General features: G+C 62.2%; 53 protein-coding genes (1 of these 53 running past the window's edge). 29 read left to right on the top strand and 24 right to left on the bottom strand.

From position 1 onward, the window contains the following. Nucleotides 1-169, bottom strand: the start of a protein-coding gene (phaR, locus tag VIZ63_RS21525; RefSeq protein ID WP_331611855.1) for a polyhydroxyalkanoate synthesis repressor PhaR. The gene continues 353 nt to the left of window position 1, outside the view; 169 of the gene's 522 nt are visible here — the first part of the coding sequence; the start codon lies at nucleotides 167-169; its stop codon lies beyond the left edge, outside the window. Between the two features lie 224 nt (nucleotides 170-393). Between phaR and VIZ63_RS21520 the strand changes: the two genes are divergently transcribed. The 6 genes from VIZ63_RS21520 to VIZ63_RS21495 all read left to right on the top strand — a co-directional run bounded on the left by VIZ63_RS21520 (nucleotide 394) and on the right by VIZ63_RS21495 (nucleotide 9173). Next, on the top strand, nucleotides 394-1206 hold the full coding sequence (locus tag VIZ63_RS21520) for a poly(R)-hydroxyalkanoic acid synthase subunit PhaE (RefSeq protein ID WP_414703824.1): 813 nt from the start codon (nucleotides 394-396) through the stop codon (nucleotides 1204-1206). Beyond that, entirely contained in the window at nucleotides 1203-2288 is a 1086-nt protein-coding gene (gene phaC / locus VIZ63_RS21515) for a class III poly(R)-hydroxyalkanoic acid synthase subunit PhaC (protein WP_331611853.1), read from the top strand. The genes VIZ63_RS21520 and phaC overlap by 4 nt, the downstream gene beginning before the upstream one ends. A gap of 224 nt (nucleotides 2289-2512) precedes the next feature. Next, on the top strand, nucleotides 2513-3457 hold the full coding sequence (gene cysK / locus VIZ63_RS21510) for a cysteine synthase A (RefSeq protein ID WP_331611852.1): 945 nt from the start codon (nucleotides 2513-2515) through the stop codon (nucleotides 3455-3457). A 466-nt stretch (nucleotides 3458-3923) separates the two neighbouring features. After that, nucleotides 3924-5039: an efflux RND transporter periplasmic adaptor subunit gene (locus tag VIZ63_RS21505; protein ID WP_331611851.1), complete on the top strand. Its 1116-nt coding sequence runs from the start codon at nucleotides 3924-3926 to the stop codon at nucleotides 5037-5039. Continuing rightward, the gene (locus VIZ63_RS21500; protein WP_331611850.1) at nucleotides 5036-8179 is read left to right on the top strand and encodes an efflux RND transporter permease subunit; all 3144 of its coding nucleotides are present in this window, start codon (nucleotides 5036-5038) and stop codon (nucleotides 8177-8179) included. The genes VIZ63_RS21505 and VIZ63_RS21500 overlap by 4 nt, the downstream gene beginning before the upstream one ends. A 79-nt stretch (nucleotides 8180-8258) precedes the next feature. Further along, nucleotides 8259-9173, top strand: coding sequence for an IS1595 family transposase (locus VIZ63_RS21495; protein WP_331611849.1), 915 nt, complete (start codon nucleotides 8259-8261; stop codon nucleotides 9171-9173). 614 nt (nucleotides 9174-9787) lie between these two features. Here the strand turns inward: VIZ63_RS21495 and VIZ63_RS21490 are convergent. Further along, on the bottom strand, nucleotides 9788-10570 hold the full coding sequence (locus VIZ63_RS21490; RefSeq protein WP_331611848.1) for a DUF1828 domain-containing protein: 783 nt from the start codon (nucleotides 10568-10570) through the stop codon (nucleotides 9788-9790). An 862-nt stretch (nucleotides 10571-11432) separates the two neighbouring features. Between VIZ63_RS21490 and VIZ63_RS21485 the strand changes: the two genes are divergently transcribed. From VIZ63_RS21485 to VIZ63_RS21460, 6 genes are all read left to right on the top strand, one after another. Further along, nucleotides 11433-12926, top strand: a complete 1494-nt coding sequence (locus tag VIZ63_RS21485) for a carboxypeptidase M32 (protein WP_331611847.1) — start codon at nucleotides 11433-11435, stop codon at nucleotides 12924-12926. 116 nt (nucleotides 12927-13042) lie between these two features. Continuing rightward, nucleotides 13043-13867, top strand: a complete 825-nt coding sequence (ttcA, locus tag VIZ63_RS21480; RefSeq protein ID WP_331611846.1) for a tRNA 2-thiocytidine(32) synthetase TtcA — start codon at nucleotides 13043-13045, stop codon at nucleotides 13865-13867. Continuing rightward, on the top strand, nucleotides 13867-14382 hold the full coding sequence (locus VIZ63_RS21475) for an alpha/beta hydrolase (protein ID WP_331611845.1): 516 nt from the start codon (nucleotides 13867-13869) through the stop codon (nucleotides 14380-14382). The genes ttcA and VIZ63_RS21475 overlap by 1 nt, the downstream gene beginning before the upstream one ends. 58 nt (nucleotides 14383-14440) lie before the next feature. Next, the gene (locus VIZ63_RS21470; protein WP_331611844.1) at nucleotides 14441-14653 is read left to right on the top strand and encodes a hypothetical protein; all 213 of its coding nucleotides are present in this window, start codon (nucleotides 14441-14443) and stop codon (nucleotides 14651-14653) included. 22 nt (nucleotides 14654-14675) lie between these two features. Then, a complete protein-coding gene (plsB, locus tag VIZ63_RS21465) occupies nucleotides 14676-17132 on the top strand; it encodes a glycerol-3-phosphate 1-O-acyltransferase PlsB (protein WP_331611843.1) in 2457 nt (818 codons plus the stop codon). Between the two features lie 176 nt (nucleotides 17133-17308). After that, complete coding sequence (locus VIZ63_RS21460) at nucleotides 17309-18484, top strand: phospholipase A (RefSeq protein WP_331611842.1); 1176 nt, start codon at nucleotides 17309-17311, stop codon at nucleotides 18482-18484. Nucleotides 18485-18491: 7 nt separating this feature from the next. On the opposite strand, the gene arfB is transcribed toward VIZ63_RS21460, so the two are convergent. Genes arfB through VIZ63_RS21440 form a run of 4 tightly spaced genes read right to left on the bottom strand, consistent with a single transcriptional unit; the run spans nucleotide 18492 to nucleotide 21006 of the window. Beyond that, the gene (gene arfB, locus VIZ63_RS21455; protein ID WP_331611841.1) at nucleotides 18492-18908 is read right to left on the bottom strand and encodes an alternative ribosome rescue aminoacyl-tRNA hydrolase ArfB; all 417 of its coding nucleotides are present in this window, start codon (nucleotides 18906-18908) and stop codon (nucleotides 18492-18494) included. Continuing rightward, nucleotides 18908-20221, bottom strand: coding sequence for a mechanosensitive ion channel family protein (locus tag VIZ63_RS21450; protein ID WP_331611840.1), 1314 nt, complete (start codon nucleotides 20219-20221; stop codon nucleotides 18908-18910). Before VIZ63_RS21450 ends, arfB begins: the two co-directional genes overlap by 1 nt. A gap of 24 nt (nucleotides 20222-20245) precedes the next feature. After that, entirely contained in the window at nucleotides 20246-20470 is a 225-nt protein-coding gene (locus VIZ63_RS21445) for a DUF465 domain-containing protein (RefSeq protein ID WP_324317030.1), read from the bottom strand. Nucleotides 20471-20526: 56 nt separating this feature from the next. Further along, nucleotides 20527-21006 carry a DUF3301 domain-containing protein gene (locus tag VIZ63_RS21440; protein ID WP_331611839.1) on the bottom strand — a complete coding sequence of 160 codons (480 nt, stop codon included), beginning with the start codon at nucleotides 21004-21006 and terminating at the stop codon, nucleotides 20527-20529. A 79-nt stretch (nucleotides 21007-21085) separates the two neighbouring features. On the opposite strand from VIZ63_RS21440, the gene yrfG reads away from it, so the two are divergent. Further along, nucleotides 21086-21778 (top strand): GMP/IMP nucleotidase, encoded by a 693-nt coding sequence (yrfG, locus tag VIZ63_RS21435; RefSeq protein ID WP_331611838.1) that lies wholly within the window; start codon nucleotides 21086-21088, stop codon nucleotides 21776-21778. 6 nt (nucleotides 21779-21784) lie between these two features. Here the strand turns inward: yrfG and VIZ63_RS21430 are convergent, their stop codons facing one another. Next, the gene (locus tag VIZ63_RS21430; RefSeq protein ID WP_331611837.1) at nucleotides 21785-23272 is read right to left on the bottom strand and encodes a DEAD/DEAH box helicase; all 1488 of its coding nucleotides are present in this window, start codon (nucleotides 23270-23272) and stop codon (nucleotides 21785-21787) included. Between the two features lie 395 nt (nucleotides 23273-23667). Between VIZ63_RS21430 and trxA the strand changes: the two genes are divergently transcribed. From trxA to VIZ63_RS21415, 3 genes are all read left to right on the top strand, one after another. Further along, a complete protein-coding gene (gene trxA, locus VIZ63_RS21425) occupies nucleotides 23668-23997 on the top strand; it encodes a thioredoxin TrxA (RefSeq protein ID WP_331611836.1) in 330 nt (109 codons plus the stop codon). 215 nt (nucleotides 23998-24212) lie between these two features. Further along, complete coding sequence (gene rho / locus VIZ63_RS21420) at nucleotides 24213-25469, top strand: transcription termination factor Rho (protein WP_331611901.1); 1257 nt, start codon at nucleotides 24213-24215, stop codon at nucleotides 25467-25469. 222 nt (nucleotides 25470-25691) lie between these two features. Beyond that, the gene (locus tag VIZ63_RS21415; protein WP_331611835.1) at nucleotides 25692-27551 is read left to right on the top strand and encodes a bifunctional diguanylate cyclase/phosphodiesterase; all 1860 of its coding nucleotides are present in this window, start codon (nucleotides 25692-25694) and stop codon (nucleotides 27549-27551) included. Between the two features lie 225 nt (nucleotides 27552-27776). Here VIZ63_RS21415 and VIZ63_RS21410 read toward each other — a convergent pair whose 3' ends face one another. Together VIZ63_RS21410 and VIZ63_RS21405 are read right to left on the bottom strand one after the other, a co-directional pair. Continuing rightward, a complete protein-coding gene (locus VIZ63_RS21410; RefSeq protein ID WP_331611834.1) occupies nucleotides 27777-29099 on the bottom strand; it encodes a M20/M25/M40 family metallo-hydrolase in 1323 nt (440 codons plus the stop codon). A 177-nt stretch (nucleotides 29100-29276) separates the two neighbouring features. Next, nucleotides 29277-30692, bottom strand: a complete 1416-nt coding sequence (locus VIZ63_RS21405) for a PLP-dependent aminotransferase family protein (protein ID WP_331611833.1) — start codon at nucleotides 30690-30692, stop codon at nucleotides 29277-29279. Nucleotides 30693-30809: 117 nt separating this feature from the next. Here VIZ63_RS21405 and VIZ63_RS21400 point away from each other — a divergent pair, with 117 nt between their 5' ends. Beyond that, nucleotides 30810-31016 carry a hypothetical protein gene (locus VIZ63_RS21400; RefSeq protein ID WP_331611832.1) on the top strand — a complete coding sequence of 69 codons (207 nt, stop codon included), beginning with the start codon at nucleotides 30810-30812 and terminating at the stop codon, nucleotides 31014-31016. Beyond that, complete coding sequence (locus VIZ63_RS21395) at nucleotides 31013-31213, top strand: twin transmembrane helix small protein (RefSeq protein ID WP_331611831.1); 201 nt, start codon at nucleotides 31013-31015, stop codon at nucleotides 31211-31213. Before VIZ63_RS21400 ends, VIZ63_RS21395 begins: the two co-directional genes overlap by 4 nt. Nucleotides 31214-31229: 16 nt before the next feature. On the opposite strand, the gene VIZ63_RS21390 is transcribed toward VIZ63_RS21395, so the two are convergent. Further along, entirely contained in the window at nucleotides 31230-31820 is a 591-nt protein-coding gene (locus VIZ63_RS21390) for a YhgN family NAAT transporter (RefSeq protein WP_331611830.1), read from the bottom strand. Nucleotides 31821-31881: 61 nt separating this feature from the next. Between VIZ63_RS21390 and gorA the strand changes: the two genes are divergently transcribed. Continuing rightward, nucleotides 31882-33222, top strand: coding sequence for a glutathione-disulfide reductase (gene gorA, locus VIZ63_RS21385; RefSeq protein WP_331611829.1), 1341 nt, complete (start codon nucleotides 31882-31884; stop codon nucleotides 33220-33222). Nucleotides 33223-33349: 127 nt separating this feature from the next. Here gorA and VIZ63_RS21380 read toward each other — a convergent pair whose 3' ends face one another. Further along, nucleotides 33350-34294, bottom strand: coding sequence for a TIGR01777 family oxidoreductase (locus tag VIZ63_RS21380; RefSeq protein WP_331611828.1), 945 nt, complete (start codon nucleotides 34292-34294; stop codon nucleotides 33350-33352). Nucleotides 34295-34546: 252 nt separating this feature from the next. Here VIZ63_RS21380 and VIZ63_RS21375 point away from each other — a divergent pair, with 252 nt between their 5' ends. Beyond that, complete coding sequence (locus VIZ63_RS21375) at nucleotides 34547-35617, top strand: DUF2891 domain-containing protein (protein ID WP_331611827.1); 1071 nt, start codon at nucleotides 34547-34549, stop codon at nucleotides 35615-35617. 85 nt (nucleotides 35618-35702) lie between these two features. Here the strand turns inward: VIZ63_RS21375 and VIZ63_RS21370 are convergent, their stop codons facing one another. Next, nucleotides 35703-36413 (bottom strand): hypothetical protein, encoded by a 711-nt coding sequence (locus VIZ63_RS21370; RefSeq protein ID WP_331611826.1) that lies wholly within the window; start codon nucleotides 36411-36413, stop codon nucleotides 35703-35705. A 148-nt stretch (nucleotides 36414-36561) separates the two neighbouring features. Here VIZ63_RS21370 and gstA point away from each other — a divergent pair, with 148 nt between their 5' ends. The 7 genes from gstA to VIZ63_RS21335 all read left to right on the top strand — a co-directional run bounded on the left by gstA (nucleotide 36562) and on the right by VIZ63_RS21335 (nucleotide 42980). Next, entirely contained in the window at nucleotides 36562-37176 is a 615-nt protein-coding gene (gene gstA / locus VIZ63_RS21365) for a glutathione transferase GstA (protein ID WP_331611825.1), read from the top strand. Between the two features lie 40 nt (nucleotides 37177-37216). Further along, complete coding sequence (locus tag VIZ63_RS21360; protein ID WP_331611824.1) at nucleotides 37217-37690, top strand: DUF2721 domain-containing protein; 474 nt, start codon at nucleotides 37217-37219, stop codon at nucleotides 37688-37690. Between the two features lie 186 nt (nucleotides 37691-37876). Beyond that, nucleotides 37877-38383 carry a hypothetical protein gene (locus VIZ63_RS21355; RefSeq protein WP_331611823.1) on the top strand — a complete coding sequence of 169 codons (507 nt, stop codon included), beginning with the start codon at nucleotides 37877-37879 and terminating at the stop codon, nucleotides 38381-38383. 162 nt (nucleotides 38384-38545) lie between these two features. After that, entirely contained in the window at nucleotides 38546-39817 is a 1272-nt protein-coding gene (locus tag VIZ63_RS21350; protein WP_331611821.1) for a dicarboxylate/amino acid:cation symporter, read from the top strand. 146 nt (nucleotides 39818-39963) lie between these two features. Then, on the top strand, nucleotides 39964-40461 hold the full coding sequence (locus VIZ63_RS21345) for a GNAT family N-acetyltransferase (protein WP_331611820.1): 498 nt from the start codon (nucleotides 39964-39966) through the stop codon (nucleotides 40459-40461). A 90-nt stretch (nucleotides 40462-40551) separates the two neighbouring features. Further along, nucleotides 40552-42648, top strand: coding sequence for a protein kinase domain-containing protein (locus VIZ63_RS21340; RefSeq protein ID WP_331611819.1), 2097 nt, complete (start codon nucleotides 40552-40554; stop codon nucleotides 42646-42648). A 2-nt stretch (nucleotides 42649-42650) separates the two neighbouring features. Beyond that, a complete protein-coding gene (locus VIZ63_RS21335; protein ID WP_331611818.1) occupies nucleotides 42651-42980 on the top strand; it encodes a DUF7009 family protein in 330 nt (109 codons plus the stop codon). 114 nt (nucleotides 42981-43094) lie between these two features. On the opposite strand, the gene purD is transcribed toward VIZ63_RS21335, so the two are convergent. The 12 genes from purD to cutA all read right to left on the bottom strand — a co-directional run bounded on the left by purD (nucleotide 43095) and on the right by cutA (nucleotide 55699). Further along, complete coding sequence (purD, locus tag VIZ63_RS21330; protein WP_331611817.1) at nucleotides 43095-44384, bottom strand: phosphoribosylamine--glycine ligase; 1290 nt, start codon at nucleotides 44382-44384, stop codon at nucleotides 43095-43097. Between the two features lie 153 nt (nucleotides 44385-44537). Next, a complete protein-coding gene (purH, locus tag VIZ63_RS21325) occupies nucleotides 44538-46103 on the bottom strand; it encodes a bifunctional phosphoribosylaminoimidazolecarboxamide formyltransferase/IMP cyclohydrolase (RefSeq protein WP_349261250.1) in 1566 nt (521 codons plus the stop codon). Between the two features lie 109 nt (nucleotides 46104-46212). Beyond that, nucleotides 46213-46503, bottom strand: coding sequence for a DNA-binding transcriptional regulator Fis (gene fis / locus VIZ63_RS21320; RefSeq protein ID WP_331611815.1), 291 nt, complete (start codon nucleotides 46501-46503; stop codon nucleotides 46213-46215). Nucleotides 46504-46539: 36 nt separating this feature from the next. Then, nucleotides 46540-47535, bottom strand: coding sequence for a tRNA dihydrouridine synthase DusB (gene dusB, locus VIZ63_RS21315; protein WP_331611814.1), 996 nt, complete (start codon nucleotides 47533-47535; stop codon nucleotides 46540-46542). A 108-nt stretch (nucleotides 47536-47643) separates the two neighbouring features. Then, nucleotides 47644-48738, bottom strand: a complete 1095-nt coding sequence (locus VIZ63_RS21310; RefSeq protein ID WP_331611812.1) for a zinc-ribbon and DUF3426 domain-containing protein — start codon at nucleotides 48736-48738, stop codon at nucleotides 47644-47646. After that, nucleotides 48732-49643 (bottom strand): 50S ribosomal protein L11 methyltransferase, encoded by a 912-nt coding sequence (gene prmA, locus VIZ63_RS21305; protein ID WP_331611811.1) that lies wholly within the window; start codon nucleotides 49641-49643, stop codon nucleotides 48732-48734. The genes VIZ63_RS21310 and prmA overlap by 7 nt, the downstream gene beginning before the upstream one ends. A 123-nt stretch (nucleotides 49644-49766) precedes the next feature. Continuing rightward, nucleotides 49767-51110 (bottom strand): acetyl-CoA carboxylase biotin carboxylase subunit, encoded by a 1344-nt coding sequence (gene accC / locus VIZ63_RS21300; RefSeq protein WP_331611810.1) that lies wholly within the window; start codon nucleotides 51108-51110, stop codon nucleotides 49767-49769. A gap of 115 nt (nucleotides 51111-51225) precedes the next feature. Next, the gene (gene accB, locus VIZ63_RS21295; protein WP_331611809.1) at nucleotides 51226-51681 is read right to left on the bottom strand and encodes an acetyl-CoA carboxylase biotin carboxyl carrier protein; all 456 of its coding nucleotides are present in this window, start codon (nucleotides 51679-51681) and stop codon (nucleotides 51226-51228) included. 23 nt (nucleotides 51682-51704) lie between these two features. After that, the gene (aroQ, locus tag VIZ63_RS21290) at nucleotides 51705-52157 is read right to left on the bottom strand and encodes a type II 3-dehydroquinate dehydratase (RefSeq protein WP_331611808.1); all 453 of its coding nucleotides are present in this window, start codon (nucleotides 52155-52157) and stop codon (nucleotides 51705-51707) included. Between the two features lie 224 nt (nucleotides 52158-52381). Then, nucleotides 52382-53020, bottom strand: coding sequence for a TlpA disulfide reductase family protein (locus tag VIZ63_RS21285; RefSeq protein ID WP_331611807.1), 639 nt, complete (start codon nucleotides 53018-53020; stop codon nucleotides 52382-52384). 16 nt (nucleotides 53021-53036) lie between these two features. Then, on the bottom strand, nucleotides 53037-55367 hold the full coding sequence (gene dsbD / locus VIZ63_RS21280; protein WP_331611806.1) for a protein-disulfide reductase DsbD: 2331 nt from the start codon (nucleotides 55365-55367) through the stop codon (nucleotides 53037-53039). Beyond that, entirely contained in the window at nucleotides 55367-55699 is a 333-nt protein-coding gene (gene cutA, locus VIZ63_RS21275; RefSeq protein ID WP_349261249.1) for a divalent-cation tolerance protein CutA, read from the bottom strand. The genes dsbD and cutA overlap by 1 nt, the downstream gene beginning before the upstream one ends. A gap of 222 nt (nucleotides 55700-55921) precedes the next feature. Between cutA and groES the strand changes: the two genes are divergently transcribed. Together groES and VIZ63_RS21265 are read left to right on the top strand one after the other, a co-directional pair. After that, a complete protein-coding gene (gene groES, locus VIZ63_RS21270; protein WP_331611900.1) occupies nucleotides 55922-56212 on the top strand; it encodes a co-chaperone GroES in 291 nt (96 codons plus the stop codon). A gap of 166 nt (nucleotides 56213-56378) precedes the next feature. Continuing rightward, nucleotides 56379-56648, top strand: a 270-nt coding sequence (locus tag VIZ63_RS21265; protein WP_331611804.1) for a TCP-1/cpn60 chaperonin family protein, incomplete at its 3' end; no start/stop codon positions are given.

The raw sequence follows: 56648 nt of genomic DNA, 5'->3' as shown, positions 1-56648 counted from the left end.
GCAGCAGGATGAGGCGGGTGATGTCTTCGCTGGTCTTGTCTTCGATGACCTTGACCTGCTCGCCACTCACGACCATCGTGCGGATGTCTTCGAGAGTGATGTGCCGGCTCTGCGATGCGTCATACAGTCGACGATTCGCGTATTTCTTGATCAGGCGTGGTTCGCTCATGCTCGGGAGTGCTCGAGTTCTTGCTTGGAATGGCTTGCCGGCGCCAGCGGGATTTCTGGGACAATGGCAGGTAGTGGGTACACGCGAAAGGCGGGCTACTGTAGCGACGCCCATTTGGCGCTGCAACACGCCTGATCGGGTTGTGGGGTCGAGGCCACAGATTTCAGTTTGTACACAGGTTTGCAAAGCAAGGCGGAAGCGAGAGAGCGATGGCGGACGAGGGCATGAAATCGCAGGACGCGCAGTGGACGGCCGCGTGGATCGAGCGGCAGCGCGAGCTGCTGCGTCAGCAGACCGACCAGTCCGCCAGTAGCAGCGACGAGGCGCACGGTATTGCCACCCGTTGGCTAGACATCGGTCGCACCTATCTTGGCGGGCTGCAGGATTTCGCGAAGCAGGCTGCTAACGGCGAGATGCCATTCGGGTCCTTCAAGGTGGGCGAGGAACTGCTCGACGTATGGCGCAATGCGTGGACGGCCGCGGATGCAGGCCAGCAGAGTGCCTCCCGCGCTTTCGCCGACATGCTGCGCCGGTTGCCGCCGATCGGCATCGCGCGCGAACACACCGAGGCCTGGCGGGAGCTGGCGGCGACGCAGGCCGAATGCCAGCGGCTCGAGCAGGAACTGCGCGGAGTCCTGCTGGGCGTGCAGGGCGATGCGCTCAGTCTGCTGGAGCAGCGCGTGCGCGAACGACAGGCGGAGAAGCCGATAGAGGGTTATCGCGATCTCTACGATCTGTGGGTGGAATGCGCCGAGCAGGTATTCGCCAAGGTTGCCCACAGCGACGCCTACGGAAAACTGCAGGCAGAGCTGGGCAATGCCAGCATGCGCTTGCGGTCGCATCACCAGCGGGTGCTCGAATATGGATTGCGGCAACTCGATTTGCCGACGCGATCGGAACTCAACACGGTGCATCAGCAGCTGCGCGCGCTCAAGCAGCAGGTCGCGGCACTGAAGGCTACGCCGGCGAGCGCAGCAAAGAAGCAGACCCGCAGTCCGCAACCGCGTAAACGCGCCAGCAAAGGTCGATCCAGATGAACGATCCCAAGTTCGATCAGGATCAGGTGAAACGCGACACCGAAGACTTCGTCAAGCGCGTGACGCACGGACTCGCGGCGCTGGCCCAGGTGGGCGATGTCGCGATCGGCAGCGCTGCAAAAGACGCGGTCTATGCCGAGGACAAGTTGGTGCTGTATCGCTACCGGCCGTTCGATGACGTGCCGGCGAAATCCCGCGTGCGCGTGCCGCTGATCATCTGCTACGCGCTCGTGAACCGGCCGTACATGATGGATCTGCAAGCCGATCGCTCGTTGATCCGCGGCTTGCTACAGCGCGGCGTCGATGTGTACCTCATCGATTGGGGTTATCCGGACGGGGCCGACCGCTTTCTCGCCGTCGACGACTACGTGTCGGGCTACCTGGCGCACTGCGTGGATTTCGTGCGCGAAACCAGCGGCTTCGATCGCGTCAATCTGCTGGGTGTCTGCCAGGGAGGCACGATGAGCCTGTGTTATGCGGCCCTGCACGGTGCTGCGCTCAGCAACCTCGTCACGATGGTGACGCCGGTGGATTTCCGCACGCCGGAGAACCTGCTCACCAAGTGGACGGAGCATGTCGATCTCGACACGCTGGTCGCGGCCACGGGCAATGTGCCGGGAGAGCTGCTCAATGCGCTGTTCCTGAGTCTTCAGCCGTTTCGATTGACCAGTCAGAAGTACGTCGATCTGCTCGATCACATCGACGATCCCAAGGCGCTGGAGAATTTCCTGCGCATGGAGAAATGGATCTTCGACAGTCCCGATCAGCCCGGCGAGATGTTCCGCCAGTTCATGCAGTGGTTCGTGAAGGAAAACCGTCTGGCGAACGGGACGCTCGAGCTCGGCGGACGCGCCGTGAATCTCAAAGCGGTGAAAACACCGCTGCTCAACATCTACGCGCAGTTCGACCATCTCGTCCCGCCGTCGGCCAGCGAGCCGATGGGCAAGCTCGTCGGTTCACGTGACTACAGCAGCTATCAGTTTCCCAGCGGGCACATTGGCATCTATGTCAGCGGCACGGCCCAGCGCGAAGTGCCGGAGAGGATCGCGTCCTGGTTGCGTAAGCGCGATCAGCGGCGATGAAAGAGCGTTTCACATCCGGGATCCAGTCCTTACCGGGTCCGGCGTGGCTCCGCTGGGTCGCTGATTTCAAACCTCCGTGGTGTGCCGTGAAAACCGCGTGAAACCGCCCTCACGGCTCTGGCGGGTTATGAAGCCATAGCCCTTGCCACTGTTCCTCGCACTCCGTGGCGAGTAAATTCCGGGTTTCCCTGAGGCTTGGCCTTCGTCACCGGTTTGTAACCATCATGATCTACGACAGCATCCTCGGCACCATTGGCCGTACGCCCATCGTCCGCATCAACCGGCTCGCGCCGGCGAACGTGACCATGTACGTGAAGTGCGAGTTCTTCAATCCGCTGTCGTCAGTGAAGGACCGGCTCGCGATCGCGATCATCGAAGACGCGGAGCGCCGGGGCGTCCTCAAACCGGGGCAGACGGTGATCGAGGCGACGTCGGGCAATACCGGCATTGCGCTTGCCATGGTGTGCGCGGCGAAGGGCTATCCATTCGTCGCCGTGATGGTCGAGTCGTTCTCGATCGAGCGTCGCAAGATCATGCGGATGCTCGGCGCCAAGGTGATCCTGACGCCCGCCGCGGAGCGCGGTAGCGGCATGGTGCGCAAGGCTGCGGAACTGGCGGAGACACAGGGCTGGTTCCTGGCGCGCCAGTTCGAGAATGAGGCCAATCCCGAATATCACCGCAATACCACCGGCCCGGAAATCCTGAGTGATTTCGCGGGCAAGCGGCTGGATTTCTGGGTTACAGGCTGGGGCACGGGTGGCACGCTGACTGGCGCTGGCGAAATGATCAAGAAGGCGCGTCCGGACACGAAGATCATCGTCACCGAACCTGCGGCCGCTGCATTGCTGTCGGGCGCGGAGTTCAAGCCTCACAAGATCCAGGGCTGGACACCGGATTTCGTGCCGAAAGTGCTGAACCGCGAAGTCGCTGACGAGATCCTGCCGGTCACCGACGAGGAAGCCATTCAGGCGTCGCGCAACCTGGCCGCGAAAGAAGGGATTTTCTGCGGCATATCCTCTGGCGGCACGTTTGCAGCGGCCCTCAAGATCGCGCAGCGCGCACCCAACGATTCGGTGATTCTCGCCATGCTGCCCGATACGGGCGAGCGCTACCTGAGCACGGCTCTGTTCGAAGGTATCCAGGAAGGATCGGACGCCGAGCCGGGATGAGGCACACGCGGGAGCGACTGCTGTCGTTCCCGCACGCGTGTCTGACATCCAGCGATGTCCCCCCCAGGGACACGTCGCGACGCGAGCGCGCATCGATGATCGTTGCGCGAAGCCGCGGTCCTCGGGATATTCTCACCGTAACCCTGCGATGAATTCCGTTCGGTGTGATTGAGCATTTTCCTGATCCGCAGCCCCCGGGCGCGCGGATATCATTGAAATAACGCGCGGATACCTTTGAATTTACGATTTTTTACAACTCTGCTGGGACGGCCAGTCATAGTCTGCGAACTCGTAGGGTGCAACTGAGTCAGAGTTGCGGTTCACTGGGGTTTCTCCGCTGAGCTTCCTTAAGGTTGGTCATACGTCCTGTGCCCCCATCCCCGGTAGGCATAGGCCGGGACCTTGCGTCTCGCTTTGGGCGGATGCCGGTTCAAGTACGGTCTTGTAATTAAATATGGGTCCAGGTGTGCGCAACATAGTTGTCGGAGCGGCTCTGCTCGTAGTAGCGGCGGGCGTTGGTTGGTACGTGAAATCCAGCGGGGCTGAACAGCCCGGTGCGCAGCAAATCGCCCCAGGCCGCGGCGGGCCTGGGTCCGGTGCGGTCAACGTACTGGTGACGACCGTCGGTTACGCACCGTTTGCGCAGGACATGGAAGCGATCGGCACCGCGCACGCCAACGAATCGGTCGATGTCACGGCCAAGGTGTCCAATCGTGTGACATTGATCGCCTTCCGCGAGGGCCAGCAGGTCAAGTCCGGCGATGTGCTGGTCGAGTTCGACAGTCATCAGGTACGCGCCACTCTGGCCGAGGCGGAAGCCGCCCTGCGCGACAGTCGCAGCCAGTTCAACCGCAGCCGCGAACTGTTCGCGACGCGAGCGCTGTCCGAAGCCCAGCTCGATCAGCTGCAGGCCACACTCAGCATGAACGAAGCCCGCGTCGCCGGCGCGCGTTCGCAGCTGGAGGACACCATCATCCGCGCGCCGTTCGCCGGCCGCGTCGGCCTGCGCAACGTCAGCGTCGGCAGTTTCGTCAGCCCCGGTACGGTGATCACCACGCTGGACGATGCCAGCGTGATCAAGCTCGACTTCTCGGTCCCTGAGGTTTTCCTGTCGCAGATCAAGGAAGGACTCGAGATCACCAGCCGCACGACTGCCTATGCCGACGAGTTCAAGGGCAAGGTGTCGAGCATCGACAACCGCCTCGATCCGGTGAGCCGTGCCGTGCTGGTGCGTGCGCGTATCGACAATCGTGACGCCCGGCTGAAGCCGGGCATGCTCATGACCGTCAGGCTGATGCGCGCCGAGTCGTCGGCGATGCTGGTTCCCGAGGAAGCGCTGGTTCCGGAAGGCAACAGCCAGTACGTGTTTGCAGTGCGCGACGGCAAAGCCGTGCGCACGCAGGTGCTGATCGGCCGGCGTCGTCCGGGCGAAGTGGAGATCGTGAAGGGCTTGGCCGAAGGCGATGTAGTGGTCGTCGAGGGTACCCAGATGGTGCGCGACGGCAGTCCCGTGAATCCCGTCGTCAGTGCGACACCGCGCGGCGCCATGCTTGAAGCCGAAGTGGGTGGGGAGCGCGCATGATCCTGTCGGATACCTCGGTTCGGCGTCCGGTCTTCGCAATGGTCGTGAGCCTGTTGCTGACGATCATCGGCCTGATGGCGGCCAGCCGCCTGCCGGTCCGCGAATCTCCCGACATCAGCGTGCCGGTCGTCAGCGTGGATACACGCTACCGCGGCGCCACGGCTGAAGTGGTCGAATCGAAGATCACGCAGATCATCGAATCGCAGGTCGCAGGTCTCGAAGGCGTCGAGAAAATCACATCCTCCAGCGCCGGCGAGCGCTCGCGCATCACCATCGAGTTCGGCCTCGGTCGCGACATCGAATCAGCGGCCAACGACGTTCGCGATCGCGTTTCGCGCGTGCAGCGCTCGCTGCCCGATGAGGCCGACCCGCCCGAGATCACCAAGGTCGATGCCAACTCCGACCCCGTCATGATGATCGACCTGTCGAGCGAACAACGCTCGGTGCTCGAACTGAACGACTACGCCGATCGCTACCTGCTGGATCGCTTTTCGATCGTCGATGGCGTGGCGATGGCGCGTATCAATGGCGAGCGACGCTACGCCATGCGCATCTGGCTGGACCGGCAGGCGCTGGCGGGGCGCGCGCTGACGGTTCAGGACGTCGAGAGCGCGCTGCGCCGCGAAAATCTGCAATTGCCGGCCGGACGCATCGAATCCGTCAACCGTGAGTTCGCGCTGCGAACCGATACCGGCTTTAACACCGAAGAGGATTTCCGTCAGCTCGTGATCGGCCGCGGGGCAGACGGTTCGTTCGTGCGGCTCGGCGAAGTGGCTGACGTCAAGCGCGACGCCGAAGATCTGCGCTCGATTTCCCGATCCGATGGTGTCATCGGCATTTCCTTCTCCATCATCCCGACGTCCACGGCGAACGTGCTCGATGTCACTCGCGGCGTCCAGGAAGAGATGGCGCGTATCCGGGCGACCTTGCCCGAAGACATCCGCATGGAGGTCAACACCGACAATTCGCTGTTCGTGGAAGCCTCGATCAACGAGGTGGTGCATACGCTGGTGGTTGCACTGATCCTCGTGCTGGTCGTGATCTACGCGTTCATGGGCACGTGGCGCGCTACGCTGATTCCGGCGATCACCATTCCCGTGTCGATCATCTCCGCAGCGATCGTCATGGCGCTGGCGGGCTTCTCGATCAACGTGCTGACGTTGCTCGGCGCAGTGCTGGCCATCGGTCTGGTGGTCGACGATGCGATCGTGGTTCTGGAAAACATCATGCGGCGCATCGAGGAGGGCGAATCGCCCTTGCTCGCGGCGGTGGACGGCAGTCGCGAGATCGCGTTCGCCGTGATCGCCACCACGCTCGTGCTGGTTGCCGTGTTCCTGCCGATCTCCTTCCTGCCTGGCAATCTCGGCCGACTCTTCGGTGAGTTCGGTATCACCATTGCCGCCGCAGTGGCGTTCTCGGCGCTCATCTCACTGACGCTCGTGCCGATGATGGCCTCGAAGTTCTTCGCCAAGGGCATCGTGCGCAGCCGCACGACCCTCGTGGTCGAGCGCTTCTTCCACTGGATGTCGGCGAAGTACGAACAGTCGCTGCGTTCGACGATCACCCGGCCGGCCGTGGGTTGGGGAATGGCCGCAGGATCGATCGTTCTGGGCGCGGTGCTCTACCAGGCTCTGCCCGTCGAATACGCGCCGCAGGAAGACCGTGCCATGTTGCACATCGTGATCACTGCGCCCGAAGGGGCGAGCCTCGGCTATCTCGATCGCATTCTGAAACAGGTCGAGGCGGTGGCGGCGGATGAAGTAACCCGCGGCAATGCGCGGCGAATCCTGGCGCGTACGGGCGGCTGGGGTGGCGGCGGTGATGTGAACACCGGTCGTATCATTATTCCACTGACTCCCTGGGACGAGCGGGAGGACTCGGCGTCGACGATCGTGCAGCGGCTGCGCTCCAATCTCGTCAACTTTACCGGGGCCCGCGTAGTCGTGCTGCAGCCAGGTGGTCTGGGCAATCGTGGGGCCGGCTCGCCATTGCGTCTGGTGCTCGGTGGTTCGAACTACGAGGAACTGGCGAAGTGGCGGGATATCGTGCTGGCGCGCGCCGCAGAAAATCCCGGCCTGGTCAATCTGGATTCCGATTACTACGAGCGCAAACCGCAGCTCGACGTGGCCATCGATCGCGATCGTGCTGCAGACCTGGGTGTGTCGCTCGAAACGGTGGGACGGTCGCTCGAAACCATGATGGGCTCGCGCATCGTTACGACCTATCTGGAACGCGGCGAAGAGTATCGCGTCATCCTGCAGGCCCGCGAAAGCGACCGTGCGACTCCGGGAGATCTGGGGAATATCTACGTTCGTTCGACCACGACCGGCGCGATGATCCCGCTGTCGAACCTGGTGAAGCTGACGGAGACTGCTGCTCCAGTCGACTACAAGCGCTTCGACCGCCTGCGTGCCGTGACGATTTCGGCGGGTCTCGTTCCCGGTTATTCGCTGGGCGAAGCCATGGAATACCTGCAGAAGATCGTTCGCGAGGATCTGCCGCCCGAGGCGCAGATCAACTGGGACGGCGAATCGCGAGAATTCCAACGCACCGGCTCGGCGATGTACATGACCTTCCTGCTGTCGCTGGTCATCGTATTCCTGGTGCTGGCAGCACAGTTCGAGAGCTTCCGTCACCCGTTGGTCATCATGATGACCGTGCCGCTGGCCATCACCGGCGCATTGATCGGGCTGTGGGTCCAGGGTGGCACCATCAACGTGTTCAGCCAGATCGGCTGCATCATGCTGATTGGCCTCGCGGCCAAGAACGGCATCCTGATCGTCGAGTTCGCCAATCAATTGCGGGATCGCGGGGTCGAGTTCATCGAGTCCGTGATCAAGTCATCGGCGATCCGTCTGCGGCCGGTGCTGATGACCAGTCTTTGCATGCTGTTCGGTTCGGTGCCGCTCATGGTGGCGACTGGCGCCGGCGCGGAAAGTCGCCGTGCGATCGGCGCCGTGGTGGTGTACGGCGTGGCGTTCTCGTTGATCCTGACTCTGTATGTGGTGCCGGCGTTCTACGCCGCCATCGCCCGCCGGACGAAGTCTCCCGAGCACGTGAGCCGCCAGATCGAAGATTTGCGCGGCGCCACCCTCCCGGTTCCTGTGCCAGAAGAGCGTCCTGCTCCTTCCGGTCACTGACGGCGGCCCATTAAAAAGACAGTTATATACTTGACAAACCCAAGCCGTAAGCTCAAATTCGACTCTAAGGAGAACGAAAATGCTTACGGCCCCGCACTTCCAAGACGAGAACAAAGCCCGCGAATACCTTGAAGCGATCCGCTGGCCGGATAGTCCTGTCTGCCCTCACTGTGGCGTCATTGGCAATCATTACCGTCTTGAAGGCGAAGCCCATCGTCCGGGCCTGCTGAAGTGCAAAGACTGCCGTAAGCAGTTCAGCGTAACCGTGGGCACCGTGTTCGAGCGCTCCAAGATCCCGCTGTCCAAGTGGCTCATGGCCGCTTACCTGCTGTGTTCCAGCAAGAAGGGCATGAGCAGCCACCAACTCCACCGCACGCTTGGCGTGACCTACAAGACTGCATGGTTTCTCACTCAGCGCATTCGCGAAGCGATGCGTGAAGAGAACGGCGGACTGATGGGCTCCGGTGGCGGCGTTGTCGAAGCCGACGAAACATTCGGCAACGAACGCAAACCGCGCCGTCAGGGCAAGAAAGGCCGTGGCTACCAGCACAAGACCAAAGTCCTGACGTTGGTTGAGCGTGGCGGCAAGGCCCGCTCCTTCCATGTGCCGAACGTCAACGCAGCGACGCTGGCTCCGATCCTGCGTGAGCAGATTTCAGCAGACGCCAAGCTGATGACCGACGAAAGCTCTGCCTATACGCTGGTAGGTCGCGAGTTTGCATCGCACGGCTTTACTTCTCACGGCATCGGTGAGTACGTCCGTGGTGACATTCACAGCAACACGGTCGAAGGCTACTTCAGCATCTTCAAGCGCGGCCTGATGGGCACGTACCACCACATCAGCGAAGCGCACTTGAAGCGCTACCTCTGTGAGTTCGATTTCCGCTACAACCACCGCACGGCGCTTGGCGTTGACGATGCTGCACGCACCGTCGCAGCGCTGAAAGGCATCAGCGGGAAGCGATTAACCTATAAGAGATCTGACCAAGCCTGAACTGGTCAAATCGAAGCGAGTCGCCGAAGAAGTGAAAGCGGCGATTCGCGAAATCCTATACATGCACTGGATTAATGGCGGCGACTGAAGAATCCTGCGCTGACCCCAGAACATGAGCCTCAACTATCCCAGCTGAGAAGTAATCGCAAACATCGCGCGGGGTAAGCTCGTGCTCCTGCGCGTACTGCGAGATTCGTGACAAAGCATTTTCGATGGTAGGCACATCCGAAACGGAGTCCATATGCGAACCTCAAAACAAACGAGGCAAACGGGTAAGTTCAACGCACTAGGTTCTGACGGGAGAACCTATGTCGTCATCGAGTTAACCGAGTTCCTCAACACCACTACCCAAGAGAGTGCGACGACAGAGTGGCTTGAAGGACTCAAGGCTTATCGCCTAGGCGATGGCGGCGCCGTAAACAGACACTCCGATACCGAGTTCACTGTCGTTTCGACTGGTGTCCAGCTTAAGCGGCAGCAATAAGTCCGCTACTTGGCGGGCTTCTCTTTCTTCGGTTGCTTGCGCTTTGCCTTTGCTGGCTCGTGAGGCTTCGGCGGAGTGCTTAGCATTCTGCGTAACACGTCATCGAATTGCGGCATTTCTTGTTTCTTGTTCAAGAAGCCTTCCTCAGAGTCTCACGCACGATGCGATCAAGCGCCGCGCCCTCATCGCCTCGATAGCTTGGCACTGCTGTAAGGCGATTTGAGGCTCGCTGACGAATTTTCTTCGACAGCCCTGGTTGGTTCTCCGTTTCCAGCAGAGCAATCACTGAAAGCTCAGTCATGACTTCATGGCGTGCAACCAGATCAAGAATGATTGCTTCCGACAGGTTCGCATCGGACGTGCCGAAAAAAAGCGCCACTGGCGGGCTACCAACAGCCTGAAGCACAACGTCGGCGGGATACTGCGCCAGCTCAAGTGATACTGGTGCATCCTCTAATATCGTTGCGCGATCTCCAACTCTTGCGCGCAACTCGCGAATAACCTCTTCCTTAAATGTGCTAGCAACTCGCTCCTTTACAAGGAGCGTTAAGTCTTGCAAGCGAAGCATGAATGCGACGAAGCTCAAAGCCTTCTTTGGCAGTTCATCGTCATGCAGTGGAGAAGAACGCAGGACCTGCTCGTCTTCGTCAAACTCAAGTCCATACTCATTCAGCAAGTCCCGGAAGGCTTGCGCGCGTGACGAGAGGCTGATATCTGCGCCCGCAGATTCAAGGTTGAAGATTGTTAGCCCATCATCCTGAATCCAGCGTCGGCCATCGCGATCCGGGTTTGAAACATAAAAGCCAATCGGGTCTCCCATCGGACCAGCGAAGCCAGTCCCAACGGCGAGACCAAACGGAACTTGATTGACTGTAACGTCTTCGCAGAACGCTTTGCATAGCTCGGCTTTCATGCGAGTAGATCCTCATCGAGCCTGTCCAACCTGAATACCCGAATCGCTACCAAGAAGGCACGATCGTCATCCGGTGGAAAATCAACCCTGCGGTGCTTCGCCATCCCTTTAGGAATGCGCGAATGTACCTCGGTGTTCAGGCGTCCTGCTATGACTTCGTCCTCATGCCCGCAAGCAGTATGAACATGCCACCCCGGGTGGGTGCCGTGATACTCATATCGGACCAAGACCGCCATATCCTGATCTCGTTCGTGCCCAAGAAAAGCAAGGTACTTCTGGAGGTCAGCGCGGTACAGAACCCAGACGCGAAAACGTTCCGCTCCAACGTTGAAACGGCAGATGCGCCACCGATACTGGGGGCTTAGCGAGTAACGGGCATCCCTCATTTTGGACAATGGGAAGTCCCTGCGTGGCACCTTACCGCCGGTCTGCCACGACCCCCAGTCAACATCGGTCTTTATTCCTCGCAGTACTTCCTTTATCCGCATGCCTGAAGGGTAACACCCTACGGGACGGGTTTGTTAAGTATATAACTGCCATTAAAAAAGGCCAGTGGAAAACCACTGGCCTCAAAGGGAACGTCCAAAGCGCCCGAAAGCGCTCGCAGGAGGACGTTCATTCAGACTATGTCGCGGGCGGCTGGTTCCATGGTCGCGCACATTAATTCTCTGAAATGGGTCCGTAGGTAATTCGCCCGCAAATTGACGGATCGTTAGGAATCTCTAACCGATTACTGGGGTATCCGGATCGGGCCCCCATGCCGGGTTGCTAGACTCCGGCTCAGTTCCCCGTCGGAATCGTCTGCCAGCGTCCGAGCTCTTATTCGTGGACGCGGCCGCGTCCCGTTGAGTGAGTGAAACCCATGGCCCTGAGCCCGTATCAGCAGTTGGAACAAGAATTCCGCCGCCTGCATGCCTTCCGCAGTGCCGCGAGCATCCTGCGATGGGATTCCGCGGTGATGATGCCTCGCGGCAGTTCAGACCTGCGTGGCGAGCAACTGGCGGCCCTGGAGACCGAAAGCCACGCCCTCCTGGTATCGCCCCGGGTGTCGCGCCTGATCGAACGTGCGGATGCCAATGCGCAGATGCTGGAGGACTGGCAGATCGCCAATCTCCACGAAATGCGGCGTGAGCGGGATCACTCCATTGCCACCCCGCGCAGCCTGGTCTCGCGTCTCGCCAAGGTGACATCGAAGGCGGAGGTGAAGTGGCTCGAGGCCAAGCAGAAGAGCGATTTTTCGATCTTTGCGCCGCACCTTGAGGAAGTGATCGGGCTGCTGCGTGACAAGGCGTCGCTGCTCGGCAAGGCGCTGAATCTCGACCCCTACGATGCGCTGGCCGATGAGTTCAGCCCGGGACTGCGCAGCGAGCAGATCGATACGGTCTTCACGGCGCTCGGCCGGCGACTGCCGGGCCTCATTCATGAGGTGATCGAGCATCAGGAGCGCCGGCCAGCGCTCGAAATTACCGGTCGCTTCAGCACCTCCAAGCAGCGTGGGCTGGCCACCGAGCTGATGAAGGCTTTTGGCTTTCCCTTCGATCGGGGGCGCCTGGACGAAAGCGAGCATCCCTTCACCGGCGGTGCGCCTGGCGATATCCGTATCACGACCCGCTTCAGCGCCAGCGAGCCGTTGACCGGTCTGATGGGGGTGCTCCACGAAACCGGACATGCGATGTACGACGTGGGACTGCCCGAGGCTTGGCGCGGCTTGCCCGTCGGGCGCGATCGCGGCATGGCGATGCAGGAGAGCCAGTCGCTGCTGCTGGAAATGCTGATCTGCCGCAATCGTCCGTTCCTGCAGTACCTGAAACCGCTGCTGGAGAAGGCATTCGGTGTCTCAGGGCCTGAATGGGAGGTCGAGAACCTGTATCGACTCCTGACCCGGGTACGCCGCAGCCTGGTCCGCGTCGACGCCGACGAAGTGACGTATCCGGTCCATATCCTGCTGCGCTATGAACTGGAAACCGAAATTCTCAGGGGTGAGTTGCGGGTGAAGGATCTGCCCGAAGTCTGGAATACCCGCATCGAGGATCGTCTCGGAGTGCGGCCATCGAACGATAGCGAAGGATGCCTGCAGGACGTGCACTGGGCCGTCGGCTCGTTCGGCTACTTCCCGTCGTATGCCATGGGTGGGGTGATCGCTGCCCAGCTGTACGAGAGCCTGCGTGCCGATCGCCCGGAACTCGATCAGGAAATCGCGGCCGGCCACTTCGCCGGGCTTTTCGACTGGTTGAAGCAGAACGTCCATGGACTCGGCGCCAGCATCAGCATGCCGGAGCTGATCCAGCGGGCCACGGGCAAGCCGCTGACGGCCGCCGCCTGGCTACGGTACGCGGAAGGGAAATATCTGGAATAGGCCGGCTGGCTCGCTGGCCAACTGGCAGACTGGCCAGAGCAGGACTTAGCCGTACAATTCAGCGCAATTTCTGGCCAGTTGGCCAGCCGACCAGTCAGCCAGCAGGCCACAAATCGATGTCCGCCCTACCCGAACCCTCCAACAATTTCCGACGCCTGCAGGCCCGCCTGCGCGGCGAGGTCGGCAAGGCGATCGAAGACTTCGGGATGATCGAGGCGGGCGATCGGGTCATGGTGTGTCTGTCGGGCGGCAAGGACTCTTACACGCTGCTCGATATCCTGTTGTCGCTGAAGCGCAGTGCGCCCGTCCACTTCGACCTCATCGCCGTGAATCTCGATCAGAAGCAGCCCGGCTTTCCTGCCCATGTGCTGCCGGACTACCTCACCGCGCTCGGCGTGCCATTCCATATCATCGAGCAGGACACCTACTCCGTCGTCAAACGCGTCATCCCCGAAGGCAAGACGATGTGCGGGCTGTGTTCGCGTCTGCGCCGTGGCGCGCTGTATCGTTACGCCGCGGAGAATGGCATCACCAAGATCGCACTGGGTCATCACCGCGATGACATCGTCGAGACGTTGTTCCTGAACATGTTCTTCGGCGGCAAGCTGAAGACGATGCCGCCCAGGCTGCGGTCCGAGGACGGCAAGCACATCGTGATCCGACCGTTGGCCTACGTGGCTGAATCGGACATCGAGCGTTATGCGCGCGTCCGGGAGTTCCCGCTGATTCCCTGCACGCTGTGCGGCTCGCAGCAGAACATGCAGCGTGTCGAGATCAAGAAAATGCTGCGGGAGTGGGAGGGGCGTTATCCCGGACGCACCGAATCCATCTTCTCCAGCCTGCGCAATGTCGTGCCGTCGCATCTGGCAGATCCGGGCATCCACGATTTCAGTCTGCCAGCCAAGTCCGAGCCGGGCGATGCCGGAATCCTGGATCAATGATGAGTGATGAATCCAGGCCGCTCGTGGTGTTCTCGCATGGTCTCGATGGCGAACCCTGGGGCACGAAGATCGTGGCGCTCGCGAAGGTCGCGAAAACGCACGGTCTGCCCGTCGAGTCGGTCGACTATCGCGGTATGGAAGCGCCGGTGCGTGTAGAGAAGCTGCTCAGTGTCGCGAAGGAGCTGGCGCAACCGTTGATCCTCGTCGGCTCCAGTCTCGGCGGACACGTGGCCGCGTCAGTGTCGCAACTCGTGCCGACCCGCGGCATGTTCCTGATGGCGCCCGCATTCTTCATGCCGGGGTTCGAGCAGTACACGCCGGTGCCGGCAGCCTGTGCCATAGACATCGTGCACGGCTGGAATGACGATGTCGTGCCGGCGCAGAACAGCATCCGCTTTGCGCAGCAGTACCGCGCGACGCTGCACCTGATCGATTCGGATCATCGACTGACCGCGAACCTCGATGAGGTCTGCAGTCTGTTCGATCTGTTCCTGCGTCGCCTGGGTTGCGTGTAGTCAGGGCGGAATGGCGATGCGGTACTATCGCGGCTTCCAAATCATGCAAGGTAGCGTCATGACCGACCTGCAGCGACTGGGCCTGGCAACCCTCTGCGCATGTTTCCTCGCGGGCTGTGGCAGTTCGGAACGGCCCGAGCCGCCGCCGGTTGAGGACACGGCGTTCGGCGAGATGGTCGGTACCATCGACAAGGCCCATGGAGTCCAGGACACGGTCGACGCGCAGAAGCAGCAGACAGATCAGCAGATCGATGCCGCTGAAGGGCAGTAGTCCGCGCAGGCTATCGACACCGATGGTTGATCAGTCTGGCTGGGACCGTTTTTCCCTCGCACTGTTGCGCACGCCCATTTCCGTCTGGGCCCGGCCGCACGTGCTTCCTGAGGATCTGCGCAAGCGCTACGCGAATCATCCGCGACCCATCTGCTACGTGCTCGATCGACGCAGCGTGGCCGACATGGTCGTGCTGGAAAAGGTTGCGCAGGCCCAGGGCCTGCCGGACCCGTTGCAGGCGCTGAAGCCGCCGCTGCCGGCGCAATCCGTCTTCTCTCTCGAACGTTCCGCGGGGTTCTGGGGCAACCGGGTCGACCGGCGCATTGCCGAGACGTTGCGTGAGTTGGTGGCTGCGGTGTCTGCCGATGCCCGTCTCGATGTGGACCTGATCCCCGTCAGCATTCTGTGGGGCCGCGCTCCCGACAAGGAAGCTTCGTGGTTCCGCCTGATGTTGTCGGAAACCTGGGAACGCGTCGGCCGCTTTCGCCGCATGCTGTCGGTGATCGTGAACGGCCGTAATCTGTTCGTGCAGTTCGGCGAGCCGGTGTCGGTGCGGGGCCTGTTGGAAGTTGGCGTCGAGCCGCAGCGCGCAGTGCGGCGCGCGGCACGCGTGCTGCGTACGTCATTGAGCCGGCAGCGTGCGGCGGCGATCGGGCCCGATCTTTCGCATCAACGCACGATCCTCACCCAGGTGCTGCGTGCCAGCGCCGTGCGCCGCGCGATGAGCGATGAAATGCGCTCGAAGAAAATTACGCGGCGTGAGGCGTTGCAGACGGCAACCGGCTATGCAGAAGAAATCGCCGCCAACTACTCGCACGTCTTCGTCGCCATCATGGCGCGGGCACTGACCTGGTTCTGGACCCGGCTCTACGACGGGGTGGAGTTGCACAACTTCAATCAGCTGCAGCAGATCGTCGATGGCAATGAAGTCGTCTACGTGCCGTGCCACCGCAGTCACATCGACTACCTGCTGCTGTCCTACGTCATCTACTACAAAGGCTACGCAGTGCCGCACATCGCGGCGGGCATCAACCTCAACATGCCAGTCGTCGGTCGCTTCCTGAGGCGCGGCGGCGCATTCTTCATGCGGCGTAGCTTCAAGGGCAGCGCGCTCTACACGATGGTGTTCATGAAGTACCTCGGCCTCATGATGGCGCGTGGTCATTCGATCGAATACTTCGTCGAGGGCGGACGCAGCCGCACGGGGCGACTGCTGCCGGCCAAGACCGGCATGTTGTCGATGACGTTGCGCAGCTATCTGCGTGAGCCGAAGCGACCGATCGTTTTTCTGCCGGTGTACTTCGGTTACGAGCGGTTGGTCGAAGGCAAAACCTACGTCGGCGAGCTCTCGGGTCAGCCGAAGGAGAAGGAATCGGTCCTCGGGATGCTGCGGACATTGCCGGCCCTGCGTAAGCGCTTCGGCAAGGTGCATGTCAGCTTCGGCGAACCGGTGCATCTCAATGAGATTCTGCAGGCGCATGCGCCGGATCACCTGCCCGGGCAGGTGGAGAAATCGGAAAGGCCGCCCTGGCTCTCCGCGGCGGTCGACGATCTGGCAACGCGCATCATGATGAACATCAACAGCGCGGCGTGTGCGTCGCCGATCAACCTGCTTGCGCTGACGTTGCTGGCCACGCCGAAGCAGTCGATGCTGGAAGCCGATCTGGCGCGACAGGTCGAGATGTACGCCTCGCTGCTGCGTCAGGCGCCGTACTCGCCGCTGGTGTGGGTGACCGACATGGACGGCGCGTCGATGATCAGGCATGGCGAGCGCATGGAAGTCCTGCAGCGGCTCCAGCATCCGCTCGGCGATGTCATGAAGATGACGGAAGAGACGTCAGTGCTCATGACCTACTTCCGCAACAACGTGCTGCACCTGATGGCGCTGCCGTCGTTGATCGCCTGTTGTTTCCTGAATAATCGCACCATGCGCGGCGAGGATGTCCAGCGTCTGATGCGCCGCATCTATCCCTATGTCCGCGATGAGCTGTCGTTGCGCTGGAGCGAGTCGGAAGTCGAGGCGGCCGTCCTCGAGGTGCTGGACGATCTCGCCAATCACGGCTTGATCGAATCGCTCGAAGACAACACGCAATGGCGCCGTCCCCCGACGGGCTCATCCGAAGCGGTGCAGCTGTCCGTGCTCGCGCACATCACCGTGCCGATCATCGAGCGTTACTATCTGGCCATCGCCATCCTGCTCAAATCGGGCAGCGGGCGTATCACGCAGGAGGCGCTCGAATCGCAATGCAGGCTCATGGCGCAACGCATGTCGCTGCTGCACGAACTGAACTCGCCAGAGTTCTTCGACAAGGCGTTGTTCAAGAATTTCATCGACCTGTTGCGGACGCGCAAGGTCATCGAGGTCAACGGCGAAGGCCGGCTGGTCTTCAGCGAGGTTCTCGAGGCGGTCGCCGGGGATGCTCAACTGGTGCTGCACGAGCAGATCCGCAACAGCATCCTGCAGGTGACTCACGCGTGAGCCATCCCCGCCGACCAACGCAAGTCCCACGGGGAAATCCCGCGGGACGCGGGCGAGGATCCATCCCGGCGCGCTGCGCCCTCTAGTTGGGTTCCCGCCTGCGCGGGAACGACGAAGGTCCTCGCGCGTCATCCCGTGCAGGCTCGGATCCGTTCTTTCCCTGAGTGACACAGCCCATGCGTATCATTTCTGCCGTACTTCTGCTGCTGGTCGCCTCCGTCGCACGCGCAGACATCGTATTGTCGGCGCGGTCGCCGCGCGTTCCGGCGGGTGGCGCGATCGAACTCGTGATGACCGTCACCAATGACGACGCGCAGCCGCTGACGCTGGAGCTGCCCGAAACAATTCACGTGCGGTTGGAAACAGCATCCGCAGTCAGCACACTCGAGTTCGCGCCCGATCTCGCAGGTCCGATCTCGGTTGCTCCGCGCGAGTTCGCCCGGATACGACTGCGGGGGAACGTGCCAGGCGGTGTGCAGGGGCCGGTGACGTTGTCGTCGACCGGACTCAATGCGAACGCCCTGGTGGTGCAGGTCGAGGGTGAAGTGCCCGCGAGCCCACGGCCGGCCGACGCAGCACCGCCCACGCCGGCGAGTCCACCGGTCGCGAGTCGTTTGGTCGACAAGCCTCCGCCCCTGGCGGTCTCCGTCTATGAGCCGATTTTCTTCATCGTCGGTGGCGATGGCGGTTTGAACTCCAAGTTCCAGATCAGCCTGCGCTACCGGCTGTTCGACGGGGATGGCCCGCTCGCGCAACGGCTGCCTTGGCTCGACGATCTGTACCTGTCGTTTTCGACGACGTCTTTGTGGGACCTGGGAGAGTCATCGAAGCCGTTCACCGACTCGAGCTATCGGCCGCGTCTGTTCTATGCGAACTACGACCTTGGCCGGGCCATGGATGGACGGCTGCGGTTCGGCATCGAAACCGGCTTCGGTCACGAGTCGAATGGCAAGGACGGGGACGAGTCGCGCAGCTTCAACATGCTCTACGCGCGTCCCACGGTGAGCTTCGGTGATCCGGACGGCTTGCGCGCGTACATCGGACCGCTGATCCACAATTACATTGCCGACGATGAGAATCCCGACATCAAGGACTATCGTGGCTATGTCGACTGGATGATCGGCGTCGGCAGTCGTGGCGGCCTCGACTTCTGGGCAACCCTGCGCCGCGGCACGCGCAGCGGCTACGGCAGCGCCGAATTGAATCTGTCGTATCCGCTATCGAAACTCAGTCGCGGCGATCTCACCGGTTGGCTGATGCTGCAGTACTTCGGTGGCTATGGCGAAAGCCTGCTGCATTACCGCGAAAAACTGGATTCGCAATTACGGCTCGGGGTCGCTATCGCCCTGTAGCGGGCATTCAATCGTCGCGACCGACCCGTCCGCGAGTCTGTTTCACCTGTCCGCGCTGCTGTTTCCCCTGCAGCCGACGCTCCTTGGAGGCCCGGGTCGGCTTCGTCGCGCGGCGAATTTTTGGCTCGATGGACGCCTGCGCGACGAGTTCCTCGAGGCGTTCCATTGCATCGCGCCGATTGTTTTCCTGAGTCCGGAATCGCTGCGCGGAGATGACGATGACGTCCTCGTCCGTCAGGCGGCGACCGGCGAGCGTGCGCAGGCGGACACGAACGCGATAGGGCAATTGCGGCCATTCTTTCAGGTCGCAGCGCAGCTGCACGGCGCTGGCGACCTTGTTGACGTTCTGGCCGCCCGGCCCGCTGGCGCGGATGAATTTGATATCCAGCGCCGCGTCGGGCGGCTGCAGTGTCGCCGCGGACATCACGTGGGATCCAGATCGTCGGGTCTCTGCATTTCCACGCGGATCTCACGCTGCGCGACGGGGATGGTGAGGCCGTGCTCTTTGAACAGGCGCCAGATGGTGCGGTTCACATCGGAACGGACGTTGTTCACGCCTTCCTGCGGATCGGAAATCCAGAATCGCAGCTCCAGATCGAAGCCGTAATCATTGAAGCCCATGAGCCGCGCCACCGGGCCGGGGTCGCGCAGGATGCGGGCGTGACCCTCGGCGGCCTTGAGCAAGACTGCCAGCGCCGTTTCCGGATCGTCCTTGTAGCTCACGCGTACCGGCAGTTTGAGGCGCACGCGCGGATCGGTGTAGCTCCAGTTGATCACCGGGTTGGTGATCAGGTGCTGGTTAGGCACCAGGGTTTCGACGCCGTCGCGATCGCGCACGACCACGTAGCGACCGCGCAATTCCTGCACCCAGCCGAAGCCTTCGGTGCTCGTGCCTGTCGTGCCGGTAAAGCTGATGACGTCGCCGGGTTTGATCGAGCGATCCATCAGCAGTACGAAGCCGCTGATGAAGTTGGCGACGATGGCTTGCAAGCCAAAGCCCAGGCCCACGCCGATGGCGCCGGTGAGGACGTTGAGGGTCGTGAGATCGAGGCCGGCCGCATTGAGGCCCAGCAGAATGGACAGGCCGATGAGGAAGGTCTGCGAGAACTTCGCGATGCCGATGCGCATGCTGAGCGCGAGCCCCTGCATTGCCATCAGCCGCTGTTCGAACCAGCGCGCGGCCCACACCGCGATCAGGATGAAGATGCCGACGGTGAACAGCAGCTTCATCACCGACCACAGCGTGATGCGTGACCTGTCGGTCTTGAGGCCGACGCTGTCGAGCGCCTGCACCAGCGGCTCGAACCAGCCCAGCACATGCAGCGCCAGAATGAGCCAGACGACCAGGGTGATCGTGTTGCCCCAGCCCTTGGTGCGATTACCCAGCGACAGGCGCACCAGGTAGACGACTACGCGAATCAACAGCAACAAGCCCGCCAGCGTGATCGCGAGATCGACGATGTTGCTGCGGATTTTCAACGCGTGCAGTGCGCCGCCGAACGCCGCGATCAGGACGAGTGCCGCGAGGTGCGGGCTGGCAATGAGGAACATTTCGGTGAAGCGCGCCTGAAAGCCGGGCTGCGCCAGCGCGGCACGGGCGCGATCGGTGCCGACCACCTGTCGACCGAACCACCAGGCGAGCATTACAGCGATCGCGACGGCGCTGAGCTGCACGAGCGAATTGGTGGTGAGCAGGCCTTCGAGGCTGTGGCCGATATTGCGCAGCAGTTCCTGCATTGCCCTTGGACGAAGTTGTTCTTGCTAGGCGTTGAGATCGGGGATCAGCTGGCTTTCGAGCCGCGCGATCTGGTCCTTGAGCAGCAGCTTGCGCTTTTTCAGGCGGCGCAACTGCACTTCATTCACGTACAGATCCATCTGCAGGCGATTGATGACGTCGTCGAGGTCGCGATGCTCGATCCGCAAGTCGCGCAGACGTTCCAGACGTCGGAAGGTCTCGGTTTCAACGTTGTTTTCCGATTCGCTCATCGCGGCGGTACTTTATATAACCCGACCGGTTACAGCCACAGGCTCGTCCCCGCGCATCAGCGACGCTGATCGCCGCGATCTTCGCGGCTTGGGTGAGGTGTCGGGGCAGTCGGTCGGTGCTGCGACCGCCACTCATCGAGTTGCAGCACATTCGACGAGCGCTCGAACGATTCCAGCGGATAGACCGGAGTCTCGACCGTCCGCTGTATGGCGGGACGCGCCGGTTCGCCTTGGGCGTATCCCACGGTTTCGACGCGATGTCCGCTGAGAACGACAAATCCCTGCAAACGCTCGATGCTGTTGGCCGTGTAGTCGAACACATAGGTGCGACGCAATGTGAATCGCCCACTGCCGTTGCGCGTCCAGCCGATCCTGGCGAACGCGGCGGTGCCGTCGAGGAATTGCAGGCTCAGTCGCTCGCAGGCTTCCATCGCGGCTGCATTCGCGCGTTCGCGCGCTGCCAGGCTGTCCTGCCAGAACCACGCAAGCGCAGCGGCGGCAATGACGAAAACAAGCGCAGTCCAGCTGAGAAACATTGCAGGCTCTGGATGATTCCGGGAAAGCGGCGACCGATGCCGGTGGCGGAAAAAGCGGAGCCGCTATGATACGGCTTCCATGGACACCATACCGACCTCTTTGCCGATACAGCCGCTGCGACCTCGATGGTCCCAGATCGACACCGTGTTGCTCGATATGGATGGCACGTTGCTCGATCTGCAATTTGACAATTATTTCTGGCTGCAGCTCGTGCCGGAGCGCTTTGCCCAGCGTCATGCGCTGACACTGGATGTCGCGCGACAGATACTGGCGCCGCGATTTGCTGCGCGACAGGGAACACTAGACTGGTACTGCACGGATTTCTGGAGCCGCGACCTCGATCTCGATATCGCCGGTCTCAAGCACCAGGTGCGCGAGCGTGTGAATTATCTGCCTGGTGCGGAATCGTTTCTCGCGGAGATGCGTCGCCGCGGTTTGCGCACGGTCCTGTTGACCAATGCGCATCGCGATGCCCTGCGGGTGAAGGATGCACAGAGCGGATTGACCCGCTATTTCGACGTCGTCGTCAGTTCGCACGACTACGGCATGCCGAAGGAGTCTGCCGGTTTCTGGAATCAGGCCCAGTCGCAGATTGGCTTCGATCCGGCCCGCAGCCTGTTCGTCGATGACAGTCTGGCGGTGCTGCGCGCCGCCAGAGTGCATGGCATCGCGCAGGTGTTCGCAATCTCCAGTCCTGATTCGGCCGGTGCACCGCGTGAAGTGACGGAGTTTCCCGCGGTGGTTGGCATCGCCGACCTGCTCGACGACTAGCGAGCGTTATTCGCTGGTGGGCGTTGGCGCATCCGCCTGACCACCTGCGCCGGGCTTGGGGCCGCGACGACGTCGCCGCCGACGCTTCGTGCCATCCCCTTGGGTTTCGGCGGAGGCTTCCTGCGGCGCCGCCGGAGTCTTGGGCACATCGGCGCGGGGCGGAGGAGGGGCCGATGGTGTGTGCGGTCGCTGTTGCGAAGCGCCATGACGCGGGCGCGGGCCGCTCCTCGGCCGACCACCGCCACCATTCTGGCCGGGGCGTCCGCCGCTACCGCCGCGGTGTGGGCCCGAAAAGCGTGGGCGACGCGGGGGTATCGTGATTTCAGGCAGCGTTTCCCGTTCTACGGTGGCCACCGGCAGCTTGCGATTGATGTAGGCTTCGATGTCCGGCAGCGACATGACGTATTCCTCGCAGCCGAAACTGATCGCGTCGCCTTCTGCGCCAGCGCGCGCCGTGCGGCCGATGCGATGCACGTAGTCTTCCGGATCCTGCGGCAGGTCGTAGTTGAAGACGTGGCTCACGTCCGGAATGTGCAGGCCGCGCGATGCGACGTCGGTACCGATGAGCACCGCCAGCGTGCCTTCGTGAAAATCGCGCAGCATGCGCAGGCGCTTGCGCTGCGGCACGTCGCCGGAAATGGCTTCGGCATTGATGCCATTGCTTTGCAGCAGGCCTTCGATTTCTTCCGCCGCACGCCGCGTGTTGACGAATACCATGCTGCGGCGCGGATCCATTTGTTTCAGCAATCCAATCAGCAGCCGCGGCTTCTCGTCGTTGGATGGGTAGTAGATGACCTGGCGGATGCGCTCCACCGTCATCTTGTCCGGCTCGATGCGCACCAGCGTCGGATCGTTCATGTGCTCGTAGGCGAGTTCGAGGACGCGCTGCGATAACGTTGCCGAGAACAGCATGTTCAGGCGCTGATCCGGCGCCGGCAATCGACGCAGGATGTAGCGGATATCGGCGATAAAGCCGAGATCGAACATGCGATCGGCTTCGTCCAGCACCAGGACCTGCACGCAGCTCAGATCGATGACCCGCTGCTTGAAGAAATCGATGATGCGGCCAGGCGTGCCGATCAGGATGTCCACACCCTGTTCCAGGTGATGCTTCTGCTTCTCGTAATCGACGCCGCCGAATGCCAGCCCGAGGCGCAGGCCGGTGTGCGAACCCAGTGTTTCGGCATCACCGTGGATCTGGACCGCCAGTTCCCGCGTTGGGGCAACGATCAAGGCGCGTGGCCCACTCAGGCTCTTAGAGGCGGGCACCGGCTCGCGCATCAGTCGCGCGTACAGCGCGACCAGGAATGCTGCGGTTTTGCCCGTGCCTGTCTGCGCCTGCCCCGCAACATCCATGCCGGCGAGAGCCTGCGGCAGGGTCTGGGCCTGGATCGGCGTGCAGCGTTCGAAAGACGCATCGGCCAGCCCTTTTTGCAGCGTCTCGGGGAGGTGCAGGCTGGAGAAGGATAGTTCAGTCAGGTGTGAATCAGACATTGAGTGCGATGAGGGACCGTGTGGTGGATAAGGGAAAATGTTTGGTTGGTCTCGGCCGTGAATGCGGGAAGCGGAGGCTTGCAAATTGAAATGGGCCCGGTTCTAATAAGCCCAACGCAGCGGACTCATCCGCGCCCGCCCCGACCGGAATACCGGCACCAAGCGACTCCTCGTTGAAACAAGACCCCCTTGGGGTTGGTTCGCTCAACTACTTGGCTTTCGAGCACGAGCACCGCGCAGCTAACAGTCCACGGAAACTTAACCGCCATCATTGTGCCCGACCGAGCACAGACAGTCACTAAATACGGTCCCATCCCCCGCCGACTCAAAGATTCCCTTTTTCCCCGTCCTATAGCGAATCTTCCATCGATCGAACGATTTGAGGAGACCTCCTGGTGAGCAGCGACACGATTAAGCACGTCACCGACGCGAGCTTCGAAGACGATGTGCTCAAGTCCGGACAGCCGGTTCTACTGGATTTCTGGGCCGAATGGTGCGGTCCGTGCAAGATGATTGCGCCGATGCTCGACGAGATTGCGGACGAATTCAAAACCAAGATCACGATCGCGAAGATCAATATCGACGACAATCCAAAGATACCGCAGCGCTTCAATGTCCGCGGTATCCCGACGCTGATTCTCTTTAAAAATGGCCAGGTCGAAGGGCAAAAAGTCGGTGCCCTGCGTAAAGCGGATCTGGCCGCATTTCTGGAAAGCAAACTGTGAGAGGCTATCTCGGTAATCAGGCCCGCAACCGTCCAGGCGGTGGTGGTGGTGGTGGTGGCAACAAGGGCGGCGGTCGTCAGAACCGCGGCGGCAACAGTGACGGCAACCGGGGCAACCAGCGGCAGCCGCAACACGACGACCTGCCGATCGACGATTTCGATGCCGATGACGTAGGGATCATTTCCCCATCGGAACTGGCCGCGTCGCGGCAGTCGATGAACCTGACCCAGCTCAAGCTCAAACCTGTCTCTGAGCTGGTCGAAGTTGCGCAGAAGATGGGGCTCGAGAATCTTGCCCGCTCGCGCAAACAGGACATCATCTTCTCCATTCTCAAGGCGCATGCGCGCAGTGGCGAAGACATCTACGGCGATGGCGTGCTGGAAATCCTGCAGGACGGCTTTGGCTTCCTGCGTTCCGCCGACAGCTCCTACCTCGCCGGCCCGGATGACATCTACGTCAGCCCGAGCCAGATCCGGCGTTTCAATCTACGCACCGGCGACTCGATCTCCGGCCTGATCCGTCCGCCGAAGGACGGCGAGCGCTACTTCGCGCTGCTGAAGGTCGGTGAAATCAATTTCGATTCACCGGAAGGCGCCAAGCACAAGGTTCTGTTCGAGAACCTGACGCCGCTGCATCCCACCAAGCGTTTCAAGCTGGAGCGGGGCAATGGGTCGAGCGAAGACCTGACGGCACGCATCATCGATCTGGTCGCTCCGATCGGCAAAGGCCAGCGCGGCCTGATCATCTCGCCGCCGAAGGCCGGTAAGACGATGTTGCTGCAGAACATCGCCAGTTCGATCACCTCGAATCATCCCGACGTCTACCTGATCGTGCTGCTGATCGATGAACGTCCGGAAGAAGTCACCGAAATGACCCGCACCGTGCGTGGCGAAGTGGTGTCGTCGACCTTCGACGAACCGGCAACGCGCCACGTCCAGGTCGCCGAGATGGTGATCGAGAAGGCCAAGCGCCTCGTCGAGCACAAGCGCGACGTGGTCATCCTGCTGGACTCGATCACACGTCTGGCTCGCGCCTACAACACGGTCGTGCCGAGCTCCGGCAAGGTGCTGACCGGTGGTGTCGATGCGAATGCATTGCAGCGACCAAAGCGCTTCTTCGGCGCGGCCCGCAATATCGAAGAGGGCGGCTCGCTCACGATCCTGGCGACGGCGCTGATCGACACCGGTTCGCGCATGGACGACGTGATCTACGAGGAGTTCAAGGGCACGGGTAACTCCGAAATTCACCTTGATCGTCGTGTGTCCGAGAAGCGCGTGTTCCCCGCGGTGAACATCAACCGTTCCGGCACGCGCCGCGAAGAACTCATCACGTCGCCGGAGGAGCTGCAGAAGATCTGGATTCTGCGCAAGTTGCTGCATCCGATGGACGAACTGGCGGCGATCGAGTTCCTCATCGACAAGATGAAGGACACGAAGACCAACGGCGAATTCTTCGACGCGATGAGGCGTTGACCTGTTCTGGATCGGCTGCCGGAAAACCCCGGCGGCCGATCTTCGGGTGCCCCGCGAGCCCATTCCTTCCGTTGCGCAGCACGCCGGCTGTGCGCCTCTTCACATATTCTCAAAGGCAGAGGGAATTCTCCTGTCAGGGCGAACCCTGATGCGATCGGGTTCTCAGACCGGCAACCGGCCGGATCGTAAGTTACGGCCCCAGTAATGGCCGACACCCGCCCCATGTCCGACCCTCGTCCGGATTCGCCCACCCTGCGTCTGCGCAGGCTGGATGCCTCGACCTATGAGCTGACCGAGCTCATGCGTGATGGGCGTCTTGCAACGCTGTTCCAGCCCATCATCGATCCACGTTCGCGCGGCGTCTGCGGCTTTGAATCGCTTACCCGGGGCCCGTCCGACAGCTGGCTGCATTCGCCCCAGAACCTGTTCGAAGCGGCGCGGCGCGCTGGCGTCAAGGTCGAGCTCGATTTCGTCTGCATGCAGAACGCGTTCAAGCGCTTCGTTGCCGCGCGCGTCGCCGGGCAGTTGTTCATCAACGTGTCGCCCGACAGCATCTACGAAGATCCGAGCTTCGCCACGCGTTTCCTGCGATACGTGCACGAGGCCGGCTTTGCGCCGAACCGCTGCGTCATCGAACTCACCGAAGAAAGCCTTCTCGACGACTATGCACGCCTGCGCACGGCGCTGCAGGGCTTGCGCGAGGCAGGATGCGCGATCGCTATCGACGATCTGGGCGCCGGGTCGTCTGGCCTGCGCACGTGGTCCGAGCTCAAGCCGGATTTCGTGAAGATCGATCGCTACTTCGTCAGCGGGATCGATGCCGACAAGACCAAGCTCGAGTTCGTGCGATCCATTCTTGATGTGGGCCGGGCCATTGGTTGCCGCGTGATCGCCGAAGGCGTGGAAACCGAACGCGAGTGCCGTGAACTCGTCGATCTCGGTGTCGATCGTCTGCAGGGCAACCTGCTGGGTCGGCCGAATGCCGCACCCATGGTGGTGTTGCAGCAGGTCGAATCGCTGGATCGCACCATTGGCGTGACCACCAGCACGATCTGCGCCGAGCACATCGCGGTCCATGTGCCGCCGGTGCCGCCCGATGCGCGCATCAGCGACGTTGCGGATCTTTTCCATCAGTCACCCGAGCAGCAGACGCTCGCCGTCGTTCGTGACGGCCGGGCGGTCGGCGTCGTGCGGCGCAACGACCTGTTCGCCCTGCTGGCCAAGCCGCTGCATCCCGAGATCTACAACAAGAAGCCGGTATCGACCGTCATGGAGTCGCCGACGTTGCTGATCGACGGTCAGTTGCGACTCGAGCAGGTCAGTCGCCTGGTGACGCAGAAGGGCCGGATGCGCCTGACGGAAGAATTCGTGATTACCCGCGACGGGCTGTATCAGGGCCTCGGACAGACGATCGATCTGTTGCGCCTCATCACCGAACAGCAGTTACAGACCGCCAAGCACTCGAACCCGCTCACACTGCTGCCCGGCAATGGCGCGGTGCGCAGCTGCGTCGACCGGCTCATCGAATCCGAACGTCGCTTCATCGTCGCCTACTTCGATCTCGACAGTTTCAAGCCCTACAACGATACGTTCGGTTACGCGCAGGGCGATCAGGTGATCCTGCATCTCAGTGGCCTGTTGAAGAGCGCGTTCTCGGCACGCCTGGATTTCGTCGGCCACATCGGCGGAGATGACTTCGTCGTCGTGATGCGTTGCGCCGATTGGCGCGAACGAACACGCCGGGTCATCGATCAGTTCGCCGACACGGTCAGCGGTTTCTACTCGCAGGAACAGGCAGCCATCGGGCATATCACCACGGCCGATCGCGAAGGCAATACCCGGGATTTCCCGCTGCTCACGCTCTCGGTGGCAGCGCTCGATTCCGCCACGGTTGGTGCAACCAGCGCGGACGCCATCGCGCATCTGCTCGCACACGTAAAGAAGCTGGCGAAGCTGCGTACGGGCAACAGTTTTGTCCTGCGTAGTCGCGAGCGGGTCGTCGACCTCATGCAGGCTCAGGCGGCGCCGCTGCATCTCACCTCCGATACCGACGTCCTCATGCCGGAGCAGATGGTGGGGTAGGAGGCAGGCGACGGCACGCTGTTGCGTGCAGGAAGGCCTTCGCAGGTAAGCCGCGAGGAAGCGGCAGGATGGCCGCGAAGCCCGGCAGGTCAGAATTCAAATCCGTCTTCAGTGGCCCGAGCTTGCCGCTTCTTCGCGGCCCCCTTGCTGCGGCTTCGCAGCCGTCCTGCGAAGGCCCGCCTGTGACCAACGGGAATCCCACGGGGCTGACGAAGTCAGCCTCTTCTACTTCTTGCCCAGCCGATAGAGCAGCACCGCCAGTCGCTGCGCCTGAATCTGCAGTGTGCGCAGGTCCGCAAATTCCGTCGGCGTATGTGAATCGCCGCCCTTCAGGCCCAGCCCGTCGATCGACATCTCGACGTGATCGGCGGCGAATGAAACGTCAGCTGCTCCCGCGCGACGCGGATCGACGGCAGTGACCGGACCGAAACCCAGGTCACGGCTGACCTGGTCGTAGATGCCCAGCAAGCGTTCGTTGCCTTTTGTCGGCGCCATCGGCGGGTAGCCTTCGTCGAAGGTGATTTCGGCGCTGGTCTGCGGCAGATGCGCCGCGACGATGGCTCGCATCTTCTCCTGCGTGCGACTGATCTGTTCCGGCGTGATCGCGCGCAGGTCACCAGAGGCCACGGCGACGGGCGCGACGATGTTGTCCTTGCCCGATGCCTTGCCCTGCAGCGGTTCCGGCAGGTACTCCACCTGGGTACTGCCGATGACGAGGCCCGGATTGAACGTGAGCAGTTCTTCGCCCCGCAGCTCCGTGTAGAAGCTGTTCAATATGCGCGCCAACTCGTAGATGGCGCCTGCGCCGACTTCCTCGCTGAAGACCTGCGAGGAGTGTGCCGTCTTGCCGCTCGCCTTGATCTGCCAGCGGCCGGAGCTGCGACGCGCGGTAACCGCGGTCTTCGTGTTGTCGTCGGCGTTTTCCAGGCCGATGGCGATGTCTGCCGCCTTGGCGGCGTCGATGAGCGTCGCACGCGCTGCAGCGAGCGGCGCACCGGAATCTTCTTCGTCGCCGTGCAGGACCACGGTGAGATCCAACCGATCGAGCACGCCTGCGTGCTTGAGCGACGACAGGGCGGCCAGCGCAACGACGACACCACCTTTCATGTCTGCCGTGCCAGGCCCGCGCACAATGTTCTCGTCGACGCGTTCAAAGCGCTGGAAGGGACTGTCGGGCTCGAACACGGTATCCAGATGACCGATCAACAGAACGTGCGGCTTCTTGCTCTTTCCCTTGCCCTTGCGCTCGGCCACCAGATGGCCGGCACGACCGAACGGAGTGCCATCGACCCAGTGGGTCTGGAAGCCAAGGGCGGCGAAGTGCGGCTGGAAGACATCGCTGACCGCGCGCACGCCCGCGAAGTTCATGGTGCCGCTATTGATATTGACGACCTGTTCCAGCAGCGCGACGGCGGGTGCCTGCTGTGTTCGAACGTGATCGACGATGGCTTGCTCTGATCTGTCGGGCAGGGATTGCCCGAGCAAGGGACCGGCGAAGATGAGCGCGGCGAGCGACAGCAGCAGGTTCGGACGCAGGCGGCAGGGCATAGCGGAATCCCGTCTCGTTAAACACGCGGCATGATACGTCACCGCCTCGCCGGTGATCATTCAATGATCCCCGGATACCCTGGCGCCAGCATCGAGCGAGCCACGGAGGCGCAGTTGCTGCCGCTCCCGTTTCGTCGTGAACTTGCCTGCGTCACACGTCAACAGCTGTGATCGCTTTCATTGCCGCGCCAGTTGCGTCGCCAGCGCGCCTACTGTCTTGAGTGCCGGCTCGCAGCGGGAATCGTCCGGGTGTCCGTAATTGATGCGAATGCAATGGTGGTAGCTGTCGGATGCAGAGAACAGATGTCCAGGCGCGGTGCTGATGCGCTGCGCGAGTGCGAGTTTGTGCAGTTGCAGGGCATCCACGCGTCGCGGCAGTTCCACCCACAGGAAGTAGCCGCCTTCGGGACGCGTGATCCGTGTGCCTTGCGGAAAGTGCTGCGCGATCAGGGTCGCGGTGGTATCGCGCTGTCGTGCAAGCGCTTGTCGCAGCTTGCGCAGGTGGCGATCGTAGCCGCCGTGGTCCAGGTAGCCGCATAAGGCTTGCTGCGAGGGAATCGCTGCCGACAAGGTGGTCATGAGCTTGTTGCGTTCGATCTGCTGTGCGAACCGACCGGCCGCGGCCCAGCCCACGCGGTAACCGGGCGCGAGGCATTTCGAGAACGACGAGCAGTGCATGACCAGACCACGTCGATCGAAGGCCTTCGCGGGACGGGGACGGCTCGCAGTGAAGTACAACTCTGCGTAGACGTCGTCCTCGATCAGCGGTACGTCGTGCTTCGCCAGCAGCGCGACCAATGTCTGTTTCTTTTCTTCCGGCATCAGGCTGCCGAGCGGATTCTGAAAATTTGGCATCAGCCAGCAGGCTTTGACGCGGCGCCGTTCCAGTGCTTTTGCGAGCGCGTTCAGATCGATGCCATCCGTCGGATGCGTGGCAATTTCCAGCGCCTTGAGGCTCAGGCGTTCGAGAGCCTGCAGCGCGGCGTAGAACGTCGGCGATTCGACTGCCACGACATCGCCAGGTCGCGTCACTGCGGCCAGGCAAAGGTTCAGCGCCTCCAGTGCACCGTTGGTGACGACGATTTCATCGGTCGCAACATGCATGGCGTCGATCGCGTAGCGCCGCGCAATCTGCTGTCGCAGGTGGATGTTGCCTGGCGGCAGATCGTCCACGATGCGTTGCGGATCGAAGTGCCGCATGCCGCGAGCCAGGTGACGCGCCAGCGTCTGCAGTGGAAAGAGCGTGGCGCTGGGAAACGCCGACCCCAACGGCACGACGTCGTGGTCCCGCGTCGAGCCGAGCACATCGAAGACCAGATCGCTGATTTCCACCGCTGTCGAGCGCCGCTGCGGGCGTGAGGCGGCAGGAGTGTCAGGCTGTGCCTTGCGCTGGCTGACGTAGTACCCGGAGCGCGGACGCGCTTCGATCAGGCCGCGGGCTTCGAGCAGGTAGTACGCCTCGAAGACCGTCGCGGGGCTGATGCGCCGATTCGCGCTGGCCAGTCGCACGGAGGGCAGGCGATCACCGGGGCGCAGCGTGCCCGTGCTGATCAGATCCGCGACTTCGGCTGCATAGCGTTCATAGCGCTTCATCGCCGCGAGAATACTGAAGTTGGCATGCTGCGCCCATCTGCTCCGGTTTTTCTGTATCGATCTGCATCTATCACATGCGGGGACGCGGCCTTACGCTTGAGTCTGTGGAGGTGAGTGATGCGTATAGCGAAACCATTGCTGCTGATCACGACACCGCTCGGGGTGATCGGCGGTGTGTATGAAGGTTACCGGCTTGCCGGCGGCCTGGTGTTTCTGATGGTGGCATTGCTGCTGATGATCACGGCTGCCATCGGGACCGTCGTAGCGACAGTGCGTCGTGAAGAGGCTGCAGAGCAGGCCCGACTGAAGGAGATCTCGCCATGAGAATATTCGTCGTCGTTTTGCTGCTGGCCATCGTCGCCAGCATGGGGCAGGCGCTGTTCGTCATGTCATCCGGTCCGACGACCTCGCCTCGCATGGTGCGGGCGCTGACCCTGCGTGTTGCTCTCTCTGTCGCCCTGTTCCTGTTCCTGCTGCTGGGCTGGCACCTGGGTTGGATCGAGCCGCATCAGGTCGGCTGATCCTGGATAGGCGGGGTCAGTGACGCATGAAGATCGCCGCCCCGTTCATCAGCATCTGCACGCTGATCATGACGAGCAGCATGCCCATCAGCCGTTCCATCGCGATCAGTCCGCGCTGGTGCAATACACGATAGAAGAACGGCGCTGCCAGCAGGATCACCGCCGTCAGGCCCCACGCCGCCGTCACGGCGATCCACAATTCCCAGGTCGCGCCCGGTTCGGTACGCTGTAACAATAACAGGGCCGCGAGCGTGGACGGTCCCGCGATCAACGGTATCGCCAGGGGCACAATGAACGGCTCGCCCTCGGGCGAATCCGCATACAGACCGCCCGGCGACGGGAAAATCATGCGCAATGCGATCAGGAACAGCACGATGCCGCCGGCAATGCTGATCGTTTCCTGGTCGAGGTGCAGCACCTGCAGGATATGCTGTCCCAGAAACAGGAATACCAGCAGCACGACGTACGCGATGAGGACTTCGCGGATCAGGATGATCCGGCGCCGGGCCGGCGACACGTCCTTCAGGATCGACAGAAAGACGGGCACGTTTCCCAGCGGATCCATGATCAGGAACAGAGTCACGATCGCGGAGGTTAGGTCTTCCATAGGCGGCCGATTCTTGCACGGATGAGGTTGCCGCAACATCGTCGGCAGCTGGAGGGCGAACGTGACGTACGACTATGACCTGTTGGTGATCGGCGCCGGTTCCGGCGGGGTACGTGCGGCACGGGCCGCGTCCGCGTATGGGGCGAAAGTGGCGATCGTCGAGGAGTACCGCATCGGCGGCACCTGCGTGATCCGCGGCTGCGTGCCCAAGAAGCTGCTGGTCTACGGCGCCCACTTCGCCGAGGACCTCGTGGACGCCGCGAATTTCGGCTGGTGCATCGAGGGCTCGCGCTTCGAATGGTCCACGCTGCGCGACAATGTACTCGCCGAAGTGACCCGACTGAGCAGCATCTACACCGACACCCTGACGACGCACGGCGTGACCATTCTGCACGGGCGCGCGGTGGTCACGGGCGCCAACACGGTCCGGTTGGAGCAACAGACGATCACGGCGCACACGATTCTCATCGCCACGGGCGCGCGGCCGGAGGTGGCGACGTTTCCCGGGCACGAGCATGCGATCACCTCGAACGAAGCATTCCATCTGCCCGAACTGCCGCAGCGGATACTGATCGTGGGCGCCGGCTATATCGCCAACGAGTTCGCTGGTGTGTTCAACGGGCTGGGATCGAAAGTCACGGTGGTCAATCGCTCAGACCAGATCCTGCGCGGCTACGACCAGCAGATCCGCGACCGCTTGCTGCAGATCTCGCTGTCGAAAGGCATCCAGTTTCTGTTCAACACGTCGATCGAGGGAATCGAAAAACAGGCCGGCGGCAAGCTCGCGGTCACGATGACTGACGGTATGACCCTGCCGTGCGAGGTCGTGCTGATCGCAACCGGCCGGGTACCGAATACCGACGGGCTGGGCCTGGAGAGCGCAGGCGTGCAACTCGATCCCAAGGGCGGCGTCTGCGTGGATGGCAACAACGTCTCGACCTGCCCCTCGATCTATGCGGTGGGCGATGTGACGAATCGCATTCAGCTCACGCCGATCGCGATCCGCGAGGGCCAGGCATTCGCCGATCTGGTGTTCGGCAACAAGCCGGGATGTGTCGACTATGACTGCATCCCCTCGGCTGTTTTCAGCCACCCGCCCCTGGCGGCCGTCGGCATGACCGAATCACAGGCGCGGACCAAACTTGGCGACGTGAAAGTTTTTATCGCGGATTTCCGTCCGATGAAGAACGTGCTGGCGGGGCGTGACGAGCGAGCGCTCTACAAGATCGTGATCGATGCAGCAACCGACCGGATCGTCGGTGCGCATCTGATCGGTCCGGACGCACCCGAGATCCTGCAGCTCATGGCAGTCGCCGTGAAAGCCGGTCTGCGCAAGGCGCAGCTCGACGAATGCATTGCCATTCACCCAACGATGGCGGAGGAACTGGTTCTGATGCGATAGAGACACGGAAAAAAGATTTCCACGGGGAACACGGGGAACACAGGGCAAACACCCTGAGATGGCATGTCCGGTTGATTTCTTCCGACCCGTGTGTCCCGGTGTGTCCCCGTGGAGAATTCCTCTTTCTTCACGCGGTCCCGTAAATCGCACTCAACGCACGCGCCGCCGTCGAGTAGCGGAACTCGAAGCCCAGTTCCTGCGCGCGACGAGGAATGACTCGCTGGCCTTCCAGCAGCAGCTGAGACATCTCACCCAGGCCGGCTTTTATGATCGCTGCAGGCACGTGCATCCAGATGGGACGGTGCAAGGCACGTCCGAGCAGACGATAGAATTCTTCATATCTCACCGGTTCCGGAGCCGTGCCATTGATCGCGCCGGTGTAGCGACCGTTGTCGAGGGTCTGCAGCAGCAGGCGGATGAGATCGTCGATGTGAATCCAGCTGAGCCAGTTGTGACCCGTGCCCAGGATTGCGCCCGCATACCAGCGTACGGGGCGGGCCAAGCGCGGCAGCGCGCCACCATCACCGCTCAGAACCACGCCGGTACGAATGCAGGTGACGCGCACGCCATCAACGGCGGCGGCGCACGCCGCGGCTTCCCATTCGCTGCACAGTCGACTTTGAAACATCGCCTGCGACGGCATGTTTTCGTCGAGGGGTTCATCGCCACGCACGCCGTAGTAGCCGATGGCCGAACCGTTGACCAGGACGGCCGGGCGGGGGTGTAGACGATGGCAGAGCTCGACGATCGCACGCGTGGTGTCGATGCGGCTGGCGAGTAGTTTCCGCCGGCGTGCCGCAGTCCACGGCAATCCGAGAATGCACTCGCCGGCCAGATTGACGATGCCATCGATGACGGTCTCGGCGGGCACTTCATCGAGCGATGCAACGACGTGAACCTTCGCGCCCAGTTGCCGCCGGGCATGGACAGGACGGCGCGCGAGGGCGATGACGCGGTCGCCGCGTCGCAGCAGGGGTTTGATCAGATGACTGCCGATGAACCCGGTCGCACCCGTGATCAACCAGGTGCGACCCATCGAGGGTCGCGGCAGCAATGGCGACGTTTCAGGCATTCGACTCATCCCTGACATGCCGGGCTCGCGGAGGCAGTATCGCGGAATTCGCTGCGCGCAGGGCTTCGACCAAATCTCCCTGCTCATACTGACAGGCGCGCAGCGCATCCGACATACGGTGTTCTACGCTCAGCCCGCGCGAGGCGCTTGCTGCTTTCCGTTCGCGGCCATCGATTCACCGACCCGTCGTCAGTGCTGGATCGCACGCGGGCAGCTATCCTGCTCGCCTGATCACAGACGTGAGGTGACGCAATGCGTTGGGCCCTGACCTTGATGGTGTGCGTGCTGCCGTTCTCGCCGGTACGCAGCGAATCCCTCACGAGTACCGAAGCCGGCCGTTTCGTAACGCTGGCGCTCGAGTGCGTGCATCGCGAATACCCGAACAAGATCGCGCATGTCATGGCCAGCGACGCTGACGCGAAGCCGCCGCGGCAGCTCACGCCTGCGTTCTACGGCTGCTACGACTGGCACTCGTCGGTGCATGCGCACTGGCTGCTGGCGCGCGCGGCGCGTGCGTTTCCGGATGCGCCGTTCGCAGCATCCGCTCGGGCGGCGCTGGCGCGCAGCCTTACGAAGCAGAACCTCGCGCTCGAAGTCGCCTATCTGCAGACGGACGGTCGAGCATCGTTCGAGCGCCCCTACGGTCTCGCCTGGCTGCTGCAGCTCGCAGCCGAACTGCGATCCTGGGACGATCTCCAGGCGCGCGAATGGACGTCGGCGCTGATTCCGCTGGAAGAGGAGGCCGCCGCGCGTGTGTCGAACTGGTTGCCGAAGCTGGCCTATCCCATCCGCGTTGGTGAGCATGACCAGACGGCGTTTGCCTTCGGCTTGATCTGGGACTGGGCCCAGACCTCACGCAATGCGGCGATGGAGTCGTTGCTTCGAGCCAAGGCGCAGGAGTTCTACCTGTCCGATCGCGCCTGTCCGCTGAACTACGAACCCTCGGGGCAGGATTTTCTGTCGCCGTGCCTCGCCGAAGCGGATTTCATGCGCCGCGTCGTGGAGTCCGCTCGCTTCGCCCAGTGGCTCGATGCCTTCCTGCCGCAGATTGCCCGTGACGGTTCGACGGACTGGCTGCGACCCGCGCAGGTCACCGATCGCAGCGATCCCAAGCTCGCGCATCTCGACGGACTCAATCTCAGTCGTGCGTGGATGCTGGAAGGAATTGCACGTGGATTACCTGCTGCCGATGCGCGCCTGCGCTCGCTGCGTGGGGCTTCCGCGCTGCATCGCGAGGCGTCGCTGGGCGCCGTGACCGCCGAGCACTATGTCGGCAGCCACTGGCTGGGCACGTTCGCGCTCTACGGCGCGTCGAACAATTGATGATGGACAGTTGATAGTTGACAGTTCAGAGGAAGAAGCCCGGACAAGAGGCCTTCCGACTCTGTCAATTGTCCATTATCAATTATCAATTTCTGCTCTGGGGTTCCTCGCCCGAGAACTTGATCGCCGTGGCGCCGGAGACTGAGCCGATCTTCGCGCTGTCGCTGACATAGAGATCGACGTCGTGTTCGAACTTGAGTTCGCCCTGCACGGCGGCGTCGGGACCGATGACGATCACCGGACGCTTGCGCTTGCCGGTCCAGTTCGTGCCCCGCGGTTTCCTGACCAGGATGCCGCCTTCGACGCGCGAGCCGCGGCCGACGGTGATGTTGCCGTTCATGGTCTGGAGTCCGCCGCCGACCTGCGCGGCGTCGAGTTCCATTCGGCCATTCACGTTCTCCACCCGGCCACGAACGGTGGAGCCTTTCGCGAGCACGATCGAGCCGTTGATTGCCTCGACATCGCCGCTGATCTGCGAGCCGGCGCCAAGGACCAGACCGCCGTTCACGGTATCGATCGACGCGGCCTTGACCTGTTCTCCCAGGCGAATGCGGCCGTTGACTGTCGCGATCTTCTGCACCGACACGTTGTTGCCGACGGTCACGGATCCATTCACGGTCTCGACCGACTGCGCCGTGGCGCCGTCGTCGATCGTGATCGATCCATTGACCGTTTCCAGGTCGCCGGCCACCTGGCTCGCCGTGACACGGATCGCACCGTTGACCTTGGAGATATCGCCTTCAGCTGCGGCGAGCAAGGGGATCGATAGAAGCACTGCGCACAGCAATCGGCTCATGGAGCGGGTCCTCGGTGGTGACTGTCGGTCGTTGTAGTTGTTAGGACTCGCGGGGCGCACAGAGGGTTGCAATGCAGGTCGGGCGAGGTGTCGGCCACGGGGAGGATTGTGTATGGTTGCCGGCGTCGATGATTCCGGAGGCCATGTCATGAAGCTCTACTACGGTCGGGGTACCTGCTCGCTTGCTCCTCATATCGCCTTGCGCGAAACCGGAGCCGCGTTCGACCTGGTACTGGTCGATATCAGGGCCAAGCTGACGGAGGCGGGTGCGGATTTCCGCGCCATCAATCCCAACGGTTATGTGCCGGTGCTGGAACTCGATTCCGGTGAGCGCCTGACCGAGACCGTAGTGATCCTGCGGTACATCGCCGATCAATATCCGGCGGCGAATCTCGCCCCGCCGGCAGGAACGATGGCTCGCTACCGGCTGCTCGAATGGCTCACGTTCATTTCCTCGGAAGTGCACAAGAACTACAGCCCATTGTTCAACCCCGCGGTGCCCGAGGAGTTCAAGGCGATGACGCGCGAGAAGATCGGCGTGCGCCTCGGTTACGTCGAGCAGCGGCTGGCTGGCAAGCAATACCTGATGGGCGATGCATTCTCGGTGGCCGACGCCTACCTGTTCATCTGTCTGAACTGGTCCAAAGCAATCCAGGTGGATCTTGCGGCGTTTGCCAACCTGCAGGGGTTCCAGGCGCGCGTCGCCGCACGTCCGGCGACGCAGGCAGCGTTGCAGGCCGAAAAGCCGATCAGGAAAGCCTGATACCCTCCACAGTCATCGTCCCAGAAAAAGCCGCCTCTCGATGCCCATCCTGCATTCGCTGACTAGCGTCACCGGCGTTGCACACGTCATTCAACTCGCCGTCGCTCCGGTATTCCTGCTGGCGGGTGTCGGGACGACGCTGAACGTGCTGGCCACGCGCATCGGCCGCATCATCGATCGCGCGCGCCACATGGAGCATCAGCTCCTGTCGGCGACGCCCGAGGCCGCAGAGGAACTGCATGCGCGTCTGCGTGTGTTGTCGAAGCGTGCCAGCCTGATCAATCGCGCCATCGCGCTGTGCGTTCTGTGTGGTCTGCTGGTATCGCTGGTCGTGGCGTCGTTGTTCGTCAGTTCTTCACTGAAAATCGACCTGGAGATGCCGATCGCGATTACCTTCATAATCGCTTTGCTGAGCCTCGCGGCGGCATTGATCTACTTCCTGCGCGAAGTCTTCATTGCGACGGCAGCGACCACGTTCGGCGGTGCCCGCAAGGAGCATGTGCCGAAGGAGTGAAGTGATCGGGGTGATGGGGGCTGGGGCGGGTTCGTCGCCACCCAATGACACAAAGCAACCAAACGTGTCAGTCACCCCGACGAGCGGTCAGAACCGCGACGATTTCCGTGATCCATTCCTCACCAGTCGCGCAGCCCGCCCGGCACACTGTGATCGAGGGACGTATCGACGTTCCGGAGAGCGTGAATGTCGGTATCGCGGTCAGAAATTCTCGTGCAGCCTGATGCCTACCTGGTATCTCGCGGCGAGCCGTTGCTCGTAGCGGAGCTGACGGCGGCGCTTGCCGTCTGCGTCTATGACGACACCCAGCCTGTGGCCGGACTGCTGCATCTTCGCTATGTAGCGACCAGCAATGATCAGCCGCTCGATCTGACCGACAACACGCTGAGTTCCGACCTGTTGCTGATGGACCGCTTCTGCAAGGAGCTGCGGACCGGCGGCGGACGCAAGCAGAGCTGGCGCGTCGCCATCTACGCACACACGCCAGACACGCCGCGCATGGCGGCTCCAGCGGCTACCGTGATCGATCTGGTGAAGGCGTATTTCTCGGACGGCCGGCTCCCCGTGGACTGCAAGGAAACTGTGCGGCCGTTGGGGCTGATGGTCCGCCTGGATCCGCGCGAGGGCCGCATCTGGGTCAACGGTACGCCGGGTACGGCCAGCGGCGCCCGCTTCGCTGCGCCTGCGGCGTAGATCACGCATGGCCGGCTGATGTCGGTCCCATAGAGACTGTCGCAGTTCGAACGGCAGTCACGCGCTTCCCGTTTCTTTGCACCGGTGATGCCGCTGTGCTTGCAACTGTGAGCATCGCCTGTAGCCTGTCGCCGTCGCCCCATAACAACGATTGCCACGCTCATGGCGCCCGAATCCGCTGTTCCGCAACCTTTCTATCGCACCCTGTATTTCCAGGTGCTGGTCGCGATCGCGATCGGCGTGCTGCTCGGCCACTACTCACCCGACCTCGGCACGCAGATGAAACCGCTCGGCGACGGCTTCATCAAGCTCGTGAAAATGATGATCGGGCCGATCATCTTCTGCACCGTCGTTTCCGGCATCGCGGGCATGGAGAGCATGAAGGCGGTCGGCCGGACCGGCGTACTGGCGTTGCTGTATTTCGAGATCATGAGCACGATCGCGCTCATCATCGGCCTGATCGTCGTCAACGTGGTGAAACCCGGCGTCGGGATGAACATCGACGTGTCGACCCTCGACACCAGCAAGATCGCGGGCTATGCCAGCGCCGCGAATGAGCAGGGCGTCGTCGACTTCCTGCTGCACGTGATTCCGACGACGGTGTTCGACGCATTTGCCCGCGGCGAGGTCCTGCAGATCCTCCTGATTGCGCTGCTGTTCGGCTTCGCGCTGCACGCGGTCGGCGAGCGGGCACGGCTGGTCTACGAATTCATCGAGCGTGTTTCGCATGTCCTGTTCCGGATCATCGGCATGATCATGCGCCTGGCGCCCATCGGTGCGTTCGGCGCCATGGCGTTCACCATCGGCAGCTATGGCATCGACAAGCTCATGGATCTCGCCTGGCTGATGATCTGCTTCTACGCCACGTGCATCCTGTTCGTCTTCGTGGTGCTGGGTGCGGTGACGCGTCTGCACGGTTTCTCCATCGGCAAATTCGTTCGCTACATCCGCGAAGAACTCTTCATCGTGCTGGGCACTTCATCATCCGAGTCGGTGCTGCCGCGGATGATGCTGAAAATGGAGAACGCCGGCTGCTCGAAACCCGTCGTCGGTCTGGTGATTCCGACCGGCTATTCCTTCAACCTGGACGGGACGTCGATCTACCTGACCATGGCGGCGGTCTTCATCGCGCAGGCGACCAATACGCCCATGACATTGATGGATCAGCTCACGCTGCTGGCGGTGTTGTTGCTGACTTCGAAGGGCGCGGCGGGAGTCACCGGGAGTGGCTTCATCGTTCTGGCGGCGACTCTATCGGCCGTCGGCACACTCCCCGTGACTGCGCTTGCACTTATTCTGGGCATCGATCGCTTCATGTCCGAAGCGCGTGCGCTGACCAATCTCGTCGGCAACGGCGTCGCCACGGTGGTCGTCGCCAAGTGGTGTGGCCAGCTCGACGAACAGAAGCTGCAGGGCGAGCTCAATGCCAGATGACAGGCAGGTGAGCAGCACTTCAGGCCGCGAGGTTCTGGATTTCGATCCGCCCGCGTCAGATGAAGGCATGAGGCAATGGACGAAAAGCAACCCAGGGTCGCTGCGTAGTTGATAACTTTCAGCTATCGATTATTCGCGAGAGTCCCATGGCTCTGATTTTCCTGCCCGCTCGTACTGAGGAGGCCATCGCCGCCATCGCGACAATGGCCCGTACCATCTGGTATGAGTACTACGTTCCGCTTATCGGTCGCGCGCAGGTCGACTATATGGTCGCGAGGTTCCAGAGCACTGAAGCAATGCAGCAGCAGGTGCTGGAAGGGTACGAATATTTCACGGTGCAGCGGGAGGTTGCGCCAATTGGGTACGTTGCGATCAAGGCCGATGACGACGGCGGCCTGTTCATCAGCAAGCTCTATCTGCTGAGGGAGGCCCGCGGCGGCGGAACCGGCCGCGCCATCATGGCGTTCATCGAGGAAGGGGCCCGCCAGCGGGGTCTTGGGCGGCTATGGTTGACGGTGAACAAAGGAAATCCCGCAGTGAAGGCTTACGAGCGGCTGGGATTTCGTATCGCGGCCCCAATTGTCATGGACATCGGTGGCGGCTTCGTCATGGACGATTTCCGGATGGAAAAGGTGTTGGAATGACAGCACCCTCCTTGGTCAGGGCCAGTCGGTCGCGGGCGACAGATGTTCGCCTTTCCCCTGCCGCATAGACTGCGCCACATGAGTGTCTCGATGAACAACGGGCCGAGCGATGAAACCGCCGATGCACGCGGCGACCTGGCGATCTGGCTGGACGATTACACGGCCGGCCGGTGTGATCGCGCCCGGATGCAGGCTTCGTTTCTGGAAATCTGTCGCAGCAATCCGGAAGCGCCGTGGGATGCGTTGGCGCTGCTGGATCAATACCAACGGCGTGGCCGTGTCGATCCCGGGGTGGCGCGCACGCTGAAGAGCGACATTGCCCAGCTCGTCTTCGGCGTCGTCAATCAATCCGAGGATGAGGGCGAGACGGTGGCGCCTCAGGCGCCCACGACCGATCCTGCTCCTGCGTCGGCAGATACAACAGGCACACGCTGGCGCAGGATGGCGGCGGCGGAGCAGGGTCGGCCTGCCACGCCTCGCGGCCCCAATCGCGCATTCGTCGACCCGCTGCAGTTCGTGCGTGAGGCCGATCCGCTGACGCGACCGCCGCCACCGATCCGGCATCCCCATGGCGCGAACGGCGCCGCTGACAGCAGTGTGCTGCGCGACCGTTACGAGTTGCTCACCATTCTCGGCCGAGGCAATGCCGGCACGGTGTACAAGGCGCTCGATCGCCATCGCGCGCATCTCGATCCCGCCGCCCAGTGCGTCGCGCTACGAGTGCTCAAACGCAACTATCGCGAGCGGCCCGAAGCGCTGGGCGAGTTGGAGCGTCAGTTTCATCAGGCGCAGTCGCTTTCACATCCCAATATCGTCAGCGTCTTCGATCTCGATCGCGACGGCGATACCTACTTCCTGGTGATGGAGCTGCTGGAAGGCGAATTGCTGTCCCGCCTGCTCGAACGTCTTGCCCGTGAGGCGATGCCGCGTGAACAGGCGCTGGTCCTCATCGGCAGCCTCGGAGCCGGCCTGGCGCATGCACATCGACGCGGTGTGGTGCATTCGGACCTGCGTCCCGGCAACGTCATGATTGCCGCCAATGGCGAGGTGAAACTGCTCGATACGGGTTTCGCGCGTCGCGAACTGGCCGATACTCATCGACCCGAGCCCTGGATCGGTGACCAGGTCCTCGGCGGTCGCCAGCCCGCAGTGAATCTCGCCTATGCGAGCGAAGAGCGCGTCAATGGCGATCCGCCGGAATTCGGCGAGGACGTCTACAGCCTCGCCTGTATCGCCTACGAACTGCTGTCCGGGCAACATCCCTTCGGCGGTCGTTCTGCACCGCTGGCGCGGGCGCAAGGGCGCCAGCCGCAGCGCATCCAGGGTCTGACCAACCGGCAGTGGACGGCATTGCAGACCGGCCTAAAGTGGTCGCGCGCCGATCGCAAGATCGACGTGGTCGAGCTGATCGCCGCGCTCGGGTGCGCGGAGGTGCCCCAGCAGCTGGTGCCGCCGAGAATGATCGTGGCGGCGCCCAGGCGCCGGAAGTTCCGCGCAGGCGGCGTCACGGCGCTCGTGCTGCTATTGGCCGGCGGCGCCGCGGCGGCCTACTGGGTCAATCGCGGTTCGCTGCCGCAGATTGCCATCCCGCTGCCCGTAAAGTCGGAACAGCAGGAATCCACGGAAGAATCCACGGAAGTGGTTGCCCAACCTACGGAGCTGCCTGCCGCACAGCCGCCCATCGTCGCTACCCAGATGCCACCAGAGAGCGCGGTATCGGCTCCGCCGTCGCCTGAGGGCACATCACCCGCACCCCAGAGCGCAGCGCCTGCGGTCGCTCCGGCGGCACCTGTCGCGCAAGAAGCGAAGCCCGCTGCAGGACCCGTCGAATCGATGGGCGGCGGCATCAGCAAAATCATGTTCGACAAGGACACCTACGTCGCCACCGAGAGCGACGGCAGCGTCAGGATCGCGGTCAAGCGCACGGGCAGCGTGAGAAAAGCGGTGACGTTTCAATGGAGCCTGACGCCCAACTCGGCCGAAGCGGCCAATGATTTCGCTGCCATCGGACCCGACACTGAAACCATCCCGGCCGGCGTTCGGTCCGTGATCATTACTGTGCCCCTGGTGTCGGACGCCGTGAAGGAAAGTACGGAGCTGTTCCTGGTGGAAATCAGCAACCCCGGCGAAGGCGCCGAACTAGGCGAGCTGGCGCGCGCCGCAGTCATCATCGTCGACGACGACTGAGCGTGAACATCCGACTGGCTACCGGAGCAGTGCGGCTTCGCATCGATCGCAGCGAACTTGGCACTCTGCTTTCTTCCCGCGCGCTGACGCTCGAAGTCGCTTTGCCGCGCAACCATACCTTCCGCGTCAACGTCCGCCCCACACCGGTGGGCGGCTGGGCACTCGACAGCGACCCGACGGGACTGTGGGTCACCATCCCTCGTGCAGAACTCGAAGCGTTATCGCAGTCGCTGCCGAGCCGCAGCGGCCTCGAGCATGCGTTCGAACTCGCGAATGGCGGCAGCGTGCTGGTGAGCTTCGAGGTGGATGTGAAGCAGCGGAAGGTGGAGTAAAGGCAGGACCACAAAGGAGCACAAAGGGCGGAACAAAAGCGCACAAATGTTTTGCAGCGATTCATTTGCGATCCTTCGTACTCCTTTGTGTAATTGGCTCTCTGGTCCTGTGCCTTACTTCCCGTCTTTTTCCCTGGCGATCGCGCGATAGCCGATATCGCGGCGGAACTGGATGCCGTCCCAGTGGATGCGATCGACGAGTGCATACGCATTCTGCTGCGACTCGCTGACGGTCTTGCCCAAGCCGACAGCGCAGAGCACCCGGCCGCCGTTGGTCGTCACCTTGTCGTCGATGAGTTTCGTGCCCGCATGAAACACTTTGCCGGGCAGCGCGGCGGCGGCATCGAGGCCGTGAATCACGTCGCCCTTGTGGTAGTCGTCCGGGTAGCCGCCGGCCGCAAGCACCACGCCGACGGCGGCGCGCTCGTCCCAGTCCGCAGTGACCTGTGAGAGTCGCTGATCGAGGGCGCCTTCGCACAGGTCGATGAGATCCGAGCGCAGACGCATCAGGATCGGCTGCGTCTCCGGATCGCCGAAACGGCAATTGAACTCGAGCACGTTCGGCGTGCCGTCGGCGGCGATCATCAGGCCGGCATAGAGGAAGCCGCAGTAAGGCGTGCCGTCGCTCATCAGGCCGCGGACCGTGGGCTCCATGACTTCACGCATGATGCGGGCATGAATTTCCGGCGTGACGACCGGCGCCGGGGAATACGCGCCCATGCCGCCGGTGTTCGGTCCCTGGTCGGCGTCATCGCGACGCTTGTGATCCTGCGAAGTTGCCAGCGGCAGAATGTCCGTGCCACTGACGACGGCGATGAAGCTTGCTTCCTCGCCTTCGAGAAACTCCTCGATCACGACCTTGTCGCCGGCGTTACCGAATTGACCGTCGAACATGGCCTGCGCACTTGCGACCGCCTCGTCGGTGGTCGCGCAGATGATCACGCCTTTGCCGGCAGCCAGGCCGTCTGCCTTGACGACCAGCGGAGCACGCTGCGCGCGGACCCAGGACGGATCGAAGTTGGCCTTGGTGAACGTGGCGAACGCAGCGGTCGGAATGCGATGGCGTGTCAGGAAATCTTTCGTGAACGCCTTCGATCCTTCGAGTTGCGCAGCTGCTTTGCGCGGCCCGAAGCATCGCAGTCCAGCGGACTCGAATGCATCGGTGACGCCGATGACCAACGGCGCCTCGGGACCGACGATCGTCAGGTCGATGCCTTCGCGCTTCGCGAAATCGACGAGCGCCGGAACGTCATCGGCAGCGATATCGAGATTGCGGACATGCGGTTCGAGCGCTGTGCCAGCGTTGCCAGGAGCGACGAAGACGGCATCTACGCGCGGAGACTGCGCAACTTTCCAGGCGAAGGCGTGTTCGCGGCCGCCGGAACCGAGGATGAGGATTTTCATTGTGCGCTCCGCACGCGGTCAACTGGCCAGCCGGCTGACTGGCAAACCGGCAGGAATGAGGGGACGAAGGGGATCATCAGAATCAGGATCATTGCAAAGTGATGTTCACTGGCGCGCCTCTGCATTCTGGCCAGCCAGCCAGTTGGCCACACGCTAGTGCCTGAAATGCCTCATCCCCGTCAGCACCATCGCCATGCCATGTTCGTCCGCGGCAGCGATGACTTCGTTGTCGCGCATCGAGCCGCCGGGCTGAATGACGGCCTTGATGCCGAATTCGGCAGCAACGTCGAGACCGTCGCGGAAGGGGAAGAAAGCATCGGAAGCCATCACGGCGCCGTCGACGACCAGGCCCTCGTCCTTGGCCTTCATCGCGGCGATGCGGCTCGAGACGACGCGGCTCATCTGGCCTGCGCCGACACCCAGGGTCGTGCGGTCACGCACATAGATGATCGCGTTCGACTTCACGTACTTGCAGACGCGCCAGGCGAACAACAGATCGTCGAGTTCGGCCGCTGTCGGCTGGCGCTTGGTGACGATCTTCAGATCCGAGGGGCCGATCATCCCTTCATCGCGGTTCTGCACGAGCAGGCCGCCGTTCACGCTGCGATATTCATGGCGCAGGTTGCTGGGCTGCAATCCGCCGGTGGCGAGCACACGCACGTTCTCTTTGCGTGCGCAGATTTCCAGTGCCGCGGGTTCGACTTCCGGTGCAATGATCAGCTCGACGAACTGACGATCGACGATAGCGCGCGCGGTGGCGGCAGTGAGCGGGCGATTGAACGCAATGATGCCGCCGAACGCAGATGTCGGGTCGGTCTTGAATGCATTGTCGTAGGCAGTCAGCGTGTCCGCAGCGACCGAGACGCCGCAAGGGTTGGCGTGTTTGACGATGACGCAGGCCGGCTCGCTGAACTGACGTACGCACTCGAATGCCGTGTCGCCATCGGCGATGTTGTTGTACGAAAGAGCCTTGCCCTGCAATTGCGTCGCGCTGCCGATGCTGGCGCCCTGGGCGCTCGGGTCGATGTAGAACGCGCCCGCCTGATGGGGGTTTTCGCCGTAACGCAGATCGATGCGCTTGCGGAAGTTCAGCGCAAGCGACTGGGGGAACTCTGCGGCCGGACCTTCCGTAACGCGTCCCAGGTAGCTGGCGACTGCGGCGTCGTAGCTTGCGGTGTGTGCGAAGGCTTTCGCGGCAAGACGCTTGCGTGTCTGTTCCGATACACCGTTCTCAGCAGTGATTTCCGCGAGCACGGCGCTGTAGTCGAGCGGGTCGACGACGACGGTGACGCGATCGTGATTCTTGGCGGACGCACGCACCATCGCGGGACCGCCGATGTCGATATTCTCGATCGCATCCTCGAACGTGCAGTCCGGCTTGGCGATCGTCGCAGCGAATGGATAGAGGTTCACGACCAGCAGGTCGATCGGATCGATGCCATGGGTCTTCATCACGGCATCATCGACATTGCGCCGGCCGAGCAGGCCGCCATGGATTTTGGGATGCAGCGTCTTCACGCGCCCGTCCATGATTTCCGGAAAACCGGTGTGCGCCGAAACTTCTGTCACCGGAATGCCGGCCTTCTCCAGCAGCGACGCAGTGCCGCCAGTAGAAAGAATGACCACACCACGCTGATGGAGCACGCGGGCGAAGTCGAGCAGGCCGTCCTTGTTGGAAACACTGAGGAGGGCGCGACGAATGGGTTGATGCATGGTGATGATCTGATCGGATGACGGCGCAAGATGAGGCAACTATCGGACTGCGACCGTCGACGAGGTCATTCTTGCGCGCTCACCTCATCATCGATCACCGCGTCGCTCGGACTCGCTAGGTGCCGAGCCCGTACGTTTTCAGTTTCTTCCGCAGCGTGCCGCGATTGATGCCGAGAATATCGGCGGCGCGGCTCTGATTGCCGGCGGCATAGTCGAGGACTGCGCGGAAGAGAGGTTCTTCGACCTCGCGCAAGACGAGATCGTACAGCTGGCCCGGCTTGTGACCGTTCAATGACTCGAAGTAAGAGTTCAGCGCTTCCTCGGTCATGGTGCGCAGAGGTACCGCGCGTGATGCAGGTCGGACCAGCGGCTCTCTATGAGCTCTCGTTTTTTTCTTCGGCGCCATGGGCTCTCCGCCAATTCGTTCCAGGAACTGCGGGCATCAAGCCGCGTCGTTCAACTGCTCCTGGGCATTGGCGAGCGCATCGAAATACGCCCGGGCCTGCTCGAGTTGTGATCGCGCGTCTGTCGCCAGCATCACGGCATGTCGAAAAGCATGCGCACTCGCGCGGCCCTTCGCATACCAATCAATGTGTTTACGCGCGACCCGGACTCCGGCATCTTCCCCATAGAAGGCATGCAGGTCGCGCAAATGGGCGAGCATGATATCACGTACTTCTGCGATGGAAGGCTCGTCACAAACAGTGCCATCACGCAGGTAACTGGCGATTTCGCGAAAAATCCACGGACGTCCTTGTGCGCTGCGTCCGATCATCAGGCCATCTGCGCCCGTTTGTTCAAGTACGAACTTCGCCTTGTGCGGCGAATCTATGTCGCCATTGGCAAAAACCGGAATCGCGACATTCTGTTTGACTGCACGAATGGTTTCGTACTCGGCATTTCCCTGATACATGCACGCGCGTGTCCTGCCATGAACCGCAAGCGCCTGAATGCCCGCGTCTTCCGCCATCCGGGCAATGGACACGGCATTGCGTGTCGTGGAATCCCAGCCCGTTCGCATCTTCAGCGTGACCGGGACCGGGACCGCCTTGACCACGGCTTCGAGGATCTGTCGCACGAGTGTTTCATCCCGCATCAACGCCGAACCTGCAGCCTTGTTACAAACTTTTTTCGCCGGGCATCCCATATTGAGATCGATGATCTGCGCGCCCGCATCGGCATTGCGTTGTGCGGCTTCGACCATCATTTGCGGATCCCCGCCTGCGATCTGCACGACGCGAGGTTCGGCCTCGCCGCTGTGATCCATTCGCCGTCGTGATTTCTCGGTGTGCCATAAACGCACATCGGAAGTCAGCATTTCCCCAGCAGCAATCCCCGCACCCATGCGTCGACACAACAGCCTGAACGGCAGATCGGTCACGCCGGCCATCGGTGCGAGCGAGAGATTGTTGGGGAGCTGGTAGGGGCCGATCTTCATAAGGCCAACTGGCTAACTGGTCTGCTGGCCGACTGGCCGGAGGCGAATCGAGCGGGCACGAACTCTGCCCGTTTTTTCAAACTCTGGCCAGCCGATCAGTTGGCCTCTTCATTGCGGTATGTCCGTCGCGCACACCACCGCGTTTTCCCTGCCGCGCAGGCAGACGTCGAAGCGAAAGCCCTCCGCGTCAGGGCCGGGATCGACGATGACGATCGTGGCATTGGTCGGCTGGCCGGGCGGCAGCAGGCGATTGGTGGGGGTGCCGGGATCGAGGTATTCCGCGGGCTCGAGCTCGCGGGCGCGCACCTGGTCGCCCCAGCGATCTTCGAGCACCAGCTTCAGCAGCGGATAGGGCTGCGCGAATGCAGCGCGGTTCGTGACGCTGGCGCGAACCTTGAGCGTGCCGGGGAGCGAAGCGTCCGACACGATGCCCCATTGCTTCACTTCGTAGGCGTGCAGTTGCCAGTCTGGCGTGAGCTTGGAGCCGAGCGCGTCATAGATGCCGACCACCAGCGGACCGAGCGTCCGGTTGCGTGCGAAATCCGAACGATAGTGATGCACGAACTGCGCGAGCAGCGCCAGGACGAGCGGTATTGCGAGAATTGACCAGATCAGCGAGGTGCCGCCGGAAGTGGCCCCACGCCCGGCAAGCGCATGCAGTTCCTCGTCGGCAGTGGACTCGTCGAGTGCCTGTCGTCGCTGCGAGGCCAGTCGGCGCGCGAATCGTTGCTGTTCGGACTCTTCCGCCGACCGGGCGGCGGCCTCCGGCTCGTCCATGGCCTCGAAGGTGCCGGAGTCTTCGTGATGCCCTGACACTTCGATGCCGTCGTCGCTCACAGCTTCGTCGGCGAATGATTCGTCAACGTCGTCGAGGTCGACCCATTCTTCGGTGACTTCCTGGCGAATCTGCAGATCGTCAGGATCGTCCATCGACCGATATGTGCCGGTGATTTCGATATGCCTGCCTTCGAGCGTGATGTCTTCCTGCGCAGGCGGCTCGTCCACCTCGATCTCGCTGGCAGGTGGCTCCGGCTTTACGTAGCGGCCCGAGCTGGTTTCCTCGACGCCGTTTTCTTCGATGAGACGCTGGAGTGCATCGAACTGTGCCTGGCAACGACCGCAGCGGACCTGACCATGCGCGACGCGCAGGATTTCGCTGGTGATGCGAAAGATGGTCTGGCAACTGGGGCACTGGGTCAGCAAGCGCGGTCCTTTCGAAGGCCGTCGACGCGTGCCCAGCCGTCGTGCACGCTGATCGGTGCGATATCAAACCATGCGGCGTAATGAGCCGCCACCTGCGCGGCCTGATCCGCCAGAAGACCCGACAGCACGATGCTGCCGCCCGGCTTCACCAGAGCGGCAAGTGTGCTGCCCAACGCCATCAGTGGCTCGGCGAGAATGTTTGCCAGCACGATGTCGACGGGCTCGGTTCGCATCTCTGCCACGGTGCAGACATCGAGCTGGTTGGCGACGGCATTGCGAGCTGCATTATCCCGAGTCGCTATGACTGCCTGTGGGTCGATGTCGACGCCGAGCGCGGATTTCGCGCCAAGTTTCAGCGCGGCGATGGCGAGGATGCCGGAACCGCAGCCGTAGTCGATCACTGTCTTGTCGTGCAGGTCGGCGCCGTCGAGCCACGTAAGGCACAGCGCGGTCGTCGGGTGCGTGCCCGTGCCGAAGGCGAGGCCGGGGTCCAGATCGATGAAGCAGGGTGTCAGGTTCGCGGTGTGGGGCTCGGACTCAGCAGCCGGGCGCTGCCCGTCCGGGCAGATCCAGAGCCGTTTGCCGAAACGCATCGGCCGGAAGTCCTTGAGCCATTCGCGCTCCCAGGGCCGGTCTTCGAGCTGTGCGAAATGAAGCGGCGGCCAGGGTCCAGGCAGTTGCGATAGCAACAGCGCCTCGATCACGACGGGATCGGCGTCGGCGTCGAATAACGCCTTGACCAGCACGCTCGGCCAGAGTGGCGTCGTGCCGGGGGCGGGTTCCAGCACCGGATTGTCCGCCGCGTCTTCGAGCGTGATCGACAGCGCGCCAGCGCCGAGCAGCGCATCTTCGAAAGGTTCTGGATCGGCCGAGCCGACGGCGAGGGTGAGTTGCAGGAAGGGCATCAGAGGGCTGCTGGGCGCTGGGTACTGGGCTGCTGGCCGGAAAGTTAAGAAGGACGTCGATCCGGTCCGAGTCCTGGTCCCTTCTGGCCAGCAGCCCAGGGTCCAGTACCCGGCAGCCCTTGCTTACTTGATCCCGAGTCTCCGCTCCAGATAGTGAATGTCCAATCCGCCCGCCTTGAACGCGGCGTGATTGAAGATTTCCTGGTGCAGCGGGATGTTGGTCTTGATGCCTTCGATGACCATTTCCGACAGCGCATTCTTCATGCGCGCGATGGCGGTGTCGCGATCTTCGCCGTAGGCGATGACTTTGCCGATCATGGAATCGTAATACGGCGGAACGACGTAGCCGCTGTACAGGTGGCTGTCGACCCGGATACCGGGGCCGCCGGGCGGATGAAACAGCTTCACCGGACCGGGCGAGGGGATGAAGCCCTTCGGATCTTCGGCGTTGATGCGGCACTCGATCGCATGGCCGCGAATCTGGACGTCGTTCTGCGTCCAGGGGAGTTGTTCTCCCGCTGCGATGCGCAGCTGCGCTTTCACGATGTCGATGCCGGTAATGAGCTCGGACACCGGATGCTCGACCTGCACGCGCGTGTTCATCTCGATGAAGTAGAACTCGTTGTCCTGGTACAGGAACTCGAGCGTGCCGGCGCCGCGATAGCCCACGTCGCGGCACGCCGCGATGCAGCGCTCGCCGATCGCTTTGCGCTGCTTCGGCGTGATGCCGGGAGCAGGCGCTTCTTCGATGACTTTCTGGTGACGACGCTGCAACGAGCAGTCACGTTCACCGAGATGAATGACATTGCCGTAGTGATCGGCCAGCACCTGGATCTCGATATGTCGCGGCTTCTCGAGGAACTTCTCCATGTAGACCTCGGCATTGCTGAAGGCCGCGAGCGCTTCTGCCTGCGTCACATTGATCGCATTCAGCAGCGTTGCGTCGCTGTGGACGACGCGCATGCCGCGTCCACCGCCACCGCCCGACGCCTTGATGATCACCGGGTAGCCGATCTCGCGCGCGATGCGGAAGGTTTCATCGTTATCGGTGCCGATCGGACCGTCGGATCCCGGTACGCAAGGCACGCCTGCCGCCTTCATGACGCGGATCGCGGAGACCTTGTCGCCCATCATGCGAATCGTCTCGGGCTTCGGTCCGACGAAGATGAAGCCGCTCTTCTCCACCCGCTCGGCGAAGTCCGCGTTCTCGGACAGGAAGCCGTAGCCGGGATGGATCGCCACCGAGTCGGTGACTTCCGCGGCGCTGATGATCGCCGGCATGTTGAGATAACTGTCTTTGGACGCCGGCGGTCCGATGCAGACGGATTCGTCCGCCAGGAGCACGTGCTTCTGGTTGAAATCGGCGGTCGAATGCACGGCCACCGTCTTGATGCCTAGCTCGCGGCACGCGCGCAGGATGCGAAGCGCGATTTCGCCGCGATTGGCGATGACGACTTTTTCAAGCATTGTTTGTTCTGCGGTTGGGTGGCAGTGGGCCAGGCGTGCGCCAGTTCAGATCGCTTCGCTCTGGCCAGTTTGCCAGTGGCCAGTTAGCCAGTCGGCCGAGTGGCGGCTATCGCCGTCACTCGATGATGAACAGCGGCTGGCCGAATTCGACCGGTTCACCGTTCTTCACCAGGACGGCAGTGACCTTGCCGGCTTTGTCGGACTCGATCTGGTTCATCATCTTCATGGCCTCGATGATGCAGAGCGTATCGCCGACGTTCACTTCGCTGCCGATATCGACGAATGCCTTGGCGCCCGGCGTCGCCGCGGAATAATACGTTCCTACCATCGGTGCGGTGACTGTGTGGTCGTTACGTGCCGCGACCGGTGCGGACACTGCGGCAGCTGCTGCGACCGGAGCTGCCATGGGGGCTGCGACTGGAGCTGCGTAGTGCATGACCGGAGCGCCATGCGCACCACCTGGGGGGTAGCGGCTGATGCGTACCGACTCTTCGCCTTCCTTGATCTCGATTTCAGCGATGCCGGATTCTTCGAGCAGTTCGATGAGTTTCTTTACTTTGCGGATATCCATGCGATGTCCTCTTTGTTCTTTTCCTATTTGCGGATGCTGGTCGCGAGGTGATGAGCCGCGGCGCGCAGCGCCAGCTCGTACCCGAATGCGCCCAGTCCGGTGATGGTCCCGACAGCAATGTCGGAAAAATACGAGTGATGCCGGAAGGCTTCCCTCGCGTGTACGTTGCTCAGATGCACCTCGATGAAGGGGATCTTCACGCCCAGCAGGGCATCGCGCAGGGCGACGCTGGTATGGGTCAGTGCAGCCGGATTGAAAATGATGAAGGCGACGTGAGTGCCTGGAGCCTCGTGAATCAGACCGATCAGTTCCGCTTCCGAGTTGCTCTGGAAACTGGACAGGTGATGGCCGGCCTCCGACGCCAGCTGGGTCGCCCGCGCCGTAATCTGGTCCAGGGTGATTGCCCCATAGAGCCCGGGCTCGCGCGTGCCGAGCAGGTTCAGATTCGGGCCGTTGAGGAGCAACAGATGGGCCATAAGCCGATTATCAAAGGGCTCGAGAAATTCAGTTAGCCGGAGATGGCCGCGATTTGTATCAGTTTTCTATCGCTTTAGCGATGGTTTCGCGGCACAGCGGGGCTTGACCGCAGCCCGCATCAGGCAAATCCACCACAGCCCGCGCTCTGTCGGCTCGATCGGCAGCACCGTGAAGTGGGTCAGAGGCGGTAAACAGGCCGATTTGCGCGGAGGTGACCGCGCGTTCAGCCTTCGGCCGGTTCCAGGTCGTCCAGTTGCCCGGCAGCAACGGTGCGCGCCGCTACGGGGGTGAGTTCGCCGCTGTTCACCCGTTTGACGGCGTCGAGCATGACGACCGACTGCGTCTTCGTCAGCTCGCCCAGGTGCGTCAGCACGATCCGGCCCTGGTTGTCCGTGAAGACGGTAAAGGGAAAGCCGAGCGATCCCATGCCGAAACTGCTCACCGCTTCGAAGCCGTCCTGCTCGCCGATGAGAATCGGGTAGTCGATGCCGATCTCGGTCGCGTACTTGAGCACATCGTCGCGAAAGTCCACCGCCACGCCAACGACCTGAAACCCTTCGGATTCGTGGGTCTTGTTGATCTCGCGCAGCAGCGGAATCTCACGGCGGCACGGCGCGCACCAGGTGGCCCAGAAATTCACGATCATCGACTTGCCGGACCAGCTGCGGATCGAGCGCCGGTTGCCGTCGCGATCCTCCAGCGTGAAATCCGGCAGGTCGGTCGGAACCTTTGGTTCCGGTTCCGCCAGGGCAGCGACTGGCGCAGGTTGCGGCGTTACTTGTGGGGCGAGGCCGTAACGATAGATGGCGAAGCCGGTAGCGGCCGCGGCGACCGCAACGGCGACGTAGACAACTGATTTCACTGCGACCTCGAAAACTTCAACCGGGTGCGAACGCCCCCACGACATGGTCGCGGAAGCGCTCGGCGGGGGTGAATCCTACCAGTCTGAAGTTCTGACGTTCGACCCCTTCGGAGGTGAAGAAGGCGATCGTGGGCGGCCCGAAAATCCCGAATCGGGCCAGCAGTGCCTGGTCGTCCTGGTCATTGGCGGTGACATCGGCCTGCAGCAGGACCGCACCTGCGAGCGCGGCCTGTACGCCGGCGTCGGTAAACGTGTACTTCTCCATCTCCTTGCACGAGACGCACCAGTCCGCATAGAAGTCGAGCATCACGGGCTTGCCGGCCGCGTTGGCTGCGGCCACTGCGCGATCCAGGTCGGCGACCGTTTTGACGCGCTGAAAAGCGATGCCGTGTTCGCTGCCGGCACTGGCGGTCGTTGCTCCGCCTCGCAGATGCCCCAGCGGTTGCAGCGGATCGTGATTGCCGGACGCAGCGCCGATCAGCAGCAAAATGCCGTAAACGAGCGCCATCAACCCGACGGCGCGCACTGGTGCCGCGATCGGCGCACCGCCGCGACCCTTGAGCGAGAAGATCCAGAAGCCGGACATGCCGGCCAGGCCCGACCACAGCAGCATCGTCAGGGTGTCGGGAAGCAGCGGCTGGGCGAGGTAGATCGCAACCCCGAGGAACAGCACGCCGAAGAGCTGTTTGACCGTATCCATCCAAGGTCCGGCTTTCGGCAGCAAGGTACCTGCCGACGCGCCAACGATGAGCAGTGGGACGCCCATACCCAGGCCGGTCGCGTAGAGCGCCAGCGCGCCACGCACGATCTGCCGCGACTGGCTGATGACGGACAGTGCGGCAATGATGGCCGGCGCCACGCAGGCGGTCACCACGAGCGCAGACAGCGCGCCCATGATGAACGTGCCGACATAGGTGCCCGACTTCTGCCGGTTGCTCGCGTCCGAGAGCCGGGTCTGCAAGGCCGACGGCAGTTGCAGGGTGTACGCGCCGAACATCGCGAATGCCAGCGCGATGAACAGCAGCACCATCAGGGTGATGATCCAGGGCTGCTGGAAGAACGCCTGCGGCGCCTGGTTGAACGCGAGAACGAAAATGGCGCCGGCGGCGGCATAGGTCAGCGCCATGCCCTGCACATAGGTGAACGCGAGCGAGAAGCTGCGCTTGCGCGTGACGTTCTCGCCCTGGCCAACAATGATGCCCGACAGGATGGGGATCATCGGCAGCACGCACGGCGTCAATGAGAGCAGCAGGCCGGCCACGAAGAAAGTCAGCAGCGCGTAGGCGATGTTGCCGCTCTGCAAGGCGCTGGCCAGGCGATCCTGTTCGGCGACGAGAGGCGCACCGGCCGAAGTCGATGCCACCGCAGCGGGCAATGTCGTTGCCGTATCAGTCGGCGGCAGCTCGACCGATACCGTTCTGGAGATCGGGTTGTAGCAGAGTCCGCCTTCCGCGCAGCCCTGATACGTGACGTGGAGAGTAAGTGTTCCGGTCGACCCTGCGGCCCGTGCTACCGGCAAACTCGCCTCGAGGAATTCGTGGTAGACCTCCGTGTCGCCGAAGAACTCGTCGTGCTTCGGATCGCCCTTTGGCAGAAGCGGCGTGCCGATCTGAATATTCGGCGTGTCGGTCGTCACGGCGATGCGGTGCTTATAAAGGTAGTAACCGTCGGCGATGATCCAGGTGAGCGCCACCGAGTCCGCACGCTCCATGCCGGCGCCGAACTTGAAGGCTTCATCGGGCGGCAGGAACTCGTCGGTCGATGTCTTCGACTTCAGGAACGAACGCAGATCCGCGCCACCCTTCGCTGTCGACGCGGGCACCGCGACGTCGGTCTTCCATTTCAACGGCGGGTAGCACAGTCCCGCATCGGCGCAGCCCTGCAGCTTCAGCTCGATGGCGAGCTTGTCAGGTCGCGCCGAATGAAACGTGATCGGCACCGGCACATCGACCTTGCCGCGATAGATCTCCTGCTCGCCGAAATACTCATCGCTGTGGGCTTCGCCCTTGGGCCAGGCAGGCTCAGCCAGTTGCACGTTCGCCATGGTCGAGGCGACGCTCATCTTCTTCTTGTAGAGGTAGTAACCCTTCTCGATGGTCCAGCTGACGATCAGCTGATCGTTCTCGACCCGGGTCGTGTATTTGTAGGCGTCCTCCGGTCGCAGGAAATCGTCCTTGGCCCACGACGGCGCAACGGCCCCCAGCACCCCCAGCAATGCGATTCCGATTCTGGCCAGTAACCAGTCCGCGCGGGACTTCCGTTGGCCGTGGCCTGTCCGCGTGGGACTTCCGTTGGTCGTGGCCTGTCCGCGCGGGACTTCCGTTGATCGTCGCTCAGTCTTCGTCATCACTTGTCCTTTTCCATAACGCCCAGTCGGACCCACTCCAGATACCGTTCGTTCCCGCCGCTGACCGGCACGATCAGCAATTCTGGAAGCTCATACGGGTGCAGGGCCTTGAGCCGTGCCTCAAGTTCGCCAAGCCGTCCGCTCGTCGTCTTGATCACCAGAAGGACCTCCCGATCATCCTGAAGCTGGCCGTTCCAGGCATAAGTCGACCGAACGCCTTCCACCCGATTGACGCAGGCAGCCAGCCTTTCGGTGACCAATGCGGCCGCGATTCGCTCCGCCTCGGTGCTGTCCGGACAGGTCGTCAGCACCAGAATCACTTGATCTGTCATGGATTTAGGGTGAGGTGTCGAGCTGGCCAGAATACGGTGCCATCCAGCTGCCGTCACGAAAGTCTCATGCAAACTCTGCTTGAATTTAACCGGTTCGCCCCTATTATTAGCACCCGCCACGGGTGAGTGCTAACGCCTCCAGGCGAGCAGAACACCCCAGCGAACCCGATTCGTTCCCACTTCATCAAGACCTTAATTGAGGTTTGAGCTATGGCTGACAAGCTGAAAATTCGTCCGTTGCACGATCGCGTGATCATCAAGCGCCTCGAAGAGGAGCGCACCTCTCCCGGCGGCATCGTGATTCCGGATTCGGCCACCGAAAAGCCGATCAAGGGCAAGGTCGTTGCCGTCGGTAAGGGCAAGATCCTCGAGAACGGTGAAGTGCGTGCGCTCGACGTCAAGGTCGGCGACAACATCCTGTTCGGCAAGTACAGCGGCACCGAAGTGAAGGTCGACGGCGAAGATCTTCTCGTCATGCGCGAAGAAGACGTGATGGCCGTCATCGAGAAGTGATGTCACGCACGCGTCGCATCGCGACGCGGTGACGTCATCCCCCGCGAAAGCGGGGATCCATTCCGAAATCCTGGATTCCCGCCTGCGCGGGAATGACGGAAAGGAAGGAGGGCGTCGCAAAGTGACTCCACAGAACACAGACACCAGTATCAGAGGTTGAACTCAAATGGCTGCTAAAGAAGTACGTTTCAGCGATGACGCCCGTCAGCGCATGCTCAGGGGTGTGAACATCCTGGCAAACGCCGTCAAGGCGACCCTCGGTCCCAAGGGCCGCAATGCCATACTCGAGAAGAGTTTCGGCGCCCCCACCGTCACGAAGGACGGTGTGTCGGTTGCGAAGGAAATCGAGCTCAAGGACAAGTTCGAGAACATGGGCGCGCAGATGGTGAAGGAAGTCGCTTCCAACACGTCTGACGAAGCCGGCGACGGTACGACC

It is taken from the genome of Povalibacter sp. (assembly GCF_036520495.1).
Classification (GTDB): Bacteria; Pseudomonadota; Gammaproteobacteria; order Steroidobacterales; family Steroidobacteraceae; genus Steroidobacter.
This window is presented reverse-complemented; position numbering and strand designations above follow the sequence as displayed.

Bases quoted from the DNA above. Each gene is read 5' to 3' on its own strand.
- accB (WP_331611809.1), bottom strand. From the start codon at position 51,681: ATGGATATCCGCAAAGTAAAGAAACTCATCGAACTGCTCGAAGAATCC.
- VIZ63_RS21475 (WP_331611845.1), top strand. From the start codon at position 13,867: ATGAGTGATGAATCCAGGCCGCTCGTGGTGTTCTCGCATGGTCTCGAT.
- VIZ63_RS21400 (WP_331611832.1), top strand. From the start codon at position 30,810: ATGCGTATAGCGAAACCATTGCTGCTGATCACGACACCGCTCGGGGTG.
- plsB (WP_331611843.1), top strand. From the start codon at position 14,676: ATGGTTGATCAGTCTGGCTGGGACCGTTTTTCCCTCGCACTGTTGCGC.
- fis (WP_331611815.1), bottom strand. From the start codon at position 46,503: ATGGCGCCGAAGAAAAAAACGAGAGCTCATAGAGAGCCGCTGGTCCGA.
- phaC (WP_331611853.1), top strand. From the start codon at position 1,203: ATGAACGATCCCAAGTTCGATCAGGATCAGGTGAAACGCGACACCGAA.
- VIZ63_RS21445 (WP_324317030.1), bottom strand. From the start codon at position 20,470: ATGAGCGAATCGGAAAACAACGTTGAAACCGAGACCTTCCGACGTCTG.
- yrfG (WP_331611838.1), top strand. From the start codon at position 21,086: ATGGACACCATACCGACCTCTTTGCCGATACAGCCGCTGCGACCTCGA.
- dusB (WP_331611814.1), bottom strand. From the start codon at position 47,535: ATGAAGATCGGCCCCTACCAGCTCCCCAACAATCTCTCGCTCGCACCG.
- purD (WP_331611817.1), bottom strand. From the start codon at position 44,384: ATGAAAATCCTCATCCTCGGTTCCGGCGGCCGCGAACACGCCTTCGCC.
- VIZ63_RS21470 (WP_331611844.1), top strand. From the start codon at position 14,441: ATGACCGACCTGCAGCGACTGGGCCTGGCAACCCTCTGCGCATGTTTC.
- VIZ63_RS21395 (WP_331611831.1), top strand. From the start codon at position 31,013: ATGAGAATATTCGTCGTCGTTTTGCTGCTGGCCATCGTCGCCAGCATG.
- cysK (WP_331611852.1), top strand. From the start codon at position 2,513: ATGATCTACGACAGCATCCTCGGCACCATTGGCCGTACGCCCATCGTC.
- VIZ63_RS21380 (WP_331611828.1), bottom strand. From the start codon at position 34,294: ATGCCTGAAACGTCGCCATTGCTGCCGCGACCCTCGATGGGTCGCACC.
- VIZ63_RS21350 (WP_331611821.1), top strand. From the start codon at position 38,546: ATGGCGCCCGAATCCGCTGTTCCGCAACCTTTCTATCGCACCCTGTAT.
- arfB (WP_331611841.1), bottom strand. From the start codon at position 18,908: ATGTCCGCGGCGACACTGCAGCCGCCCGACGCGGCGCTGGATATCAAA.
- gstA (WP_331611825.1), top strand. From the start codon at position 36,562: ATGAAGCTCTACTACGGTCGGGGTACCTGCTCGCTTGCTCCTCATATC.
- VIZ63_RS21340 (WP_331611819.1), top strand. From the start codon at position 40,552: ATGAACAACGGGCCGAGCGATGAAACCGCCGATGCACGCGGCGACCTG.
- VIZ63_RS21410 (WP_331611834.1), bottom strand. From the start codon at position 29,099: ATGCCCTGCCGCCTGCGTCCGAACCTGCTGCTGTCGCTCGCCGCGCTC.
- VIZ63_RS21500 (WP_331611850.1), top strand. From the start codon at position 5,036: ATGATCCTGTCGGATACCTCGGTTCGGCGTCCGGTCTTCGCAATGGTC.
- VIZ63_RS21495 (WP_331611849.1), top strand. From the start codon at position 8,259: ATGCTTACGGCCCCGCACTTCCAAGACGAGAACAAAGCCCGCGAATAC.
- ttcA (WP_331611846.1), top strand. From the start codon at position 13,043: ATGTCCGCCCTACCCGAACCCTCCAACAATTTCCGACGCCTGCAGGCC.
- accC (WP_331611810.1), bottom strand. From the start codon at position 51,110: ATGCTTGAAAAAGTCGTCATCGCCAATCGCGGCGAAATCGCGCTTCGC.
- rho (WP_331611901.1), top strand. From the start codon at position 24,213: ATGAACCTGACCCAGCTCAAGCTCAAACCTGTCTCTGAGCTGGTCGAA.
- VIZ63_RS21355 (WP_331611823.1), top strand. From the start codon at position 37,877: ATGTCGGTATCGCGGTCAGAAATTCTCGTGCAGCCTGATGCCTACCTG.
- VIZ63_RS21490 (WP_331611848.1), bottom strand. From the start codon at position 10,570: ATGAAAGCCGAGCTATGCAAAGCGTTCTGCGAAGACGTTACAGTCAAT.
- VIZ63_RS21415 (WP_331611835.1), top strand. From the start codon at position 25,692: ATGTCCGACCCTCGTCCGGATTCGCCCACCCTGCGTCTGCGCAGGCTG.
- VIZ63_RS21450 (WP_331611840.1), bottom strand. From the start codon at position 20,221: ATGCAGGAACTGCTGCGCAATATCGGCCACAGCCTCGAAGGCCTGCTC.
- VIZ63_RS21520 (WP_414703824.1), top strand. From the start codon at position 394: ATGAAATCGCAGGACGCGCAGTGGACGGCCGCGTGGATCGAGCGGCAG.
- VIZ63_RS21375 (WP_331611827.1), top strand. From the start codon at position 34,547: ATGCGTTGGGCCCTGACCTTGATGGTGTGCGTGCTGCCGTTCTCGCCG.
- aroQ (WP_331611808.1), bottom strand. From the start codon at position 52,157: ATGGCCCATCTGTTGCTCCTCAACGGCCCGAATCTGAACCTGCTCGGC.
- cutA (WP_349261249.1), bottom strand. From the start codon at position 55,699: ATGACAGATCAAGTGATTCTGGTGCTGACGACCTGTCCGGACAGCACC.
- VIZ63_RS21485 (WP_331611847.1), top strand. From the start codon at position 11,433: ATGGCCCTGAGCCCGTATCAGCAGTTGGAACAAGAATTCCGCCGCCTG.
- VIZ63_RS21405 (WP_331611833.1), bottom strand. From the start codon at position 30,692: ATGAAGCGCTATGAACGCTATGCAGCCGAAGTCGCGGATCTGATCAGC.
- prmA (WP_331611811.1), bottom strand. From the start codon at position 49,643: ATGCCCTTCCTGCAACTCACCCTCGCCGTCGGCTCGGCCGATCCAGAA.
- dsbD (WP_331611806.1), bottom strand. From the start codon at position 55,367: ATGACGAAGACTGAGCGACGATCAACGGAAGTCCCGCGCGGACAGGCC.
- VIZ63_RS21390 (WP_331611830.1), bottom strand. From the start codon at position 31,820: ATGGAAGACCTAACCTCCGCGATCGTGACTCTGTTCCTGATCATGGAT.
- VIZ63_RS21345 (WP_331611820.1), top strand. From the start codon at position 39,964: ATGGCTCTGATTTTCCTGCCCGCTCGTACTGAGGAGGCCATCGCCGCC.
- VIZ63_RS21460 (WP_331611842.1), top strand. From the start codon at position 17,309: ATGCGTATCATTTCTGCCGTACTTCTGCTGCTGGTCGCCTCCGTCGCA.
- VIZ63_RS21370 (WP_331611826.1), bottom strand. From the start codon at position 36,413: ATGAGCCGATTGCTGTGCGCAGTGCTTCTATCGATCCCCTTGCTCGCC.
- VIZ63_RS21430 (WP_331611837.1), bottom strand. From the start codon at position 23,272: ATGTCTGATTCACACCTGACTGAACTATCCTTCTCCAGCCTGCACCTC.
- VIZ63_RS21360 (WP_331611824.1), top strand. From the start codon at position 37,217: ATGCCCATCCTGCATTCGCTGACTAGCGTCACCGGCGTTGCACACGTC.
- VIZ63_RS21440 (WP_331611839.1), bottom strand. From the start codon at position 21,006: ATGTTTCTCAGCTGGACTGCGCTTGTTTTCGTCATTGCCGCCGCTGCG.